The sequence below is a fragment of the Sphingomonas sp. Leaf257 genome, from assembly GCF_001422185.1.
Taxonomy (GTDB): Bacteria; Pseudomonadota; Alphaproteobacteria; order Sphingomonadales; family Sphingomonadaceae; genus Sphingomonas; species Sphingomonas yabuuchiae.
Window position 1 is genome coordinate 1 of record NZ_LMMH01000037.1, and the last position, 56,630, is coordinate 56,630.

Consider the following 56,630-nt stretch of genomic DNA (forward strand, 5'->3'; position numbering starts at 1 on the left):
CGGGTCGCAACCCGATACGACAAAACCGCCGAGTCCTACATCGGCTTCGTCAGCCTCGCATCAGTCCTGCTCTGGCTGCCCTTTGTCCACGATGCCTAGTGAAGACCACACTAGCCTTGTGCTTGCATCGCGTCCGAGCAAGATTTTGGACTTCAGGAAACGGTTCACTTGGGGATTTCGGCGACCGGGCTGAGGGCGCTAGCAATTGGGGTGCTTACCTGCCGTCGAACCGAAACCTAACGAACGGCCGCTTCTGCACTTTAGCACCTGAAAACAGCCAGTCCGCCCTCCACCAGGTTTCTGTGCGACGCCCGGATCGCTATGCAGTGTCGGGCTGTCATGGGACGGCGACGCGCCGTAGGCGGCTACCGAAGACCTCCAACTCTATCGCTCCGGCAGCAGCCTGACGGTGACCCGATCCAGATCGAAACGATGTTCGATGGCGCCGCGAACCAGCCGAGGTTGTCCCATCATGACGGTCTGCACGTCACCTATCGACTGGACTGGCCTGCGCCTCCGTAGCGGCAGTGCCTGAGGGCCTGTTCGGGACGCGGATAGTGAATTCGGTGAAGCCGGGCTCGGACCGCAGCGTCGCCGTGCCGCCATGCACCTGCGCGACCCGCTGTACGATCGCGAGACCGAGGCCGCCATTGGGCACCCTCCCCCGGTTCCGCCGCCAGAAGCGCCGGAACACCAATGGCTGATCGTCCGACGCGATGCCGGGACCGTCGTCGGCGACCGTGATCGCGCCATCGGCTACCGAGACCCGGATGCCCGTACCCGGCGGGGTATGCGCGACCGCATTCTCCACTAGCGCGCCGAGCGCCCGCGCCAGGAACTGCGGGTGGCCGAGGACCAGATGCTCCCGCTCCGCGCCCGACAAGGCGATGGTTCGTCCGCCGCGGAAAACCAGCGGCGCGATCCCCGCCACCGCCTGGCTCGCCATGTGCGACAGGTCGACACGCTCCATCGCCATCTGATCGAGCGAATCCAGCTCGGCCATGTCGAGCAGATGGCCGACGATGCCCGACAGCGCATCCAGATCGGCGATCAGCGCGGCGCGAAGCGTAGCATCCGGGATGTCGGCGGCGCGCACGCGTGCGATGGTGATCGGCGTGCGGAGCTCGTGGGCCGCGTCGGCGGTGAAGTCACGCTGTATCCGCAAACTCTCGGTCACCCGGGCGACCGCCATGTTGATCGCGTTCGCCAGCGGCTGCACCTCACTCGGGATCGCCGGATCGACGATGCGCAGGTCCGGCCGCCCAGCATCGATCCGTTCCACTGCCGCCGAGGCGCGCCGGATCGGACGCAGCGCGCGCCGCACGATATATGCGTCGATACCGAGCAGCAGCACCAGCAGTGGCACGATGACGAACAGGCCATGCCACAGGAACTGCCGGACGATGTCGTCCATCACATTAGCGGGATGATCAAGATTTTGGAGCGTGACGATCCACAGCCGCCGCTCCCCCATCGTGATCGGTACGCTTAGCCCGGCATAAAAAGCGCGTCTTGACCGCCGCCGGAAGAAACGTTCTTCGGCGTCGCGCGGCAGCCGTGTGACTTCCAGCGGCGGCGGCGTGCCGATCAAGACGGTTCTGGCGCCATCACCCTCAACAATCAGCGCGCTCATCCCCGCCGACAGCAGCGATTCCGATGACGGCCGGGCCGACGCGATGCGTAGTTCGCCATTGCGATCGATCGCCAACGCTTTTCGAATTTCCACCACCTGAGCGCGCAAGGTCTGGCGTTCGAGCTGGTCGGCGGTCAGTTCGAGGAAGAAGTAGACGCCCGCGGACACGGCCAGTGCGGTGAAGGCGACGGCGATGCCGTGCCACAGCAGGATCCGCGCCAGCAGCGATCGCGGTGCCCGGATCATGCGGGGGATTCCAAAAGCATGTAACCCACGCCGCGAATGGTCACGACCTGCGCGGTCGCGCCCGCCTCGCTCAGCCGACGGCGAAGGCGGTGGATATAGACCTCGACGGCATTGGAGCCCAATTCCTCCTCCAGTCCGAAAAGCTGCATTTCGATCTGGGTCTTGGCGACGACCCGGTCATGCCGCTGGATCAGCAGCGCCAGCATGTCGAGCTCGCGTGCCGACAATATGGTCGGCGTGCCACCGACCGTCACCGTTCGGCTGACGGGATCGTAGCGGATGTTGCCGCACACGACATCGCGATCGACGATCATCGCGCTTCGCCGCAGCAACGCCCTGATCCGCGCGATCAGTTCCTCGGGTGCGAAGGGCTTTACGAGATAATCGTCCCCGCCCGCGCCAAGCCCCGCGACCCGGTCGGCGACGCTGCCGTGCGCGGTCAGCAGCAGCATCGGCGTGTCGTCGCCCCGCGCACGCATCGCCCTGGCCAGTTCCAGCCCGCTGCCGTCGGGCAGGCCGATATCGAGGATAAGGGCGGCATAATGGCCCACCTCCAGCATCAGCAGCCCGTCCTGTACCGAGCCCGCATGATCGAGGGCGAACCCCACCTGCCCCAATTGGCGCCGGAGCATGTCGACCAGTTCGATACTGTCCTCCACGATCAGCAAGCGCATGTTTCGACGTCCCGTCTTGACGCCGATGGCGCCGCGTAAGGTGGCCGTAAGCCAGCCGGGGTAAAGCGACGCCCGCGATCCGGACACCGTCCGATGCCCGTGCGCCAGTCCGGCCTCCCGTTCAATGGAATTGCCGAAACATGTCCACCCTTCCGACCACGCGCACAGCGTCTCCGAAGGCCGGAACGGCACGGAGGGTCGGCAAGTCGCTGCTCCTGAGTGCGGTGCTGACCGCCCCGATCGCGATGCCGGCCGAAGCGCATACGGTGCCGCAAATCGCCGAGCCGATGGTCTTCGACCTCGTCCGCCCCCTCGGTGCGCGGCGCGGCGAACTGGAGATCAACACGCTGGCGCAATATGACCTGTCGGGGCCCGGTCGTATCGTCGAATGGGCGCCCGAGATCGAATACGCCGTCGCCGACGGGTTCGCCGTCGAGCTCGAACTGCCGCTGGAGGGCCGCAAGGTCACCGACTTGAAGATCGGGCTGCAGGGGACGTTCGGGGTCATCAACCAGGGACGCGGTATCCACGGCGTCCAGTATCTGGGCCTGTGGAACCGGGCGCATGGTCGTTGGGAAAGCTCGCTGCTCTACGTCCTGGGCAACCGCTTCGGCCCCCGGACCAGCACCCTGACGATGATCGGCGTGGGCGAGGTCGGCGCAGGCGGACGCGAGACCCGCGCGCTGCTGCTCAACCATACCAGTTTTTATGACATCAGCGCGGCGACGACGGCGGGGGTGGAGGTCAATATCCGGGTCGGACGCGACCGTTCGACCCTGGTCATGCCGCAAGTCCAGCAGGCCCTGACCGATCGACTGCAAATCCAGGCAGGCCTGGGCGCGACCCGCGACGAGGACGCGCCGTGGCGGCCCCGTGTCGGCATGCGACTGGTCCGGCAATTGTGATCCGCGCATCCCATGCCGCCATCCGCTGACGCTTCCGCACCGCCGTTGCCCGGAGTGCTCGATCCCGGATCGCCATATCAGATTTCCGGATGGTTGCGGCGGGCGGTGACGGCACTCGTCACGCTTCTGGCGCTGACCGTCGCCACCATCGCCTTGCGGCACATCGCAGCCGAGACAAGCTGGGACCGCATCGCCGCCGATATTGTCCAGATATCGCCGATCCGCCTGACGGTGGCGGCGGTGTTGACGGTCGCCAGCTATGTCACGCTGATCGGCTATGACGTCCTGGCGCTGCGGGTCGTCGGGCGCCGCGTGGGCACAGGTGCAGCGGCGCTCGCCTCGTTCACCAGCTATGTCTTCAGCCACAATTTCGGCTTCGCGACGGTCACCGGCGGAATCGCACGCTGGCGGATCTACCGCTCCAAGGGGTTGACGCCGGGCGAGGTCGCGCAGGTCATGGTGATGACCGGCGTGACGTTCTGGATGGGGGTGTTCCTGATCCTTGGTGGCGCCTTCGTCGTCGCGACCGATCCCGTGACCGTAGTGGGCGTGTCGGTCGGCGCGCCGCATCTGCACATGGTCGGCGCCAGCACGCTCACCGCGCTGCTCCATTATCGATCCGGGCGAACCATGTCGCTGTTGGGATGGGTCGTGACGCTCCCGACGGCCCGGATCGCGGGGGCGCAGTTCATGCTCGCGACCCTCGACCATATGCTGGCGGCGGCCGTGGTGTTCACGCTGATGCCGGCCATGCCGGTCAGCGACTTTCCACTCGTCCTGATCGCCTATCTGCTGGCGCTGATCGCCGGCCTCGTCACCCATGCGCCCGGCGGGGTCGGGGTGTTCGAGGTGATGATGGTGATGGCGCTGCCGCATCTGGACCGCAGTGCGCTGCTCGCCAGCCTGCTCCTGTACCGTCTGGTCTACTTCCTCGTGCCTCTTGCATTCGGGCTGGCGCTGTTCGCCGGCCATGAATGGAGGATGCGCAATCCGACCCGCTCCTGAAACTCCGGAATCGCCCGACATCATGCAACGTTCATCCTATTCCACCCGACAGTCGACCTTCACGACCATGATCCGCTCGATCGCGGCCGCCGCCCTGCTGCTGATCGGCGCCGGACTCGCCGCCCCGGCTTCGGCACAATTCTATTTGAAGAATTACGATCATGTCGGCGCCCTCGCGACCGATGGGATGCCCGAGGTGCTCGAGTCCCTGCCGGGGGCGACCAGCCAGGAAAACGATGCCGCCCTGATCTGGTCAATGCGCGCCGCCCTGAACGTCGCCGCGCTGCAATGCCAGTTCGAGCCGACCCTGCTCACCGACAGCAACTACAACGCCATCCTGATCGACCATTCCCAGGAGCTGGCGGCGGCCTGGGCCATATTGGGCGCCTATTTCAAGCGTACGAACACGTCGATCAGGGCCGGACAGGATGCGCTCGACCGCTATGGCACGCGCATCTATTCGCGCTTTTCCACGGTGTCGGCGCAATATGAATTTTGCCGGACTATAAGTTCGATCGGGCGCGACATCCTGTTTTCCGGGCGTGGCGAACTGGGCGTTATCGCGGGCGCGCGATTCAACGAACTGCGCAGCAGCCTCGTCAGTCGCGGTGAGCAATTCGTCCCCAACTATCCCCGGGAGGATGACGCCGCCCTGCCCCGGCTGGAGGACAAATGCTGGGACCGCAAGGCCCGCTGGCGCCCGCGCGCGTGCGGGGCCAATCCCTGGGCTCGCGGCTAGAACACGATCGTGGCGCGCAGCCCCGGGGCCAGGATGGTCGGCGTCCTGCGCCCGGCCTTGGCCGCGTCGGTCACCGGATTGATGACGAGCTGAACATTGGGGTGGAACGACAAAGCCGGGGTCAGTTGGAGCAGATAGCCCAGCTCGATCACGTCCTCCGACCGTGGCGGCGGCGCGGCGGCCAGCGTGCGGGTGATCGCGACATGCGTCCACCCCAGGCCGATCGCGTCGTGCGGCCGCGACGGCGATGGTCCCGTCAGCACCAGCCCACCGTCGAGGTAGAAGGGCACCAGGTTGCGGTCGGCAGGTGACAAGGTCGCCCGCGCGAAGACGTTGAGGCGGCGCACCTCCTGCCCCTCGGGGGTCAGCCGCAGGTCGACCACCCCATAGCCCGCCCAATTGCCGCGAAAGACGACATCCGGATTGCGATCGGCGTCGCGCACCTGATCGAACCGATCGAAATGCCGCCAGCCGCCCAGCTTGAATACCGCGGCCCCCGCCGTCACCGCCACCTCGGCGATCGCGAAGGGCTGGCCCCGCAATGCAAAGGTGCGGAAGCCATATCCATCGTTCCGCTGCGGATCATTGCCATATTGGCCGGAGGGTCGACCGGTGAACACCGCCGCCGAGAACCGCACCGGCGCCTCCGCCGCGGTCGTCGCCATGACGCCCGCCGCCGACAGCGGCCAGGCGGGTCCGCCATCGGGAAGGTCGCTGCCAAAGCTGGTCGGCCACCCAAAGGTCGTGTTGACGAAGAAGGCCGCCGTCGCGCTGGTGACGAAGGTCGGCGTCGCGGGAAACTTGCCGACACGCAGTCGCAACGGACCGACCGGCATTTCCAGCCACGCCTGATTGAGCCGGGTGGCGGGCTCCGCCTCGATGCTGGAAACCTGCGAGATGTTGCCAATATAGGCGCTCGATAAACCCGTGCCGTGGATGGTGATGGCGCTGGCATGGGCGATGACGCCGCGCAGGCCGATCAGCCTCTCGAGATCGGCATCGACCACCACCGACGCCTTGCCCAGCACTGCCGCACCACCCCGCCCGCCAATCGCGGCATTGGTATCGAAATTGTAACTACCCTGGACCCGGACGGGATCGTCGTCCGCGCCTGGGGTGGAGGGCACTTCAAATTCGGGTTGCGCTACCGTGGGGATGGAGCGACGCGGACGCCTAGGCGACGATAGCTTGGCGGCCTCCAAGTCGGGGATGTGCGGCGACTCGACCGATTGACCGACACAGAGCAAAGCCAACAGCTCGATCATAATGGTTCCCCCAACGCTGCATCGTACTGTCTAACTTCCATCAAGAGAAGCGGCATGGCGTCAAAGCTTAAATCGAACCGGTTCTATCGCGTTCACCGACTTCGGTTCGCTGAAGTGGGCAAGCTGAACCTTATCGCGGCTGCGGCAGGATGACCTGAAACAGCGAGCTATCACCTGTTCGCCGATAAACCGCATCGCCGCCATGCGCCCGCGCGATGGCCTGCACGACGGATAGCCCCAATCCCGACCCGCCGACGCTTGCCCCGCCCCGCGCAAATTGGCGAAAGGCGTTGGCCTCGAACCCCGGCGCCAGCCCTGGCCCTCGATCGGCGACCGTGATGGTTGCTCCGGCACCACCGAACCCGACTTCGATTCGCACGATGCATGGCGAGGCGTGGCGGCGAGCATTGTCGACGAGCGCGATGACCGCCTGTCGAATCCGGGCCGCATCGCCCCGGACCATGCCGGGCTGCAACGCGAGTTCCAGTCCGAACCCGGCGGGCGTGAGCATGGAATCCAGCTCCGGCCGCATTTCGAGAAGTTCAGCGGCCAGGTCTAGATCGGCGACCATCAGCTCCAGGCGCCCGCTCTCCGCCAGGCTGACGCTGCGCAAATCCTCAACCAATCGGGTCAGCCCCTCAACCTGCTTCATCAGGCCGACCACCAGCTCGTCATCGAGCGGAAAGACGCCGTCCTTTGCCCCCTGCAGCCGCCCGCGCAGGATGGTCAGGGGAGTGCGCAGTTCGTGTGCGATCTGGGCATTCCACAGCTTCACATCGTCCGACATGCGTTGCAGCCGGTCGGCCATGGCGTTGAAATCGGCAATCAGCAGCGCCGCCTCGCCATGCGCGGCGCGGACCGGCGTGATGCGAGTGGTCAGGTCGCCCTCGGCGATCCGACGCGCCGCCTCACCCACCGCGCCGAGCGGCTGGACAATCCGCCGGGCCAGTCGCACCGCCACCGCGAGCGCCAGCGCCACCCCGATCACGCACGCCGCCAGCGTGATGCCAACATCCAGACCGGTCGTGTCCGCCACCCCCGGCGGCAGCGGCGCGACGATACGCAGCCGCTCCAGCACGGCATAGACGATGTAGAAGGCCGCCGTGCTGACCACGACCGCGACCAGCGCCAGCGTCGCCATCGCGACCGACAATTGCCGCGTCAGGCTGTTCCGATTCTTCATCCGCGCGACCATAGCCGGTATCCGACACCACGCACGCCCTCGGGCATATCGGGAACCCCTGCCTGATCGAGCTTGCGGCGCAGCTTGCTGACGTGGCTGTCGACGGTCCGATCGAGCGCGTCCGATCCGGGCAGGCAGGCGTCGAGCAGCTCGCTGCGGCTGAACACCCGGCTCGGCGTGCGGGCCATATGGGCGAGCAGGCGGAATTCGGTGAGGGTCAGCGCGACTTCGCCGCGTTCGGTGCGGACCATATGCGCGGTCGTGTCGACCTCAACCGGGCCGACCCGCAGCACGCCGTTCGCCCCCTCCCCGCCGGACCGGCGCAGCACCGCCTTGACCCGCGCGACCACCTCGACCGGATTGAACGGCTTGACGACATAATCATCGGCCCCGATGCGCAGCGCCTGGAGCTTGTCGATGTCCTGGTCAAGCGCGGTGGTGACGACGACCGGCGTATGGCCCCGCCGCCGCACCTCGGACAGCACGCCCCAGCCGTCGACCAGCGGCATCGAGATATCGAGCAACAGAATGTCAGGCTTCAACGCAAGATGCAGGTCGAGCGCGGTGCGCCCGTCGCTGGCATGAACGGTCCGGAACCCCTCGCGCTCCAGATAGGCGCGAATGATCTCGGCGATATCGCGATCGTCTTCGGCGATCAGCACGAGCGGGTTCATGCGGCGGGTCCATTGAGCATGACATCGTTCCTATCAGTGGCACAGCCCAGGCCGCCAGCCCGCCTCCACAAAGCCTCCACACAATCTCGACGCAGGCGCAACGACCCGCGCGGATAGGCGGCAGCATGATGGGTCGATCTCTCTCTTGCCGCACGCTCCCCGCCCTGCCGATCATGATGGCGATGGCGGCCTCGCTCAGCGGCTGCTCCGCCGAGGCCCCCGCCGCCCCGGCGGACCCGGTCACCGTGCTGACCATGCGTGTCGCACCGACCGAGGTCACCGCCGCCGACGAGCTGCCGGGCCGTGTCGTGGCGTTCCGCACTGCCGAAATCCGCCCGCAGGTCGGCGGCATCGTTCAGCGCCGCCTGTTCGAACAGGGTGCGGCGGTGCGGGCCGGACAGATGCTCTTCCAGATCAGCCCCGCCCCCTTCCTTGCCGATGCCGACACCGCGCAGGCGACCGTGCAAAAGGCCAGCGCCGCCTATGCCCGCGCCCGCGCCCAGGCCGACCGGCTGAAGCCGCTGGTCGCCGCCGATGCGATCAGCCGTCAAAGCTATGACGATGCCGTCGCCGCGCGCGAGCAGGCCACCGCCGAACTGGCCGAAGCGCGCGCCACCCTTCGCCGCCGCCGGATCGACCTGGGCTTTTCGCGGGTGACCGCGCCGATCGCCGGGCGGATCGGACCGGCCAATGTCACCGAGGGGGCGCTGGTGACGGCGGCCGACGCCACCCCGCTGGCGACGATTCAGCAGATCGACCGGGTCTATGTGGATGTCCGGCAACCCGCCGAACGCTATGCCGAATTGCGCGCGAAGGGTGCGGCGGCCGGGCCGGTCGAGATCCTCACCCCTTCGGGACGGAGCCATCCGGTACAGGGGCGCATCCTGTTTTCCGGGATCGCCGTCGATCCGGGCACCGGCGATGCGCTGGTCCGGGTCGAAGTGCCCAATCCCGGCGAGCAGCTGTTGCCCGGCATGTTCGTCCGCGCCCGCCTGCCGCGCGCAAGGATGCCCGCTGCGCTGACCGTGCCGCAACAGGCCGTGACCCGCGCAGGCGACGGCACGCCGCAGGTCAGCGTCGTCGGCGGACAGGACCGGGTGCATCTCCGCCGCGTCACGCTCGGCCCGCTGATCGGTGGCCGCTATGTTATCCAGTCGGGGCTGCGCGCGGGCGAAACCGTGATCGTCGAGGGGCAGGACCGCGTCCAGCCCGGCACCCCGGTCAACCAACGCCCCTGGCGTGGCGGGGCGGCGGGCTGAACCATGGCGCAATTCTTCATCAACCGCCCGATCTTCGCCTGGGTGATCGCCATCGCGATCGTCCTGCTGGGCGTCATCGCCATCCCGCAAATGCCGGTCGCCCGCTTCCCCAGCGTCGCGCCGCCGACGGTCAGCATCTTCGCCAGTTATCCTGGTGCCACGCCGCAGACGCTGAACGACAGCGTCGTCTCACTGGTGCAGCGCGAGCTGTCGAGCGTGAAGAACCTGCTCTATTTCGAGAGTTCGGCGGACACCTCGGGTTCGGCGACGATCACCGCGACTTTTCGCCCCGGCACCAACCCGGAAATGGCGCAGGTCGATGTGCAGAACCGGCTGAAGACCATCGAAGCCCGCCTGCCCCAGGTCGTGCGCCAGACCGGCGTCACGGTCGAATCCGCTTCGTCCGGCTTCCTGATGATCGTCAGCCTGTTGTCCGACGGGCGGCAGGACGAGGTCGAGCTGTCCGATTACATGACGCGCAACATCGTCGACGAACTGAAGCGCATCCCTGGTGTCGGGCGCGTCCAGAACTTCTCGGCCGAGCGCGCCATGCGCATCTGGATCGATCCCGCGAAGCTCGCAGGATATGGCCTGACCGCCACCGACGTGACGGCCGCGATCACCGAACAGAATGTCCAGATCGCCCCCGGCGCGCTGGGCACCGAGCCCACCGCCAATGGCCAGCGCGTGCTGGTCCCGCTGACGGCTGACGGTCAGCTCAAGACGCCAAAGGATTTCGCCGGCATCATCCTGAAGGCCAATACCGACGGGTCGAGCGTCACGCTGGACAAGGTCGCGCGGATCGAACTGGGGCGGCAGAGCTTCGGCAACGACACGCGCGAGAACGGCAAGTTCGCCGCCTCGGTCGGCATCCAGCTGACACCCGGCGCCAATGCCGTCGCCGCGTCGAAGGCGGTGCGCGCGCGCATGGCCGAACTGGCCCACTCGCTCCCGCCGGGGATGAGCTGGTCGGTGCCGTTCGACACCGCACCGTTCGTCCGCATCTCGATCGAGAAGGTGTTGCACACGCTGGCCGAGGCGATGCTGCTCGTCTTCCTGGTGATGTACCTGTTCCTGCAAAAGGTCCGCTACACGCTGATCCCCGCCATCATCGCGCCGATCGCGCTACTCGGCACGATCGCGGTCATGCTGGCGAGCGGCTATTCGATCAACGTGCTGACCATGTTCGGCATGGTGCTGGCCATCGGCATCATCGTCGACGACGCGATCGTCGTGGTCGAGAATGTCGAGCGGCTGATGCACGAGGAAAAGCTGTCGCCAGCCGATGCCACGCGCCTGGCGATGAAGGAAATCACCCCCGCCATCATCGGCATCACGCTGGTCCTCTCGGCGGTGTTCATTCCCATGGCGCTGGCGGCCGGATCGGTCGGCACCATCTATCGCCAGTTTTCGATGGCGATGGCGGTCTCCATCCTGTTTTCCGCCTTCCTCGCCCTTACCCTCACCCCGGCGCTGTGCGCGACGCTGCTCAAGCCTCTGGACGCGGAACGCCCCAAGAACCGCTTCTTCACCTGGTTCGACCGCCAGTTCGACCGCGCCACACGCGGTTATCAGGGCTGGGTGGCGCGGTTGCTGAAGGCGAGCGGGCGGATGATGCTGGTCTTCGCCGCGATCGTCGGAATGCTCGCCATCGCCTTCGTCAACCTGCCGTCGTCTTTCATGCCGGAGGAGGATCAGGGCTATTTCATGACCAGTTTCCAACTGCCCGCCGATGCCACCGCCACCCGCACCTTGGCGGCGGTCAAGGCATTGGAGAAGCATATGGCGACCCGACCCGGCGTCGAGACGACCGAGTCGATCCTGGGCTTCGGCTTCTCTGGCTCCGGCCCCAACGCCGCGATGGTCTACACGATGCTCAAGGACTGGAAGGACCGCGGCGGCACCAACGTCGCCAAGGAGGTGGCCGCGGCCGAAGCTGCCATGGCCCGGGACGTGCATGAAGGCCAGGTGATGAATGTCATGCCGCCCGCGATCGACGAGCTCGGCACCTCGTCGGGTTTCGCACTGCGGCTGGAGGACCGGGCGGGCAAGGGACGTCACGCGCTGTTCACCGCGCGCGACATGCTGGTCGCCTATGCGCAGCGCAGCCCCAAGCTGTCCGGCGTCTATGCCGAAGGGCTTCCGTCCGGCACCAGCGTTCGGCTGGACATCGACCGGGCCAAGGCGCGCGCGCTCGGCGTGTCCTTCACCGCGATTACCGACATGATCGGCACCGCGCTGGGTAGCAGCTATGTCAACGACTTCCCCAACAAGGGTCGGTTGCAGCAGGTGATCGTCCAAGCCGATGCGGCCCACCGCATGAATCTGGACGATGTGATGAAGCTGCGCGTGAAGAACGCCGCCGGGGGCACGGTGGCGCTGGCCGAGCTGGTCACGCCGGTATGGAGCAACAGCCCCCTCCAGCTGTCGACCTATAACGGCTACTCATCGGTGAGCATCACCGGCAGCGCCGCGCCCGGCGTGTCGAGCGGCGATGCGATGCGCGAGATGGAGCGGCTGGCCGCCGAACTGCCGCCCGGTTTCGGCATCGAATGGACCGGACAGTCGCGGCAGGAGCGCGAAGCGGGCGCGCAGGCGCCGATGTTGCTCGCGCTGTCGATGCTGGTCGTCTTCCTGGTGCTGGCGGCGCTGTATGAGAGCTGGTCGATCCCGATGGCCGTGATGCTGGTCGTGCCGCTGGGCCTGATCGGCGCGGTGTCTGCGGTGATGCTGCGAGGCATGTCGAACGACATCTTTTTCAAGGTCGGCCTCATCACCATCATCGGGCTCAGCGCGAAGAATGCGATCCTGATCGTGGAATTCGCCAAGCAATATCGCGAGGCGGGAAGCAGCCTGATCGACGCCGCCATCGCCGCCGCACGCGTGCGCCTGCGCCCGATCGTGATGACCAGCCTGGCCTTCACGCTGGGCGTCGTGCCGCTGATGCTGGCGGGCGGGGCAAGTGCGGAGACGCAACATGCGATCGGAACCGGCGTGTTCGGGGGCATGATCACCGGCACCGTGCTGGCGCTGATCTTCGTGCCGACCTTCTTCGTGGTGGTCGTGGGCCTGGCCGAACGCTGGCGCATGCGCCGGACCAAGGAGGCATGAGGATGCGATACCTGCCCCTCACTCTGTTGCTGGCGACCACCGCGTGTTCGATGACGCCGAAGCTCAGCCTGCCGACACCGCCGGTCGCCGCAGCGTATCCGGCGCCGAGCGGCACCGAAGCGCTGCCCGAATGGCGCGGCATGTTCGGCGACCCTCGGTTGCAAAGCCTGATCGTGCTGTCGCTCGACGCCAATCGCGACCTGCGTATCGCCGCGCTGAACGCGCAAGCCGCGCGGGCGCAGATACGCGTACAACGCGCCCAGTCCCTGCCAGGCTTTAATGTCGACGGTGGCTATACCCGCCAGCGTCAGCCCTCGAGTGTTGCTGGGGCGGGCGTCGGTCTATCCCCCGGAGGCGGGGCGACCGGTTTCGAGTTCGGCCAGTTCAACGCCCAAGCCGCGCTGACCAGTTTCGAGATCGACCTGTTCGGCCGCCTGCGCGCGATGAACGAGGCGGCCTTCCACCGCTGGCTTGCATCGGTCGAGGCCCGGCGCGCGGTGCGGCTGGCAGTGATCGGCGCGGTCGCCGAGGCCTATTGGAACGAACGGCTGGCCGACGAGCAGCTGGCGCTGATCCGTTCGACGCTGGCCGACTGGCGCGCGTCGCTCGAAATCACCCGGTTACGCAGGCAAGCGGGCCAGGCGAGCGCCGCCGATCTGGCGCAGGCCGAGGGGCTGGTCCGACAGGCGCAGGCCGATCTGGCCCAGCGCGAGCGTGAATTGGCGCAGGCGACCAATGCGCTGACGCTGGCGGTCGGCGCGCCCATGCCGAGCGACCTGCTGCCCCCCATCCCGCTGATGGAGCAGCCGATCCGTACCGCGCTGGCGGCGGGCACACCCTCCGACCTGTTGACCCGTCGCCCCGACATCGCACAGGCCGAACAGGAGTTGCGCGCCGCCAATGCCGATATCGGGGCGGCGCGCGCTGCCTTTTTCCCGCGCGTGTCGCTGACCGCCGCCTTCGGTTTCGCCAGCCTGGCGCTCGACAGCCTGTTTCAGGGCGCGAACCGATCCTGGTCCTATTCGCCCGCGATCAGCCTGCCGATCTTTCGCGGCGGCGAGTTGCGGGGCAATCTCGATCTGGCCAAGGTCCGTACCTCGACGGCGGTGGCAACGTATGAAAAGGCGATCCAGACGGGCTTCCGCGAAGTCGCCGACGGGCTTGCGGCACAGCAAACCTACGGTAAGCAGATGACCGAGCAGCGCGCCGTCGTCACCCAGGCGGAACGTCGCGCCGAGCTGACCGATCTTGCCTATCGTGCCGGGCAGACCAGTCGCCTGGAACTACTCGACGCGCAGCGCGCCACCTATGCCGCGCGCCAGACCGCGCTGACCGTCAGGCGCGAACAACTGACCGCCGCCGCCGCGCTCTATCGCGCGCTCGGTGGCGATACCGAAGCCGAAGGAACGCCGCGATGAACCGCCGTGACCGCTATACCCCGCCGATGCGGCTGCTCCACTGGACACGCGCCGCGCTGATCCTGGGGCTGATCGCGCTCGGCTGGACAATGACGTCGCTGCCCGACAGCACCGCCGCCAAGTTCGAATGGATGTATCCCGTCCACAAGGAATTCGGCGTGCTCGCCTTTATGATCGGCACCATCGCGCTGATCGCGCGCCGCCGTTCCGCCCTGCCCCATCATCCCGCCGGGCTCGCGCGGTGGGAAGTCATGCTGTCGAGCATCGTCCAATATGCGATGCTGGCGCTGGCGATCGTCGTGCCGTTGATGGGCTATGCCATGTCCAGCTCGTTCAGCCAGAGCGACGGGGTGCCGTTCTTCGTCACCGACCTGCCCGAATTACTGCCCAAGAACGACCATGCCTTCGCCCTCTTCGCGCTGGCGCACAAGCTACTGGCCTATACGCTGCTGGCACTGGTCGCGCTGCACGTCATGGGTGTTCTCAAGCATCGTTTCCTCGATCGCGGCCGGGCCACCGACGTCCTGCCCCGGATGCTATGAGCCCGAACATTCCGATGGAACAGGGTTCAGCGGGCGTGGACCCCGGTCCCGGCTGGCAGTGGCGCTTCTGGTCGATCTTCGCCGGACAGTCGCTGTCGCTGATCGGCTCTGCGATGACGCAGTTCGTGCTGATCTGGTGGATCACCGACACGACCGGCGACCTGGGTGCGCTGGCGACCGCCGGGCTGGTCGCGCTGCTGCCCCAGGCGCTGCTGGGACCGGTCGGGGGCACGTTTGCCGACCGCTACAACCGCCGGATGCTGATGATCGTCTCCGATCTGGTCTCGGCCTTTTGCATCACGATTCTGATCGCCCTGTTCCTGAGCGGCCATATCGCCCTGTGGCACATCTATATGGCGATGTTCGTGCGCAGTGCGGCCTCCGCCTTCCAGATGCCCGCCGCTTCGGCCAGCGAGGCGATGCTGGTGCCGCGGCATTTCCTTCCGCGCGCCGCCGGGCTGAACCAGACGCTGATGGGCCTGGTGACGGTCGCGGCCGCGCCGCTGGGAGCCCTGGCGATCACCGCGATGCCGATCGGCATGGCTTTGTGGATCGACGTCGGCACGGCGCTGCTCGGCATCACGCCCCTCTTGATCTTCGCTATTCCGCAACACCGCACCTCTGGCGGCTCGACCGGCCTATGGGGCGAGTTTCGCGAGGGCATCGGTGTCGTCTGGCAGAGCAAGCAATTGCTCCGCATCTATGCGCTGCTGACCGCTGTCGTGCTGGTCATCATGCCGACCTTCACGCTGTTGCCGCTGCTGGTGAAACAGCATTTCGGCGGCGGGGCGGCCGAGGTCGCGATCCTCGAAAGCATGGGCGGGGCGGGCATGATCGCGGGCGGCGTGATCGTCGCGGTCATCGTGCCCCGGCGGCTGGTCTCATGGATCCTGTGGGGCTTCACCCTGTCCTGCGCGACACTGGCGCTGACTGCGCTGGTCCCACCGGGCCTGTTCTGGCTGGCGGCGTTCTTCTGGGCACTGAGCGGCATTACCTTCATCCTGGGCGATGCGCCGTTCACCGCACTGATCCAGACCACCGTGCCCAACCAGCTGCAAGGACGGGCGCTGGGCCTGCTCGGTACGCTGATGGGTCTGGCCGCGCCGATCGGTCTGCTTGCCGCTGCGCCGCTTGGGGCGGTGATCGGCGTCCGTTGGCTGTTCGTGCTGACCGGTGCCCTCGGAACGCTGGTCAGCCTGCTGGCCTTCCTGTCCCGCGAGCTACGCCGGGCGAACGAACGCTAGAAGGACCAAGCGGCACCGATCCTGACGGTTCGCGGCTGCAGGGGTGTCCACTGCGTCCGCCGCGCATAGGCCAGCGGATTGCCCAGGGCGAAGCGGTTGCCCGCGACATCGAACAGGTTGGAGACATCGAGAGTCAGCGTCACCGGCCGGTGCGTCCAAGCCAGCCCCATGTCCGCCTGCGCATAATCGCCCTGCGGCAGGTGGAGCGGACCGACCCCGACCCAGGAGCGTCCCGCATACCGAACCGAGCCGCGCAGCACCAGGTCGTCGCCGTTCGCCAGCGACCACCGCCGATCGAGCGCCACCCGGAGCGAGACCGCTGGCGTGTTGGGAAGTGCCTGCTGCCGGGCACGGACGAAGGGGGGAGCCGGATCGGTCAGGACGCTGCGTGTCAGGACCAGCGCGCCGGTCAAGCGAACGGCCCTTGTCGGCCGCCAATGCGCCGTCGTCTCCAGCGACCAGATCTGCCCATCACCGATATTGGCGGTGTGCGGTCCCGTCGGTCCGTAAAGGTCCGCCTGGATGCTCCGCCAGTTCGCGAAGGACAGCGCGGTTCGCGCCTGGAGGGCCGATGCGGGGCTGCCGAAGCGCAGGCCCGCCTCGAAGGTGTCCAGCGTGTCGGGCCGGAAAACGACGGAGCCATCGTCCGACGCGCTATCCTCGGGGTCGAACGACACCTCGGTATCCAGACCATAGCCGCCCACGCGCAGGCCGCGCTGATAGCGGAGATAACCGGTCAGGCCGGGCTTCCAGTCCCAGCGCAGCGCGGCACTGGGCAGGAAGGTCACATCGCCGCCATTGGGCACCTCCACCGCAAGCCCCTGCTCGCGTCCGCCGGGCAGGATGGTGGTGCCGAAAAAGTCGAGATAGGTCGCGCGCAATCCCATGGTGGCCGCCAGCCCATGCCCCAGCGCCAGGGTCGCTTCGCCGAACAGCGCCACGTCGACCACGCGGTTGCCGATACCGCGCAACACCGTCCCGCCGTCGCGGCCGACGGTCGAATGGATCAGCCGATCGTCGCTGACCGTGGCATAGCTGCCCAATACGAAACCGTTGCCGCTGTCGCGATGCCGGGCCAGGCGCAGTTCCCCGGTCACGACCTGCGAGCTGCTTGCCGTCTCCAGCGCGGTGGCCTCGCGCACCAGCCCCGCCGCATCATAGCGCGCCATGACGTCGTTCCTGACGAGAGACAAAGCCGCCGTTAGCGTCTGCCCCCCGGCGCTGCGATGCTGGACGGTGACCGAGCCCATCCGAAAGTCGTTCGACGACGGCTCCGCAACCGGTACCGCACGGGTCAAGGGCGGGGCGGTGGCATCAACATATTGGGCGTCGCGATTGTCGATCCGCTGATACACCCCGCCGATATCGATCGTCCAGGCATCGCTGGGGCGGAGGCGCAAGGTCGCCCGGCCACCGCCCACATCACTGCGGTTCACGCCCCTCCTGCCCCGAAGCGTATCGTCGATATAACCCGGCGTGCGCGACCCATAGCCCAGGATGCGCAGCGCGGCGCGGTCGCCCAAGGGCGCGTTGAGGACCGCCATGGCATCGCCGCCGATTCCGCCATGCGCGATCCCCGTCGCGCCAAGTCCGACCGTACCCGACCAACGCCCCAGCTCCGGCGGGTTGGGTGTGACACGTATCACGCCGCCCAGTGCGCCGGTGCCGTAGAGCGTCCCCTGCGGCCCCTCCAGCAACTCGACCGAGGCGATGTCGTAGAGCGCGAGGTTCGGGTCTGGCGCGCTGTAATTGAGCTGGATCTCGCCCAGATACTGGCCGACGGTCGCCTGGCTGCCGCCCACGAAACTGCTGTCCGCGATCCCCCGGACGAACAGCTTCTCGCGCCCCGGCCCCAGGCTGGTCGTCGTCAGCACCGGCAAAAGGTTCGTCAAGGCGCGGGTGTCGGGATGGGCGCCGCTGCCGATCGTCAGATCGTCGGCGGCCAGCATATGGGCGGAACCGGGATAATCCTCGATCGGGACGCCGCGCTTGCTGGCCATCACGACGATCTCTGCGCCGACGACCGGCGGGGGCAGCGCATCGCGGCGCGGCGGCGGGGGTGCCGGATCGACGGTGTGACGCGCGCGCTCGATCCGATAGACGTAGGGCGCGGTCCGCACCGCGACCAGGCCGGTGCCTGCCAACAGGCGGGAAAGCGCCTGCCCGACGGTCATCCGGCCCCGGATGGATGCGCGCAAATGGCACTGCGCCAGGATCGGGTCGGTGCCCGCCACGCTGACGCCGCCCTGCAATCCGACCGTCACCAGGGCGCGCGACAGGGGCATGACCCCGACATCGAACCGGCGCATGTCTCCGCTCGCCGGACCGTGTCCGGCGGTGGCGGTCGCAGACAGGATCATCGGGATCGTCACCCCGACGGCATGCAAGGCCCTCACCGTCGCACAGGCTCGTCCCGCATCAGGTTCCCGTCCCCTGTTCTAGCGCGCCGGGACGAACGACAAACGGCCATGGATCGCCTTCACACGGATGGGCAGGGCCGCCTCGATCTGGCGGCGGAGCTGCGATCGGTCGGCGACCAGGAAGACCGCGCTGACCTTCATGCCGCGCAGCGCCGGGTCCACCGCGATGGGCGCGCCCATATAGCGGGACAGGGTGCGCGCGACCGCCTCGATCGGCTTGTCGGTGAACACCAGTTGCCCGCGCTCCCACGCCAGCGCCTGGTAGGGATCGATCCGCTCGACCGTGTCGACCCGCGCGCCCGGCCCTCGGCTGAGTGCCCTTCCGGCGGGCAGCTTGGTGACGGCCCCGCCCTCGACCGCAGGCGATACGGATACCAGCCCCCGGCGGACGGCGACCGCGAAACTGCTCCCGTCATCCAGCACATCGAACTCGGTCCCTAACACCCGGACGTCGCGACCCGCCGCCGTGACGGTGAAGGGCCGCGCCGGTTCATGATGCACGTCGAACAGGACCTCGCCGGTCGCGAGCGTCGCGGTGCGCCGGTCATCCTCCAGCCGGACGGTCACCGCGCTGTTGCGGTTCAGGGTCAGACGCGACCCGTCCGCCAGCGTTACGACCTTCGTCTCCTCGCCACCGGTGCGATAGGTCTCGCCCGGGGGAGCGATCATCCGCGTGATCTGCGGGCCAGCCAGCACCGCCACCGCCGCAGCCATGCTCAGAAACGGGAGCGCCCATCGCCGCGACCGGTCCCGCTTCGCCCGCGCCTCGGCCAGGGAGAGGACAGCCGCCCCCTCGCTCTGCGCGGCAGGTGCCGCCGCATGGGGCAGATCATCCGCCGCGACCCACAGGCTTTCGACCCTGGCATAGGCGGCGGCATGCGCCGGATCGGCCTGTAGCCATGCGAGATGCGCCTCCCATAGCTGTTCCTCCTCGCAATCCTGCAGGCGAACGAACCACTGGACGGCCGCCTCGTCCGCATCATCGGTCGTCATTGGTGCCATCACGCTACCGCCCCGTCGTTCACTGGTCCCCCGATACCATGGACGAAGTCACGCCATGGGCTCCGCAATATCTTTCGGTGTCCGTGCACAGGATTATCGGTCAAGGCGTTGCGAGAGATGCCGGAGTGCCGACATTATATGCTTTTCGATCAGGCTTCGCGACACGCCCATCCGCTCGGCCACCTGCGCATGCGTCAGCCCCTCGAACTTGTGCAACCGGAAACTCGTCTGCACCGCCTCGGGCAGGTCGGCGAGCGCGATGCGCATCCGGTGCAACTGATCGCGGGCGATCAGTGCCTCGTCCTGGGGGACCGTATTGCTGACCTCTTCTCCGCCGAGCGGGGCATGATGATGCACCTCGCGCCAGTCGCGGTCCCGCCGCGCACGGGCACGGTCTTGGCGCAGCCTGTCGAGCAGGATGTTATTGCCCAGCCGATAGAGATAGCCGCAGGGATGCTGCACTTCGATATCACCGCGCGCCGACGCGACGCGCAGATAGATTTCCTGGACGATGTCCTGTCCGTCCGCCTCCCCCACCCGCGCCGCGAAGTAACTGAGCAGCGCCGCCCTGCGCGCCAGAAAGGCGTCGAGCAGCGCCGTGGACGGCGGCGGGGTCGGCACGATGTCGTTCATCGGTGGCTTTTGCACGGGTGGTTCAGGATGGGGACGAGCAGGTATCACCCGCGGCGGGCGCGGCCAATGGAGCGCCGCGCCATCTCCACATCGTCTCCACAGAGCCTCCACAAAATCGTTCGATATCGACACGGGACGCGCGATGATGTGGGTCACTATGCCCCCTGCCAGTCCCGTATCAGCAGGCGCTCGGCGAACAGTTCGCGCCGAGCGAACCGGCGGCCCAGCCAGCGGAAATAGCGATCCTTCAGCGCGAAGGGCGTCAGATGATAGGCCAGCCGCTCCATGAGCGTCCAGCGTATCGACACCCGCCGCCGTTCGGACGGACTGCACCAATGGGACGGCGTCATACGCTGTCGCCCCAGCTTCATGACGCGGTGCATGACCTCATGATCGCCCAGGACATAGGGCCAGCGCAGCGTGTCATAGCCGCCCGCCGCCCGCAATGCGTCGGTGCGAAAGCAATGCCCCGCCGCGCCGACATGGGTCTGGCGCGGCAAAAGACGGTGGGCGAGGCATTGGTGCAGGATCATGGCCGCCGCACGGGTGCCATGCTTGTCCAGCGTGACGAAGCAGGCCGACGCCGCAACGGTCCGCCCGCCGCAACCGTCGAGCAGACGCTCGGCTTGGGCCAGATAGTCGAGCGGATAGAAGGTATCGGCATCGCAGGTCGCGACGAACTCGGTTGCCACCCGCGTCAGCCCGGCGCTGAAGGCCGCAGTCTGCCCGGCGATCTCGCCTTGGCGCAGAATGACATAATTGATGCCGCGACCGGCCAGCGCGCCATGGCAAAGGGCGACCGAGCAATCGGTCGAGCCATTGTCGATCAGGATCAGCCTGAACGGCCTGGTTTGGCGGCGAAGCTGTTGCAGCGTCGCCACGGTCGCATCGGCTTCGTTGTAGAAGGCCAGAAGGATCGTCCAACGCGGGGCGACGGCGACAGGGGCGACCGGTTCGTCCGACCAATCCCGATCAAAGGCCATCGCCTCACTGTCTGGTTCATATCCTGGCATGCGCAATAGACGGAGACCACGCGCCCCCACCTCAAACCCGTTTCGACTTTTCGCACGGCTGGCTTTGAGGTGATCGTCCGACCGCGTCGTCTCTGATCCAACAGATGGGATTGAAGGGCGCGTGCCGTTGCGGCTCGGGCCGGAGGGGGACTGATTTGATTGCTGCATCGTTGATGGCATTGCTGGCGACGACGTCCTCGCCCTTGCAGGGGACGATTCTGCCGACCGGGGATTTCGACGCCGTCTCGATCACCGTCCCGCAGGTCCATGCGTTCGAGCCTGCGGTCGTCACTCCGGCCCCCGCCCCCGCGAAAGAAGGCGACCCTGACGCGGGCCCGAATACGGGCACAAGCACAGGCGACGAGATCGTGGTCACGGCAAGCCGCCACCGGGCGGACGATCCCCTGCGCCAGGTGAACATGGCATCCTTCGCGCTGACCGAGACGGTGGACAATGCGGTCATGGCGCCGGTCGCCCATGCCTATGAGCGGACGACACCGAAGCCGATCCGAACCGGTCTGCGCAACGTCTTCGCCAACCTGCGCGAACCCGTGGCCTTTGCCAATTTCCTGCTTCAGCTGAAAGTCGGCAAGGCGGTGGAAACGGCAGGCCGCTTCGCAATCAACTCGACGCTCGGCCTGGTCGGGGTCATCGACGTTGCACGCCGCTGTCCGTTCAACCTTCCCCGCCGCCCGAACGGCTTTTCGGATACGCTGGGCTTTTACGGGGTGAAGCCGGGCCCCTTCCTGTTCGTGCCGCTGATCGGGCCGACGACGCTGCGCGATCTGGTCGGCGGCGCGGTCGACGGCGTCGCCTCGCCCCTGGTCATCGGCGGGCCGTTCCGCAACCGGGCCTATATCGTCACCAGCAATATTTTCCGCACGCTGGATCGCCGAGCCGAGATGGACGAGGAATTGCGCGCGATGCGCGAACAGCCCGATCCCTATGCCGCACACCGGGATCGCTATCTCGATCGGCGAGAGGCACGGATGCGGCGGTTGAAAGGACTGGCCGATGCCGAGGCCGTCGTGGCGGAAACACCCTATGGCCGGGTCGATCCCTCGGTGACGGCCCAAGCCTGCCCGCACGGCCAGGCCGATAACAAGTGAGTAAGGCCGTCCAGGCGCGGTTTTTTTTGACAGACGGATTGCGGAGCGGGCGCATCGGCTTCGTCCATTGCACATCACCGCCCCGTTTCGGGTAAATGGATGAAAGGACGAACGATGCGACTTCTTGCCTTTTGCCTGGCCTCTCTCCTTCTTTCGGCAACGCTGATCCCGAACACCGCGCACGGGCAAAGCTGGCACTGGGACGGATATGATCGCAGCGGGTACCGCGACTATCGCGACGGCTATGACGATGGCGGCGCCGATGGGTATCGCGATGGCCATGAGGACGGTTACGAGCGGGGACATGGCGATGGCTATCATCGCGGCTATGCCGATGGCCGGGCCGATGACCGCCCGGTCCGCAATCCCTGCCGCGCCGAAGGGGGCGCCGGGGCCCTGCTGGGGGCGGTCGGCGGTGGCTTGGCAGGCCATCTGGTCGCGGGACGCCGTGACAAGCTGATCGGGACGGCGGTCGGCGCGCTGGCGGGCGGGGTCGCTGGCGATGCCATCCACCGCCGGGACCGCTGTCGCTAACCGATCCGCAAAAATAATCTTCGGACACCGATTGAGGCGCACCCGGTACCAGTTCGTCACAGTATCGATGGACGATGCCATCGACCAAGACATCACGATACCGGGATTTCACCGACATGCCCAAAATTTCCATCCTTCTTAGCATTGCCGCCGTTACTGCGGGAACTCTCTTAGCCGGATCGGCATCGGCACAGACGACTATCGGCGGACCATATATCGTCGGCCGTATCGGCTCGCTGATCGATTCCGATCTGAAGATGAAGGGACCGGATACGGCACCGCCCTCGACCTTCCCGGCCAATGTCGACTTCCGGCGCGGCAAGTCGCTGGAGGGCGGCGTGGGCTATGATCTGGGCGGGTTCCGGCTCGAAGCGACGGTCGGCTACACCGCCGCCCGCGCCAATGCCAAACGGCTCGACACCGCGTCGCTGGTATCCGACGGTCGGTCCAAGACACTCAGCCTGGGCCTGGCGGGCTACGTCGACGTGCCGGTGGAAGGCCCGCTCCGTCCCTTCGTCGGTGGTGGCATCGATGTCGTCCGCGTGACCGAGCGCCTGTCGCGGACAACGCGGACCGGCGGCCAGGGCAGCACCATGAACGGGCGCGACTGGGGCCTACGGTGGCACGCCGATGCAGGTGTCGGCTATGCGCTGAGCGACAGCACCACGGTCGAACTGGCGGGCCGCTACGCCCAGACCACTGCGCTTCAATTTGCAGGGCGGATGCCGCTCGCCAATGGCGGGACCCTGGCCACCAGCTACAAGCCGAAACTCACGGCGGCCTCGATCACCGTCGGACTGCGACAGCGCTTCTGACGATGCGGCTGGCGGGCGCGCACTCCCTGTCGTCCGCCACCCTCCCTTCTAAAATTCCGCGAGCCGATCCCGGCGTCCCATGGACTGTCCCCGGCGTACCATGCCCTTTTGGCCGCCCCGCTCGCTTCAGACCGGAGGTTCGCTTCATGCCCGACACCCATTCCATGGCCGCCCGGCAGCTTTGCCAGCGCACCCAGGTCGCCGTCATCGCCATCGCCCCCGGCTTGCTCGCGACCGGAACGGGGGTGCTTGCCGTATCGAACGTGCTTACCGGTAAAGCGACGACTTGAGTCGTCGCCAGCCATGACTGTTTTCGACCCACGCCGCAGCAATACGCGTCGCTAACGGTCGAGATGGTTCGTAGGCGGGATCTATCAAACGGCACCAGTACCGCGCGGAAGCCTGACGTCCGACGCTCTATGAGTATGGGAATTCGCGTAGGACCAATACTTCCATACCTTTGACACCCGTCGAGAGGGCGGAACTCACCGACTTTAAACGCGCGCCGCAAGCCGCGTTCTCGGTGATCAGAATAATTGCTTTTTGAAGCTAGCATTCTCCTTCTAAGATTTCGAACGTCTCAATCCCGCATGCTATAGCCGCTGAACGAACATCCGGTGTCAACGAAGGGTAGCCGGAAGCGGATAGGCCGCTCACCACAAGGAACCGATCCTCCGGCCCCTACCCCGCTGCCTGAACAAATGGCAGCTTACCGGAACGGGCGGCCCGGAAGCGGCTATTCCGCTCTCCACCAACTTCTGACGTTCCCAGAGGCCGGTCTTGCGAACGTTGAACGTCGGCCTCAGACAAGAGCCGCCGTTCGACATGCCGCAGGCGAACGGCAGCAAAGTCCCAAAGTCGGCCGTTTCTCACCGGATATTACCCTGACGACGCATGTCATTCGCCAGCCTTCAATCGAGCCGGGCGAGGCTGGCGGCTGGAGCTAGGCAAAAGGCGTGTCGGCAGCGGTTGGAGGCGGTCGGTAACCTTGGGGATCTGGTCCACCGCCTCCTTCAGCCGGGTCAACCGCGCAGCCTTTGAATAGCGACCGGCAGTTTCCCCGCTCATGGTATGGCCGACGAGGTCAGCACGGGTTTCGAGGAACACCTCGCGATGCTTCAGCTCCGTCGTGACCGTGTGCCGGAACGAGTGGATGGCCTGACCCGGTTCGATGAAGTCCAGCTTCTTGGCGATCTTCATCCACCAGTTCTTGTAATAGACGTCCCCATAGCTCCGCTTGCCTGACGCGGTCCGAAGCTCCGGAAACAGCATCGTCTCGCCTGCGGCACGCAGCGCTTTGACGTAATCCGGTAGCCTGAGCCGTATCAGTTCGTCAGCGAATGGGACCAGTCGAACCGCCGCCCTATTCTTGACTCGCCCACCGTTCTCGTCGGTGATCGTAAAGAACCAGATCCCGTTCTCCTCACCGATGTCATCGAGCGTCAGCTGGCAGATTTCCTCGCGCCGGCAGCCGGTGTACCAGGCAATGGGCAGCACCCAAAAGCCCGCGTCGTGCCAAATTTCAGTCCCCTGCTCGAGCCGACGCCCGAGCGATCGCGACCCCATCCAGATCGGCAGACGAAACAGTTGCCGACCTTCCTCCTCGGTGTACGCATCACGCTGATCGCGTGCATCGCGATCATCCTCATAGAGAAAGTCCGACCAGTCGATGGTGGCGACACCGTCGACCTGCTTTCCGACCCATGCCACCAATTCCTTCAAAAAGAGGAAGTGGCGGTTCGTGCTGGTCGACTGGAGCCCGATCGTCTTCACGTCGCGCGTGCCAGCCTTGATCTCCGCCTCCGCCTCGCGGCAGATTTCCTCGAGCGACATCGCGTCGTGGCGCCGCGACTTGTGGTGACTGACGGGCAGACGTGAGAAGTGCTCGTTGAGCCTGACGACGTCCTCGCGTCCCACGAGGCGTATCGGGAGGGCACCATAGCTCTTCTCGAGCAGACGTGCCGCCGACAGGAATTGGGTCCGGGTCTTCTCCGTCCAACGTGCCTTGCGTCTCGCATCACCGACGATCTTGGGGTTGTCGGCGATGAATCGCTCCGCGGCCTGGGTCGGCGTCATCGATGCCCACGGCTCGGCCACCTCCGGCTCGCGCGTTGGAAGCGCAGCAGGAACGGTCGCTGGCGCGGCAGCAACAGCGGCGGAAGGCATCGGCGCGGCCGGGACACGATCGTCGGTCATGGCCGCCCACATCGTAGCTGGATCAATTAGACGACGCCGATACTCCAGCGCGGCCGCCAGCCTTCCTTCAAGATTGACCTTCCGGGCGATGTCGAGATTATCCTCAGTTTCGGCGACACCCGCCGTCCGAAGGTCTTGAGCCGCCCGGTCATGGGATCGTTCACGCCATTCCGGCTGATCGGCGAAAAAGTCGATCAGCGTCTCCTTCTGCTCGTCGGTCAGCCCGGAGAATCGACCCTCGACATGCTCTCTGCTGCCGACATTTTCTGGGACGCCGTGAACAACGAAATCTCTGAGCATAGCTTCGTAGATTCCGACTAGGCCCTCAATCATGAAGGTCGCGTCGGGTTCGGTACGCTGGAAGCCGACATGGACCTGCTCGAGGTGATCGCGCATTCCCTCCATAGCCTGACGAAAAATTCCCGCCTTTTGGACGGTCGTCAGTTTTGCGGCTGGGCCGTCCTTGCCCAAAGTCATCTTCAGCGTCTCACTCTTTGCGGTCATCGCGCATCCCATGCTGCGCGCCACCGCCTGGGCGGTGGTTCGAAGGCTGAGACGTAGGGTGAAAGGCTTACCATCCTGAAAACGGACGGTGCGGCGCCAGTAATAGACGGCGCCTCGGCGCTCGACATTCTGGATTGCAGGCACGGCATCTCCACATGGAGCCGTCACACCCACCGGCCCAATCCAGTGGCTGCGACCGATTTTCTGCCGTTAAAACAGTGACTTAGATGGAAACATGGCTGGGGCGGCAGGATTCGAACCTGCGTATGACGGTACCAAAAACCGTTGCCTTACCGCTTGGCGACGCCCCAGTGGAGAGGCGCGCCTTATACCCGGCGCGCCGCTCTTGAAAAGCCTTATTTACCGCGAAATGTCAGCCCAGGCGGCGCATCCAGCCATGGGGGTCGGGGGCCTGGCCGCGCTGGATCGCGACAAGCTGTTCGCGAAGGCGGGTGGTCAGCTGGCCGGGGCCGCCGCTGCCGATGGTGAAGCGGCCCGCGGGCTCGGCGACGCTGCCGATCGGGGTGACGACGGCCGCCGTGCCGCAGGCGAACGCCTCGACCAGGCGGCCGCTGGCAGCGTCGGCGCGCCACTGGTCGATCGCATAAGGCTCCTCGCGCACGGTCAGCCCCTGCGCGCGCGCGATGGTCAGGATCGAATCGCGGGTGATGCCGGGCAGGATCGTGCCGGTCAGCGGCGGCGTCACCAGGCTGCCGTCGTCGAACACGAAGAAGACGTTCATGCCGCCCAGTTCCTCGACCCAGCGGCGCTCGACCGCGTCGAGGAAGACCACCTGGTCGCAACCGTTCGCGATCGCTTCCTTCTGGGCGAGCAGGCTGGCGGCATAGTTGCCGCCGCACTTGGCCGCGCCCGTCCCGCCGGGGGCCGCGCGCGTATAGCCCTGGCTTACCCAGATCGACACGGCGGGCGCACCGCCCTTGAAGTACGCGCCGACGGATGAGGCGATGACCATGTAGAGATATTCGGCCGAGGGCTTCACGCCCAGAAACACCTCGCTGGCGAACATGAAGGGGCGGAGGTACAGCGCGCCGCCATCCTGTTCGGGGATCCAGTTCCGCTCGATCTCGACCAGCCGTTCGACGGACTCGAGGAACAGCGTCTCGGGCAGCTCGGGCATCGCCATGCGCCGCGCCGAATCCTGGAAGCGGCGAGCATTCGCCTCGGGCCGGAACAGCGCGGTGCCGCCATCGGCCAAGCGATAGGCCTTCATGCCCTCGAAGATTTCCTGCGCATAGTGCAGGACCGAAGCGGCCGGATCGACCTGAAGCGGCGCACGCGCGGTGATCTGCGCGTCATGCCAGCCCTTGTCGTCGCTATAGCGGATCAGGGCCATGTGATCGGTGAACACGCGCCCGAAGCCCGGATCTACCAGACGCGCCGCCCGCTCGCTCGCCGCGACGGGAGTCGCGGACGGATCGAAACGAAACGTAAGGGCTTGGGGCGCTTCCATGGTCATCTCTCTGTTTTGGGTTGCCGTGGCCTAGGGCGTGTGAGTAGACGGGTCAACATGGCTGCCTCTAACCAGTCCGCATCGGCACAGTTTCTCCGCGAACCAGAACTCCGCAGGGGTATGGAATTGCTGTATTTCGGCAATAGCCATCTCGTGCGCTCGATCGATCGCGGTCTTGCCGCGCAGGGGTTGGGCCGTGCCCATCACCGCGCCCTTTATTTCATGGCACGCAAGCCCGACATGACGGTCAGCGAGCTGTTGTCGCTGCTGGCGATCACCAAGCAATCGCTGGGCCGCGTGCTCAACGAGCTGGCGAGCCGCGACCTCATCGAGACTCGCCCCGGCGATCGCGACCGGCGGCAAAGGCTGCTCCGCCTGACCCCGACGGGGGCGGCGATGGAGGCCGAGTTGTTCGACGCGCTACGCGAAAAGCTGTCCAAGGCCTATGCGCGCGCGGGTCAGCAGGCGGTGACGGGGTTCTGGACGGTGCTGGAGGGGTTCATTCCGGAGAATGAACGCGCCCGGATCGAGGATTTGCGGTCCAACGACGGCTGAGTTTTTCTCGTGCCCTTTTGTTCGCGCGAAGCCGCGATGGCGCGAAGAGGAGGAGTTGTTTTCGCGCGGAGGCGCGGAGGACGCTGAGGTGTGACGAGCGCGGCTCCGTAAGACTTTTGCCTCCATCGTCGGCAGGAACGAGATAGCTCTCAGCCATCGTTCTCCGCGTCCTCTGCGCCTCCGCGCGCACGCAAATTCAGCGGCGCGCGGCGGCGGCCATTTCGCGGTTGCGGCGTTCCGCGGCCGTCAGCGTTTCGGCCATAAGCCGCTTGAGCGCATCCTCCGCGTCCAGCACGTTCAGCCCTTCGCGGGTCGAACCGCCCGGGCTGGCCACACGATCCGCCAGCACAGCGGGCGGGGCGTCGGCGTCGATCGCCATGGCCCCTGCCCCGTCGACGGTGGCCAGCGCCAATTGCTGCGCCAGTTCGGGGGACAGCCCCAGCCCGACCCCGGCTTGCGCCAGGGCATCGATGAAGCGGAACACGAAGGCAGGCCCGCAGCCCGCCAGCGCGGTCACGGCGTCGAACCGACCCTCATCCTCCACCCAGGGGGCGAGGCCGAGCGGTCGAGCGAGCGCTTCGGCGGCATCGCGTACGGCCCCGTCGGTGGAGCGGGTGTAAAGCGCAGTCACCCCCTGCCCGATCGCGACGGGAAGATTGGGCATCATCCGCACCACCGCACCCGCCGGAATATGGCTGGCCAGCGTCTGTTCCTCGACCCCCGCCAGGATCGACAGCAGAATGGCCGGGTTCAGATGCGCCAGCGTCGGCGCGATGTCGCCCAGTTGCTGGGGCTTGAACCCCAGCATCAGGATCGCAGGCGCCTCGTCGATCGGCAATGCCGTCAGCGAGCGCACGCCCTCTGGCGCGCGCGTGCCGCTGCGCGTGATGACGGTCACCTGCGCGGGATCGAGCCCTTGGGACAACCAGCGGCGCAGCATCGCGCCCGCCATGTTGCCGCACCCCACCAGCCAGATCGGCCCGACGGGAAACGTCACGCTTCGCCCTGGGTTTCGATCAGCGCGGCGGCCAGTGCCTCGCGCGGGGTCTTGCCGCCCCACAGAACGAACTGGAATACGGGGTAGAAACGTTCGCACTCCTCGATCGCCGACTCGACCAGCAATTCGGTGGCGGAAAGCGAGATGGTCCCGTCCTCGCCGCCATCGACCATCGCGGCGTGGCGATAGAGCAGGATGCCGCTGTTCGACCACAGCTCGAAATGACCGATCCACAGCTGTTCGTTGACCAGCGCCAGCGCCTCATAGATGCTCGAGCGGCGGTCGTCGGTCACCTTGATGTCGGGGAACGCCAGGAATTGCAGCACGCTGTCGTCGCCGCGCCACAGGGCACGAAGTTCATAGCTGGCCCAGCTGCCCTTGACCGTCGCGACGATTTCCTCGTCGTGGCGCTCATGTTCCCATCCATGCGCGGCGAAATAGGCCTCCAGCATGTCGATGGGGGCCGATTCTTCGGCTTCATGATCGGTCGATTCAAGCATCAGAGGCCCTTGCGAACAAACCCGGACCAGCGCAGGTTGCACTGCGCAAGGCCGGGCCGCAAGCCGCCGGGTGCCGAAAACTGTGGATAGCTGCCTGGCCGGTCGGGCCGGACAGGATCCGTTCCGATATCGGGCCGGTCAGGATTCCACCCCGGCGGTCGTGCCGCCCGTCGTGCCGTTCAGCCGCGCTTCCAGCGCGTCCAGACGTGCCTTGAGCGCATCCGCCTCGTCCCGCGCGGCGACGGCCATCGCCTTGGCGACCTCGAATTCCTCGCGGCTGACAAAATCCAGACCACCGATCCATTCGCGCGCGCGCGTCCGGGCGCTCGCCTCGGCTTCGCGGCCCATGCCCGCCACGGTGCCCGCCAGGCCGTTCATCACCTTGGCGAAATCGTCGAACAGCTTGTTGTCGGCCTGCATATCAAATTCCCAAAAATCGTTTCACAGCATTTGGGAGGTCTGCGCCCCCGGCACAAGCCTTTCCGCATCCGGATTGAGCTGGTCGATGCGCCAGTTGAGCACGCCCGCGAAGGAAAGCCAGATCAGATAGGGCACCATCAGCCACGCCGCGCCCTTGCGAATGCGGGAGAAGGCGACCGTGGTGGCGATCGCCAGGAGCAGGATGGCGACGATGACGAACAGCGCCAGCCGCACCTTGTGCGCACCGAAGAACAAGGGCGTCCAGGACAGGTTGAGCAGGAACTGGGCCGCGAACAGGCCGATCGCCACCCCTCGTCCGTTCGCGCCGCGAGCATGGACAATCATCGCCAGCGCCAGGCCGATCATGATGTACAGCGTCGTCCACACCACCGGAAACACCCAGCCCGGCGGGTTCAGTTCGGGCTTGGTGAGCGCCATGTACCAGCCATTCTCGCTGCCCGACGGCACCACCCGGCCCGAAGCGAAGCCGAGCAGCAGGATCAGCGGAACGATCACAACCGCCCAGCGGAGGAATGACATGCGCAACTGGCCCTTCGACGCGATCGTGCCCACTCGTCCCTCTTTCGCCATGATGTCTGTCGATCTGCCCCAGGGTCGGGGCACAGTAAACGGAAAGCTCAACGCCAATCAGACCTTACCCGTTCAATTTCGGGATGCGGCCACCAAAAACTCGACATTCCCCTCCGGGCCAGTGATCGGACTCCGGGTGACGCCTTCGACCTGCCAGCCGCTCTTGGTCAGCCACGCGACGACCTGATCACAGACCCGCTGGTGGACGGCGGGATCACGGACCACCCCGCCCTTGCCGACCTCTTCGCGCCCCGCCTCGAACTGCGGCTTGATGAGGGCAAGCAGGCGCCCGCCGGGCTTGGCGAAGCTCAGCGGCCGTTCCAGCACTTTGGCCAGCCCGATGAAGCTGGCGTCACACACGATGATATCGACCGGTTCGGGAATATGCGCCTCGGTCAGGATGCGGGCGCTGGTCTGTTCATGGACGATGACGCGCGGGTCCTGGCGCAGCGACCAGGCGAGCTGGTTGGTACCACTGTCGACCGCATAGACGCGCACGGCACCCTTTTGCAGCAGCACATCGGTAAAGCCGCCGGTCGAGCTGCCGACATCGATCGCGACCGCGTCGATCACGTCCCAGCCGAAATGCTCCAGCCCATGCGCCAGCTTGATCCCGCCGCGCGATACCCAGGGATGATCGCGCCCGCGCACGTCGAGCACGGCGTCCTCGGCCAGTTGCTGGCCGGGCTTGGCGATCTTCGTCTCGCCCGAAAAGACGAGGCCCGCCATCACCAGCGCCTGCGCGCGGGACCGGGATTCCACGAGTCCGCGATCAACGAGCATCTGGTCGACACGCTGCTTGGCCATCGCCCGCCCCTACAAGCCGCCTCGGTCCGTCGCAAGCCGTCATCCACCGGACGCATCGCCTATTGCCTATTAGATTAGTAGGAATATCTTCTTTGGTAGGATCGGGAGTCGACCCGGCCCTATCGAGGAGATGCCATATGGGTTCGTTCGCATCCTATGAGGCCCGCAAGCCCACGGTCCTCACCGTCCCCGGTCTCGGCGGCTCGGGCCGCTCGCACTGGCAGTCCCTATGGGAAGAGGCGCGACCCGATACGATCCGCGTCGAACTGGGCATGTGGTCGACCCCGCATCGCAATGCCTGGGTCACGCGGCTGGATCAGGCGATCCGGCAGGCGCAGGCGCCGGTGATCCTAGCGGCGCACTCGCTCGGCTGTCTGGCGGTCGCCTGGTGGGCGGAATTGTCGCCGCAGCCCTATGGCTGGCCGGTCGCAGGCGCCCTGCTGGTCGCGCCCGCCGATGTCGACCGCACCGACGCGCCCGAGGCTCTAAGGGGCTTTGCGCCCTCGCCGCGCACGCCGCTGCCCTTCCCTTCGATCCTCGTCGCCAGCCAGGACGATCCGTGGATCACGATCGACCGCGCGCACAGCCTAGCGGTCGATTGGGGCAGTCATTTCGTCGACGCCGGGCATCAGGGGCATATCAACGCCGCCAGCGGCCTGGGCTGGTGGCAGGAAGGACAGGAACTGCTCGGCCGGGTGATCGCGGCGAGCGGCATGGACCGGCCGTCACCATCCGGGCCCCTGTCGCCCAGCGAAGCGCGCGCGGTGCTGGCGGTGAACGCGACCGACGCGGCGCAGGCGCATTATCTGGGGCGGTGAGTTTTTCGCCCCGTCCAGCCTGAGCGAGGTCGAGGCCCACGGAATTGCCTCTCCTCCTGCGGTTCCCCGGCGAAGGCCGGGGCCCAGTTTCGGCGAAGCTGAGAGGGGAATGGAAACGACGAGTGGGAGGCCAACGCCATCGGTGGCAATGGCCTCCCACGCCCATTCACGGAGCCTTTGCAACCGCACAGAAACTGGACCCCGGCCTTCGCCGGGGAGCAGATTCTGTTTCGGGTGGGGGCGTGGCCTAAGACCTATCTCAGACGGAACGGGGGTTTTGATCGGCCTCGATCGCGTCCTGCTCGGCCTCGGCCTTCGCCGCCGCCGTGGCATGCTTCATCCGCCGCCACATCCGCACGTTCAGCCCGACCATCATGACCACCGCCAGCGTCGTGAAGACGATGACGGCGGTCCAGCCACGGATCACGCCCGCGCGCCTTCCGTGACGTTGGCACTGTTGTGGCGCAGCGCCTTCAGCACCGTCTCGACGATCGCATCGGCATCGAGACCGGCCTGCGCATATTGCACCTCGGGCTTGTCCTGATCCTGGAAGATGTCGGGCAGACGCATCGTGCGCAGCTTGAGGCCGCCGTCGATCAGCCCTTCGTCCGACGCCATGGTCAGGACATGGGCGCCCAGACCGCCGATCGCGTTCTCCTCGATCGTGACCGCCACCTCATGCGTGGTCAGCATCCGGCGGATCAGCGCCTCGTCCAGCGGCTTGGCGAAGCGCAGGTCGGCGACCGAGGTCGACAGCCCCTTGGCCTCCAGCGTATCGGCGGCGCGCAGCGCCTCGGCCAGGCGGGTGCCGAGCGAGAGGATCGCGACCTTCTTGCCCTCGCGCACGACGCGGCCCTTGCCGATCTCCAGCAGTTGCGGCGTCTCGGGCAGCGCCACGCCGACACCGTTGCCGCGCGGATAACGCACTGCGATCGGACCGCTGTCGTGGTTCACGCAGGTATGGACCATATGGACCAGCTCCGCCTCGTCGGCGGCGGCCATCACGACCATGTTGGGCAGGCTGGCCAGATAGGTGACGTCGAACGAGCCCGCATGGGTCGCCCCGTCCGCCCCGACCAGACCGGCGCGGTCGATCGCGAAGCGGACCGGCAGATTCTGGATCGCGACGTCATGGACCACCTGGTCATAGGCGCGCTGGAGGAAGGTGGAATAGATGGCGCAGAAGGGCCGCATCCCCTGCGCCGCCAGACCGGCGGCGAAGGTCACGGCATGCTGCTCGGCGATACCGACGTCGAAGAAGCGCTCCGGATGCGCATTCGCGAACCGGTCCAGACCGGTGCCCGAGGGCATGGCGGCGGTGATGGCGCAGATGCGCGGATCGCTGTCGGCTTCCTTGGCCAGCGTCTCACCGAAGACATTCTGATAGGCGGGCGGTCCCGGCGGCGCCTTGGCCTGGGCGCCGGTGATCACGTCGAACTTCTGGACGCCGTGATATTTGTCCGCCGCCGCCTCGGCCGGGGCATAGCCCTTGCCCTTCTTGGTGACGACATGGATCAGGATCGGCCCCTGCTCGGCGTCGCGGACATTCTCCAGCACCGGGATCAGATGGTCGAGATTGTGACCGTCGATCGGGCCGACATAATAAAAGCCCAGCTCCTCGAACAGCGTGCCGCCCATGGTCATGCCGCGCGCAAACTCGTCCGTCTTCTGCGCCGCCTTCTGGATCGGACGCGGGAAGCGCTTGGCAAGCTTCTTGAGCACGTCGCGCACGCCCAGGAACTCGCGGCTCGACACCATGCGCGAGAGGTAGGCCGACAGGCCGCCGACCGGCGGGGCGATCGACATGTCGTTGTCGTTCAGGATCACGACCAGGCGATTGCCCGCCTGCTCGGCATTGTTCATCGCCTCATAGGCCATGCCCGCCGACATCGCGCCGTCGCCGATCACGGCGATACCCTTGCCCGGCGTGCCGGCCAGCTTGTTGGCGATGGCAAAACCCAGCGCCGCCGAGATCGAGGTGGAGCTGTGCGCCGCGCCGAACGGGTCGTATTCGCTTTCCGACCGCTTGGTGAAGCCCGACAGGCCACCGCCCTGGCGGATGGTGCGGATACGCTCGCGCCGCCCCGTCAGGATCTTGTGCGGATAGCATTGATGACCGACGTCCCAGATCAGCCGGTCGTCGGGGGTGTTGAAGACATAATGGAGGGCGACGGTCAGTTCGACGACGCCCAGCCCCGAGCCCAGATGGCCGCCGGTGGTGCCGACGGCCGAGATCGTCTCGGTCCGCAATTCGTCGGCGAGTTGCCGCAACTGCTCGGGGGCCAGGCGACGAAGGTCGTCGGGGGTGTGCACCGTGTCGAGCAGCGGGGTCTGAGGAATGTCTGCCATTTGACCGGCTTATCGCAGCTAAACGGTGGTGTCGATTGCAACTGTTCACCCCATCGTCATTGACGGACCGGAATAATTGCCCCGAAAAGGTGCGATGTTTACCTTCCGCTGGGCCGACGCCGCCGACATTCCCGCCATCGCCGTGTTGATGGAACGCGCGATTTCGGTGCTGCAAAAGGGCTTTCTCTCCCCCGCCGAGATCGCGGCCAGCCGTTCGGTCATGGGACTGGATACGCAACTGATCGCTGACGGCACCTATTTGCTGGCCGAGAAGGACGGGCGGCTGGCGGGCTGTGGCGGATGGAGTGCGCGGGCCACGCTCTATGGCGGCGACCATAGCCATGGCTTGCGCGACGCGGCGATGCTCGACCCGGCCAGCGACCCCGCCCGCATCCGGGCCATGTATGTCGACCCGGATTTTGCCCGGCAAGGGCTCGGCCGCGCCATCCTCGCGCGATGCGAGGCGGCGGCGCGGGCGGCGGGTTTCACGTCCGCCGAGATGATGGCCACGCTGGCGGGCGAACCGCTCTACCGCGCCTGCGGCTATGCTCAGATCGAGGCGATCCGGTCTGCCCCGGTCGAGGGGGTGCAGGTTCCGCTGATCCGCATGGGCAAGCCGCTTTAACCGGGTGCTTGCGTCCTCAGACGGGGAAAGACCTCGTCGATCGGCTTTGTGTCGGGCAGGATATAGACATAGCCGCCCTTGCGACGGAATGTCGGCCGCAACTGCCGGGCGTAGAAAGCCTGAGGGACGTTGATGCAGCCGAATGTGATGCGGTTGTCGTCCGGCTTCGGCGACAGCATCCGTTCGCGGCGTTTCTCGCGCGCGCCCGCATCCTTGGGGATCGGGTGCAGCGCCACCGAGGTCGCATAATCGACCCAGAGCACCCGCTCGCCCGCCACCGGCAGCCCGAACTTGGCGAGATAGCGCCCGGCGGGCGTGGTCTTCTCGGCGGGACCGAGCGAGGCCAGCGTCTTGGTGCCCACTCCCGGACTCGCCTCGTCGCCCGGCATGATGCCGATCAGGACCGGCACCGCCGCCTGCTGCGTGCCGTCGGGCGCGAACAGGAAGAGGGTCGCGTTGACCTTGTCGACCACCGCCCAGGGCAGGCCGCGATTGTCATGCGCGCCGGACACCCATGCGATCACGCGCTGCGCCTCAGGAGACGAGGTCAAGACCGGCTCGGGCGCGGCGACCGGCGGGGGCTTTGGCTTCCCCTTCGATTTGGATGGGGCCTTGCGGGCGGCCTTGGGCGGCTGGGCGGTGCGCGCATCGGCGACTGCGGGGGCCAGCAGGGCGAAACCCGCCAGCGACAGGATCAGGGACTTCATCGGGGCAGGCATGTCATCGGTGCGGCATACTCAGGCAAAATGCCGGCCCCTCCCCCGGCGCGGGGAAGGGACCGGCACGTCATTCAGCGGATATCGTCGCTCAGGCCGCTGCCATCAATGGCGCGGACGACGAGCCGGCTTCTGCTCCTGCACGGTCAGGCGCTGTTCGACGCCATCGACGCGGCCGCCCAGCTGGTCCAGCCGCTGGCCGTTCTGCTGCGCCTGACCCGAAGCGGCCTGCGCCTCGGCCAGCGCCTGCTTGGCCGTACCATCGGTTTGCTGGAGCCGCGATTCGAGCGAGTCGACGCGCTGGCTTACCGGGGCGATCTGTTCGCGCACGAAGGACTTCGTCGCGCAACCACCAAGACTGACGGCACCCGCCAGCGTCACGACAGCGAGGAGGGATTTGGACGCGTAAGCAGACATAACAGTTCTTTCAGTCGTTAACCAACCGCAACAACGAAGCCGAGTGGAAAAAGTTCGACAATCCTGTTTCTGTTCGACCGTGCCGGTTTTTCGACCAAGCGTTTACTGCAACACTATTTGCAACAAGCCCTATTGTGTTAAGATGCCGTTCAGGGTTCAGCGTTTGCGCGAGGCGGGCTTAGCGAACGGATCGCGGGGAATGCCGTCCGCCGCACCTTCGAAACGGGTCGTCTTGGCTGGTGGGGCCTTCCGCGCCGTGACGCAATCGCGCAGCGCGGCGATGGCCGCGCCGCTGCCCGCCAGCGACAGGCGCTCGACCGGCACGTCACCGCGCGCGATGTTCAGCGTCTGGGACCGGGCGAGATAGGTCGGGAACGGCTTTTCGAAGCTGGTGACGAAACCCCGCTGGTCGTCGGACGCCAGCCCGACCGCGAAATGCTTCGGATAGCTGCCACCCGTCAGCGTGAAGTCGAGCGCCAGCCGCTCCTTCGGCTTGATCGACCAATTGGCGTTCAGCACCGTCAGATGGTTCGACCCGTCACGATCCAGCCCCAGCAACAGCGTCGTGTCGCCCGGCCGGTCATAGATACGCGTGAGGAAACATCCGTCGCCATCCTCGCTGACCGCCAGCGTCCAGTCGCCGATCTTGCGCGGCAGGCCGTCCTTATCGGCGGCGTTCGCACCGGTCGGCGATAACGCGACCGTTAGGCCGAGCAGCGATAGCGCGGATAGACGATGTGAAAGCTTCATAGACTTCTTCCTCCACCGTCGACCCTATCCGCCCCACCCGCCATTGGCCAAGCCTCAGGTCTGTAAGGGAATGCGCCATACCTCCCCTCGCCCCTCACAGAGGGGAGAGTGTTGATTAGAGCGTTACGCCATCCGCTCGCGCACCACCCGTTCCAGCACGTCGAGCGGCATCGCGCCCAGCGTCAGAACGCGGTGAAAGGCCTTGGGGTCCCATTTCGCGCCCGCCTTGGCCTTGGCTTCGTCGCGCAACCGGGTCCAGACGGTGTGCCCGATCTTGTAGCTGCACGCCTGCCCCGGCCAGACGGTGTAGCGGTCGATCTCCCCCTGGCTGCGGCCACGCGCGATGCCGGTGGTGGCGATCAGATAGTCGGTCGCCTTCTCACGACTCCAGCGCTTGGCGTGCATCCCCGAATCTACGACGAGCCGGGTGGCACGGAACAGCAAGGATTGCAGATAGCCGACCTGCCCCAGCGGATTGCCCTCATACATCCCCATCTCGTCGGCGAGCTGTTCGGAGTAGAGCGCCCAGCCCTCCGAATAGCCCGAATAGAAGCCGCGCCTGCGGATCAGCGGAATGTCCTGGCTCTCCAGCGCGGACATGACCTGCAGGTGATGGCCCGGCACCGCCTCATGATAGGTCAGCGTCGCCAGCCCGAATTTGGGCCGGTCGAACGTATCGCGCAGGTTGATGAAGTAGATGGCGGGCCGCGACCCGTCGAGCGACGCCGATTGGTAATAGCCGCCCGGCGCGCCCGCCTGGATCGCCTCAGGCACGCGGCGGATTTCGACCGGTGCCTTGGGCAGGACGGCAAACTGTTCGGGCAGGCGCCGGGTCATGGCGGCGACCTGTGCGCGCAACTGCTCCAGCAGCGCCTCACGCCCCGGATCGGTGTTGGGGAACAGCTGATCCGGCCGCTTGTTGAGCGCGACCAGCCGCTCGCCGACGCTGCCCTGCGCCATGCCTTGCGCCTTCAGGATGGTGTCGATCCTCGCCCCGATCTCCCCCACCTGCGCCAGTCCGAGGCGGTGGATTTCGTCGCCGGTCATCTCGGTGGTCGTCGCGGCGGCCGCCGCGGCGGTATAATAGGCCTCGCCGTCCGGCAGCCGCCAGACGCCCGCGTCATGGACCGCACGGCCGCGCAATTCGACGACGAGCGCACGTTGCCGGTCGAGGGCGGGGAAGACCCGCTCGGTCATCAGCCGCGCAACCGCCTGCGCGCGGTCGGGCGGCAGGTTGGCGGCCTTCAGCTTGGCGGCGAGATCGACCGCCGGGCCCGTTCCTTCGGCGGGCTTATCTCGGACCGCTGCCAGCTGTTTCAGCGTGGTGTCGAGAATATAGTCCGGCGCGAAGACGCCCTTGGCCGCATCCTCGCGCTGGCGCTCGGTCTCGGCATCGATCGCCGGACCGAACGCCGCGACCCGCGCGACATAGGCGTCGGCATCGGCGGCGTTGGTGACGCGGTGCTGGTTGCCCAGGAAATCGGGCACGTCCCGGTAAGCTCCCGACAGCTGGCTGAGCACATAGGGGGCATAGCGGCCCGCGCTCGCCCCATAGGAAAAGCGCTCGCCCGCGATCATCCGGTCGAGGCTGTAGGCCAGGATGTCGTAATCCAGTCGCGCCCCCTCGCCCAGCGCATCGCGCGGGATGGTGGCGAGTTGCGCACGTTCCTGCCTGGCGCGCGCGAACTGGCGCATCTCGCCCGCCCGCGACGCATCGCTCAACCGCGCCTTCAGGCCAGCACGCGGACCGGTGTCGAGGCCCAGCGAGGTCGCCTGCTCCGGACTGTCGTCCAGCCGCGCATAGAAGAAACGGTCGAGCATCGCCCGCAACTCGGCGTCACGCGGCCCCGTCCCTCGGGAAACCTTGGCCCAGGACGGCGTAGCGGCGGCCGCCGCAGCGAGGCTGGCGGAGGCGAGGAACTGGCGACGCTGCATGAACACTCCCGGATCGTTTCTGGCTTGGCGGATCAGGCTAAGCCGTTGATCCGGGCGTGCAAAGAGATTTGTCCGCGTCCCTAGCGATAGCGTCCCATCACGACCTTCAGCACGACCGGCCGGTCGATCAGGTTGATGCCGTAATCGGTCTGGTCGCCGTTCCACAGCCGGTCCATCACCCAGCGCCCCTCGGCGAAATGCCCCTCCTCGATCCGGACGATCATGGCCTTGGGATCGGGGGTCGCGGGCTCGAAGCGGACGCGGACATGGTCGCCGGTCATCAGATATTCGTCGCGCGCAAGCTGGACGACCGCCATGCCGCCGACCGGCTCGGCCTTCCATGGCGCGGGTTCGGACTTGAGCCAGCTCCAGCTTTTCTCGCCAAACTGCCACTGGCCGAACTCCGCCCGGATGCGCCAGTCGCCCAGCACCGCCTCTCGGTCGCTGCCGTCATCGGGCTTCGCGGTGCCCCAGCCCGGATGTTCGAACGCCGCCTTCGCCCAGTCGCGCATCACGCCGCCCAGCGCCGCATAGGGCCCGGCAAAGGCATCCAGCGTGGCGTTGTCGAGCGCCCTGGCCCCCAGGGGATAGTTGAAGAATCCGGTGTCATCCATGCCGAACGGCGCAAAGCCGATCGCGCCGTGCCCCAGCGCCTCATAGAAATAACGGGCGAACTCGCGGGCATTGCCGATCTCGGGCACCAGCAGCGGATTGTCGGGCCGGGCATAGGCTTTCATGTAAGCGGTCACATTGGCGCTCGCCCGGTCGTAAATGTCGGGCGCTTCCGCATCGATCAAGGGCGCGGCGACCTTCCAGATGTCGAGCACGTCCTGCTGCGGCCCGCCGCTCGCCACGCCGTCGGGATCGGGCACGTTGGACGGCCCCGCCAGCGCCGCGTTGACGTACATGGGCAGCGGCTTCACCGCCTTGCCCGCCGCGACGATCTCGTCGATGTAGCGCGCCGTATACCAGGTGTTGAACGCACGGTCGGCCTGCGCCCCGAACACCGCCGCCCAGGTGCCGCGCGGCTTGCCGAGCCTGCGGGTCAGCGCCTCCGGCACGACTCCGTCGAACAGCGTCTGCGCCGCCGCCGAATAGTCGCGCGGGTTGCGATAGCTGCCGACCTCATTCTCGGGCTGGACCATGATGACCGTGTTCTGCGGATCATGCTCCTTGAGGTACGTCATCAGCCGGACGAAGGCGCGCTTGTCCGCCTCCAGCGTGGTGCGCGCCATCGGGGTCAGCGCGTAATGATTCTGCCCTGCCTTCGTCTTCATCCGGGGAAAGCGGCGATTGTCTAGCTTGACCCAGTCGGGCGTGTAGCCGGGCGAGGTGTTCTTCCATGTCGCGAACCACAGCAGGACGACACGCTTGTGATGCGCGCGCGCCTGATCGAGCAGGGTCTGGACGAAGCCGAAGTCGAAACGCCCCTCCTCCGGCTCGATCTGCTGCCAGGCGACGGGGATTTCGATCGTATTGGCGTGGATGCGGTCCAGCACCGGCCAGACCTGCGGCAGGGCGGCGGCATAGTTGCTGGAGTTGTTGACCTGCGCCCCCAGCATCAGGAAAGGGCGGCCATCGACCATCAGCGCGTGGCGACCACCCTTGTTGACGATCTGTGGCACTGGCGTCGTCTGCGCCATCAGCGGGCCGGCCAGCCCCAGCGCCAAGACGGCGAAGCCCTTTGCCAGGCGCATCACATCCTCCCCTTTTTTCGCGATCGTTCGGCTCAGGCTGTGCAACGGACGGCGCGCTCGATCAACGCCTATCGGACGGGCGTCTCAAGCGGCCAGCCCGCGATCCGCCGACGCCATGTCGGGCGGACACGGCATCGGCGCGGCCAGGCGATAATCCTCCGCCAGCCGGGCGATATCCAAGGGGGTAAAGTCGCGGTCATAGCGCCCCACATCCTCTTCCTCCTGCTCGCGCCAGTCGCCGATATCCGCCATGCGGACCGGCCGACACGCGACCAGTCCGATCCAATGGGCCAGCAGCACGTCCAGCTCGCGCAGGCCGTTCGCCGTCACCCGCGCCCGGACATGGCGATGCCGGTTCGACAAGGCCGACGCCTCCACCGCCCAGAGCGGCGCGATCCGCCTCTCCAGCACATCGATGCCGGTCATCAGCGCGTGATAAGCCCGGTTTCGCTCCGCCGCGTTGCCCGGCAGCCGGACGATCAACGGGGCACGCCCTCAAGACGGGACAAATAGTGCATCCGGGCGGCTCCGTCGCGACAAGCGGGAGCACAAGGGTCTCTCAGCCGCCAGCGCTTGCGGTCGTCAAACCGGCGATGCGCGGTGCTACCACGCCCGGCATATGGCGTCTTCGACTTTCTCGCGCACCCGATACGTTCCGGTGGCGAGTGCGGCAATTTCTATCCCATGATAATTTCGCGGGCCACAAAAACCGTTTACGTGCGTTATGAACGAAATGTCAGCCAGCGGTGTATGCGCCAGCGGTTGGATAAGGATCTGGACAGGGTGCAAGGGAGCCGGGACATTGGCGGACAGCAGTGAATTTACCGTGTCGCGACGCGGCATGATCGTCGGAGGCGCGGCCACCGCGATGGCCGCCTCCGCCCCGGCCGAGGCGCAGACCCAGAGGAGCACCATGCCTGCCGATCCCCCCGCCATGCCCGTGACGCTGAAGGTCAACGGCAAGCCGCGCACCCTGTCGCTCGATCCGCGTACGACGTTGCTCGACAGCTTGCGCGAACATCTGCACCTGACCGGCACCAAGAAGGGCTGCGACCATGGCCAGTGCGGCGCGTGCACCGTGCTGGTCAATGGAGAGCGGATCAACAGCTGCCTTTCCCTGGCGCTCCAGCATGATGGCGACAGCATCACCACCATCGAGGGGCTCGGCACGCCCGAGAAGCTCCACCCGATGCAAGCCGCGTTCGTGCGCCATGACGGATATCAGTGTGGATACTGCACGCCCGGCCAGATCTGCTCGGCGGTGGCGGTGCTAGACGAGATCAAGCGCGGCGTCCCCAGCCATGTCCAGGCCGACCTGACCGCCAGGCCGCAAGCCTCGGGTATCGAGATGCGTGAGCGAATGAGCGGCAATATCTGCCGCTGCGGCGCCTATTCCAACATCGCCGACGCCATGCGCGAAGTGGCTGGGGCGGACGTCGCGGGAGCCAAGGCATGAAGCCCTTCACCTACGAACGTGCAAAAGACGCCGTTGCGGCAGCACGCGCGGCGAACAAGCCGGGCGCCAAGTTCCTCGCGGGCGGCACCAACCTGCTCGACCTGATGAAGATCGAGGTCGAGACGCCGACCCATCTGATCGACGTGCAGGACCTGAAGCTCGACCGGATCGAGAAGACGAAGGACGGCGGCCTGCGCATCGGCGCGTTCGTCACCAACACCGCGCTGGCCGCCGACGAACGCGTGCGGCGCGATTACGGCGTCCTGTCCCGCGCGATCGTTGCGGGGGCCAGCGGACAGCTGCGCAATAAGGCGACGACGGCGGGCAATCTGCTCCAGCGGACGCGCTGCCCCTATTTCTACGACACCAATATGGCGTGCAACAAGCGCAAGCCCGGCAGCGGGTGCAGCGCCATCGGCGGCTATTCGCGCCAATTGGCGATCGTCGGCACGAGCAGCGACTGTATCGCCACCAACCCCAGCGATATGAATGTCGCGATGCGGGTGCTGGACGCAGTGGTCGAGACGGTGAATCCGGAGGGCCGGACCCGCGCGATCCCCTTGGCCGATTTCCACCGCCTGCCCGGCAATACGCCGCATATCGAAACCGCGCTCCAGCCCGGCGAGTTGATCACCGCCGTCACCCTGCCCCGCCCGGTCGGCGGCACCCATATCTATGAAAAGGTGCGCGATCGCGCCTCCTATGCCTTCGCGCTCGTGTCGGTCGCGGCGATCGTCCAGAAGGACGGCTCGGGCCGGGTCGCGGTCGGCGGCGTTGCGCACAAGCCCTGGCGGGTCGAAGCGGCGGAAGCCGCGATGCCGCAGGGGGCCAAGGCGGTGACGGCGAGCCTGCTCGCCGATGCCCGCCCGACCAAGGATAACGAATATAAGGTGCCGCTCGTCGAACGGACGCTGGCGGCCGCCATCAGCCAGGTGAGGACCGCATGAAATTCACCGAGCCAGCCAGCGCCAATCCCATCGACCGCATGACCGTGGTCGGTCGCCCGCACGACCGGATCGACGGCCCGCGCAAGACCACCGGCACCGCAGCCTATGCCTATGAACGCCATGCCGAGGCACCCAACGCCGCCTATGGCTGGATCATCGGCGCGGCCATCGCCAAGGGGCGCATCCGTTCGATGAACCTCGACGATGCACGCGGCGCGCCGGGCGTGCTGGGCATCGTCACCGCCGCCGAGGCGGGCACGCTGAACAAGGGCAATTTCAACACGGCCAAGCTGCTCGGCGGGCCGGAGATCGACCATTATCACCAGGCCGTCGCCATCGTCGTCGCCGAGAGCTTCGAACAGGCGCGCGCCGCCGCCGGGCTGGTGCGGATCGACTATGATCGCGCCAAGGGCCAGTATGACCTGGACGAAGCGCTGAAGACCGCGCCGCTGACCGGCGGCGAAGAGGGCAAGCCCGGCAAGGAAGACCGGACCGGATCGTTCGAAAGCGCCTTCGGTGCCGCGCCGGTGAAGCTCGATGCCGAATACACCACCCCCGACCACAGCCATGCGATGATGGAGCCCTTTGCCTCGCTGGCGATCTGGGAGGGGGACCAGCTGACCGTCTGGACGTCGAACCAGATGATCGCCTGGGGGCGCGGCGACCTCGCCAAGACGCTGGGCATACCCAAGGAGAAGGTGCGGCTGATCTCGCCTTATGTCGGTGGCGGTTTCGGCGGAAAGCTGTTCCTGCGCGCCGATGCCGTCATGGCGGCGCTGGGCGCGAAGGCGGTCGGGCGGCCGGTCAAGGTCGCGATGCAGCGGCCGCTGATGGCCAACAACGCCACCCATCGCCCCGCCACGACGCAGCGCATCCGCATCGGCGCGACCAAGGACGGCGCGATCCAGGCGATCGCGCATGAAAGCGGATCGGGCGACCAGCCCGGCGGCGGCCCCGAGACGGCGGTCAATCAGACCAAGCTGCTCTATGCCGGGCCCAACCGCCTGACCGCGATGCGCCTGGCCGTGCTGAACCTGCCCGAGGGCAATGCGATGCGCGCACCGGGCGAAGCGCCGGGCATGATGGCGCTGGAAATCGCGATGGACGAGATGGCCGAGAAGCTGGGCATGGACCCGGTCGCCTTCCGCGTGAAGAACGACACCCAGGTCGATCCCGAAAAGCCCGAGCGCCGCTTCTCGCAGCGCCAGCTCGTCCGCTGCCTGGAGGAGGGCGCACAGCGTTTCGGCTGGTCGCAGCGCAACGCCAGGCCCGCCCAGGTCCGCGACGGACGCTGGCTGGTCGGCATGGGCGTCGCCGCCGCCTTCCGCAATCACATGAACATGAAGTCGGGCGCACGGGTCACGCTGAACAAGGACGGCCGGGTCGTCGTCGAGACCGACATGACCGATATCGGCACCGGCAGCTATACGATCATCGCCCAGACCGCCGCCGAGATGATGGGCGTGCCGATGGACGTGGTCGATGTCCGGCTGGGCGACAGCGACTATCCGGTGTCGGCCGGGTCGGGCGGCCAGTTCGGCGCAGCCAACGCCACGGCGGGCGTCTATGCCGCCTGCGTCAAGCTGCGCGAGGCGGTGGCCCAGCGGCTGGGGTTCAACTCGGCCGATCTGAACTTCGCCGGTGGTCAGGTGACGGGCGGCAATCGATCGGTCGCATTGCGCGACGCCGTCGCCTCCGGCCCGCTGACCGCCGAGGACCGGATCGAATTCGGCGATCTGGACAAGACCTGGCAGTTGTCGACCTTCGGCGCGCATTTCGTCGAGGTCGGGGTCGATGCCTATACCGGCGTCACACGGCTTCGTCGGATGCTCGCGGTCTGCGCGGCCGGACGTATCCTGAACCCCAAGGCGGCGCGCAGCCAGATGATCGGTGCGATGACGATGGGCGTCGGCTCGGCGCTGATGGAGGAACTGGCGGTCGACAAGCGCTTCGGCTTCTTCGTCAACCACGATCTGGCGGGCTATGAAGTGCCGGTCCATGCCGACATCCCGCATCAGGAAGTGATCTTCCTGGAAGAGGCGGACGACAAGGCCAACCCGATGAAGGCCAAGGGCGTCGGCGAACTTGGCCTGTGCGGCGTCGGCGCGGCGGTGGCGAATGCGGTTTACAACGCGACCGGCATGCGGATCCGGGACTATCCGCTGACGCTGGAAAAGCACTTGGACCGCCTGCCTGCGATCGCTTGAGGCGAGTTCCGATCCTTCTCCCCTGGACAGGCGAGAAGGAAGGAAAGGGTCAGTGAGGACCCTCTCGCATAGAATCCGATGACCTGAATAACCCCCCCTCCCCTTCGGGGGGGGCCGGGGGTGGGGCGCTTCCGCGAGCACGCCGCCTGTGGCGAGGCCCCACCCCAACCCCTCCCCTGAAGGGGAGGGGCTCGCCTTGGTTCAATGTAACGTCATCCTGCTCTAGCCCCGCATCGCCGCGACCAACTCACCATGACTCGGCAGGTCCGCCACGGCGCGGTCGCCGAACATCTGGAGCTTGCGGAACAGCCGCTCCGCCTCGCCGGACGCGCCGGTCGGGCGACCTTCACCATCGGCAAAGCCCATGCCGTAGAGGATATACTGATAGTTGAAATGGGCGAAGCTTTCGACATCCAGCGTAAAGTCGAACCGCCCCGGCGGCCGGTAACGCCATTGCTCCAGCAAGTCCCGTAGCCGGTCGGAGATCGTCCCGGCAGCGCCATTGTCACACCAGAACGGCTCGTCCCGGCTGCTCAGGCAATAGTGCAGCTTGAGAAAGTCGACGATCGTCCGATACCGTGCGGTCATCAGCGTATTGAAGCGCGCGGCGGGTGCCGCGATCGGCCCGCGATGCGGGAACAGCTCGGCCAGCATGGCGACGGCCGCTTCGATCAGGACGATGCCGGTCGACTCCAGCGGCTCCAGAAAGCCCCCGGCCAATCCGATCGCGACGCAATTGCCGATCCAGGGCCGCTGGCGATACCCCGGCTCGAAGGTCAGCAAACGCGGCTCCAGCCTGTGGGGATCTTGTCCCAGATAGGCGGCGAGCGTCGCAATCGCGGCCTCGTCATCCATATGCGCGTCGGAATATACCGTCCCGATCCCCCGCCCCTCGGCCAGCCCGATATCCCAGGTCCAACCCGCCCGATGCGCGGTGGCGATGGTCATGGTCGGCAGGGCGTGGCTGCGCTCCGCATCATAGGGCAGGCGACAGGCGAGTGCGCGATTGGTGAACAACTGGTCGCGCACTGGCAGCAGAGGCTCCCCCAGCGCACCGGAGATGAGTTCGGCCCGCTGCCCGGTGCAGTCGATATAGAGGTCGGCGGTCAGCATGCCCTGACGGTCGGTGACGACGTGCGCGATCAGCCCGTCCGCGCCCACCTCCGCGCTGGTCAGCCTGCCCTCCAGATGCCGCACGCCCAGGCTCATGGCATGGTCGGCCAGCAGAGCGACCAGCCGATGCGCATCGAAGTGATAGGCATAGCTGAGCGGCCCGTCGAACGCCCCTTCCCCCGCCTGTTTCGGCCCCCGCCCGGCGGCGGCGACGCGGTGCTGGATCGTCACCGCCTCGGCAAAGGGCGCACGGGCCGCCGGGTCCTGCGCCAGCCAGTGCGCGACGAGATCGACGCCATCCGCCTGGAAGGGCGGCTCGAACGGATGGACATAGCGGTGGCGCCTGCCCCCGTCCGGGGCGTGCCGCCAGTCGTCGAAGCGGATGCCCTGCTTGAAGGTCGCACCCGCCGTGCGGATGAAATGCGCCTCGTCGATCCCCAGGAAGCGCAGGGTCGAGCGCATCGTCGGGAACGCCCCCTCACCCACCCCGATCGCGCCGATCGCCGGGTCCTCCAGCACGGTGATGCGGGTCGCAGGCCCCAGAAAGCGGGCGAGATAGGCGGCGGTCAACCAGCCCGCCGTGCCGCCGCCGACGATCAGGATCGACCTGGCCTGCCCCTCCACCACGCTCATATCCTCACGAACAGGTTGCGGAACCATTGCGAACCGCCCTTCGTCGCCTGCCGCCAGTCTTCGCCCATATCATCGGGCACGAAACCCCAGGGGCAGAACAGCTTCGGCCGCCCGACCTTATAGGCCGCGACATGCCGCGTGACGAGCGTCAAGCCATGGACCAGCGCCGTCGCCACCAGCAGCGCATCGCGCGTCTGCGCATAGCCCAGTGCCGACGACCGTCGTACCACCGCGACATCGACCGCCAGAATACGCCCCTCGAACGCGGGCAGGACCTGCTCGGTGATCCAGTCGTCGGCGTCCTTGTTTCCCTGAAGGTCGAGCAAGGTCACCGCCGACAGGAACAATTCGTGACGCGGCACGCCCGAGGCCCAGTCGACCAGCCCCGGATCGGCCTGTCCCCGCCGCGCGCCGCGCAGTTCGGCCACGACGCTGGCATCGAGCAGATACATCAGCGCGTCCGGTTCCAGTCGCGCGGCGGCGGCGCCTCGCCGGGCATCGCATCGGGTTGTGCAAGCAGGTCGACGATCGTCTCGGTCTGGCGCGCCAATTGCCGGAAGGCCTCGACGCCGAGCAGGACGTGAGTGGGGCGTCCGCGATCGGTGATGAACACCGGCTCGATTCGGGCCAACCGCTTGGCGCGGCTGACATCCTGGTTGAACTCGCGGCTGGTCAGCGTCTTCATCCGCCCCTCGAATATGTAGGTACGTACCTACCTTGTAGCGGCAAGAACACAGTTTGCCAGTGGCCGGGCACAATCGCTTCCCCTCCAGCGAAATCCCGTTGCAACGCCCCGCGACTTGGCGTCGCTATCGCCTGGGCCGGACCGCGCAAGGCCGGACGCGAGGGGGGATGCGAAGACCGATGAACGACGCGATCGACAGTTTCTGGAAGACCTTTGGCGGCATCCTGTCACCGCATGGCCCGGCCAGCGCCGGGGCGGCCGCCACCTATGTGCCCGGCGACTATAGCATCCATTTTTTCCTGCAATTGGCGGTGATCCTGTTCGCCTGTCGCGTCGTCAGCTGGGCCGGACAGCGGTTCCTGGGCCAGCCGCCGGTGGTGGGCGAGATGATCGCCGGGGTCGTGCTCGGCCCGTCGCTGCTCGGCCTGTTCTTTCCCGACCTGCAGGCGGCGATCTTTCCCAAGGAAACCCGCAACGTCCTTTATGCGGGCGCGCAGCTCGGCGTGGCGCTGTACATGTTCCTGGTCGGGCTGACACTCCGCCTCGATCATTTCCAGTCCAAGGCGCGCAGTGCCATGGCGGTATCGGCCTCGGGCGTGATCGCGCCGTTCCTGATCGCGGTGGCGATCACTCCCCTGCTGCTCAAGGTGCCCGGCCTGTTCACCGCCGGGATCAGCCAGGCCAATGCCACGCTGTTCCTGGGCGCCTGTATCGCGCTGACCGCCTTTCCGATGCTGGCGCGGATCATCAACGAACGGGGGCTGGCGGACAGCCCGCTCGGCACCTTGTCGCTGGCGGCGGGCGCGTTCGACGACGCCGCCTCCTGGTGCGTACTGGCGATCGTGCTGGCGACCTTCGGCGGCGGCAGCGGGGTGGCGATCCTCGCGATCGGCGGGGCCTTTATCTATGTCGGATTCCTGATCTTGTTCGGCCGCCGTCTGCTGGCGCCGCTGGGCCGGGCGGTCGAGGCGCGGGGCGAGATGAGCACGACCGTGCTGGCGATCACGCTGATGGCCTTCTGCCTGTCCGCCTTCATCATGGACGCGATCGGCGTGCATGGCATTTTCGGCGGCTTCATCCTGGGCGTTTTCATGCCGCGCGGCCTGTTCGTCAGCGAGTTGAAGAAGAAGGTCGAGCCGCTGGCCGTCGTCCTGCTGTTGCCGATGTTCTTCACCTATTCGGGGCTGAACACGCGGATGGACATGGTCAACTCGCTGCCGCTGCTGCTGATCGCGCTCGGCATCCTGGCCGCGTCGATTGCTGCCAAGTTCGGCGCCTGCTATCTGGCGGCCCGCGCCTGTGGCGAGGACAATCGCACGGCGATGGGGATCGGCGCGCTGATGAACTCGCGCGGGCTGATGGAACTGATCATCATCAATATCGGGCTGCAAAAGGGAATTATCGGCCCCACCCTGTTCTCTATGCTGGTGTTGATGGCGATCGTGACCACGATGATGGCCAGCCCGCTGTTCGAATATGTCTATGGCCGCAAAGCGCGGGTGCTGGGCGAGATGGAAACGCTGAACGGCGCCGCCGCCTGACCCGGCGGGGCCGGCCTTTCACCGTCTTCTGTAGCGGACACAAAAAAGGGCGGCCCTAGGCCGCCCTTTTCGTTTCCCCGGTCGATCCTGTCGGACCGACCAGCTGGAATGCCTGAGATCAGGCGGTCTTCTTGCGGCGGCGACGCGACGCGGCGATCAGGCCGCCGATCCCTGCGCCGAACAGGGTCAGCGTGGCGGGCTCGGGGACCGAGGTCGGCTTGCCGCCGAAGAAGGTGACATTGTCCAGTTCGAACGCGGTATCACCCGAGGAGAAGCGCAGGCCCGCAATGCGCTCACCCGTCAGGCTATCGAGCGTATAGGTGACGTAGCGGTTCAGGCTCGGATCGTTGTAATAGGTGCCCGGAACGTCGGCGGTCGGCGAAATGACGTCCAGGCCCGTGATCGTCTTCAGGACGTTACCGGCGGCGCCGAGCACTTCCAGCGTGTTGAACGAGTCGATCGAACCCCAATAGAGACCGAAGCCGTCATAGCTATAGTCCTTGGTGCGCAACTCGGCCGTCTTGCCGCCATTGACCATCAGATACTGGGTCGTATCGCCCATCGGCCGGCTATAGCCATTGGCCGAGCCGGTCGTCAGGACGGCGGTGCCCGACAGCGAGAAGCCCGACGAATAGGTGGTGTTGCCGTTCGTGCCGTCGAAGTCGATCAGGACCGAGGGATTGGTCGGCACGACATTGCCCGGCGTCGAGGACAGCGTGCCCGCATGGGCGGCCGTCGCGATCAGCGCGCCAGCCATGACACCCGCCATCGCCATCATCTTCGTCACAGCCGCCATCATCAAACTCCCTGTTACGCCGCGCACCCGATCATGTGTCGGAACGGGTGATCCCGTCTCGGTCGCACATTCACCATCGGGCGATATTCCCGTTGCATTTTGGGCGACTCATCTGCCCTGTTCCCCCACTCTATCGATATCGACGCCGATGTCGCGTCCGGTAAACTCCGGTATGATCCCGTTCTGGGGCAGCGGCTTGGCGCGACCTGTTTCAGGACAAGACGGGTTCCGCGCGGTCCGTGCGCCCTTTACGCTGTGTCAGGACATACCGGGCGATAGGGTCCGGCGACATAATCAGCAGGGATGAATCGTGAAACGCCGCAAGCTCCTCGTCATCGCAGGCATCCTGCTCGTCCTGGTCGTCCTGGCCTTTATCGCCAGTGCCCTGCTGCGGCGTCCGGCGGAGAAGGCCGCTCAGGCCCCGGTCTTTGTCGAGCGGCCCATGGCGGCCCCCGATCCCGCCACGGCGCAGGCCGCCGCCAGCAAGGCGCCGGGTAGCGCCGCCGCGCAGAAGGAACTGGGCGACGCGCTGCTCGCCAAGCGCCGGTTCGACGAGGCCGCGACCGCCTATCGTGCGTCGCTGGCGATCGATCCCAACCAGGCGAACGCCTGGTCGGCGCTGGGTGAGACGGTCATGCAGACCACGAAGGCGCAGGGCATCGAACTGCCCGCCGAGGCGCAGAACGCCTTCCGCAAGGCCATCGCGATCGACCCGCGCGATGCGCGCGCACGCTTCTATTTCGCGATGGAAAAGGATCTGAAGGGCCAGCATGACGAGGCGATCGGCGAGTGGCTCCAGCTGCTGCGCGAAGTGCCCGCCGGTTCCGATGCCGACGAGTCGATCCGCTCCGCCCTCGCCGCCTCGATCAAGCGCAATATCCAGCTGATCAAGCAGGCCGCCGACGAAGCGGGCCGGGTCCAGCCGCGCTATACATCGCAGAAGTAACGCTCCTTCTGCCACTTTCGGGACGGCGCGGACGGCAAGAGCGGTCCGCGCCGTTTCCATATCCGCATCAAGCATGTGAGCGGTACACAAGCAACGCAAATTGCACCCCCGACCGCTTGCCAACCCCATCCGCCCTTCAAAAGTTGATCCAGAACAAAGCGCCATTTTTTCGTTGTTTAATCGAAAAAGCTGGCACAGATTGCGTCCAAGGCGAAAGCGGAAACCGCGTCGCCCCGCGTTTTGGACAAGGCGTCGGTTTCATTCAGTTCGCCGCCCTGGCCATGATCAAAAATGATAGCGCTATCTATATCGAGGAGGGGTTATGCTGAAACACATGGGTGTCGCCTTGCTGGCATCGGCAAGCATCATGGCGTCCTGCGCCGTGCAGGCACAGACACCGGTCACGACGCAAGGCACGGCACCGGCGCTGTCCGTCACCCCGGCCGAGACGCTGGAGCGGCAGGGCCTGACCGTGATGGTCGACCAGAACCAGTTCAGCCCCATCTTCTTCGACGAGAAGAATGCCGGTATCCAGATCGTCCTGCATGGCGAGCGGATCGCCACCGACGGCGCGATACGCCTGAACCCCACGCCCGAGCAATGGGACCCCGTCCCGGCCTTTGTCAGCCGGGCACGCGGAACCGAGCCCAACCAGATCGTCGTCCGCTCCGCCTATAAGGACCAGAATCTCGCCTATCGGGTGAAGGTGACGGCGGAAGGCGACGGGTTTCGCATCGCCGTCGACCTCGATCAGCCGCTGCCCGCCGCGCTGGCGGGTAAGGCCGGTTTCAACCTCGATTTCCTGCCGACCAGCTATTTCGGCAAGACCTATCTGATGGATACCGCGCCGGGCCTGTTCCCACGCCATCCTACCGGCCCGATGGCCAAGGACGGATCGGGCGATCCGACGCCTTTGGCCTCGGGCGGCAAGTCGATCACCCTGTCGCCCGAAGACCCGCTGACCCGCGTGACGATCACGTCGGATGCGGGCGGGCTGGCGCTCTATGATGCGCGCAACCGGGCGCAGAATGGCTGGTTCGTCGTCCGCTCGCTGATCGCGGCGGGGGCAAAGGAGAATGCCGTGGTCTGGCATGTCCGCCCCAATGTCGTGAAGGACTGGGTACGCCCGCCGGTCGTCTCGTTCAACCAAGCGGGTTATACGCCCGGCCGCGCTAAGGTCGCGCTGATCGAAACCGATCCGCACGGGACCGCGCCGGGCGAGGCGGAACTGGTCCGACTGGCCGCAGACGGCACGCGCCAATCCGTCCTGCGTGCCGCCGTGACCCCGCGCGGGCGCTGGATGCGGTATAATTACGCCGCCTTCGACTTCTCGCAGGTGCGCGAGCCCGGCATCTATGCGATCGCCTATGGCGGTCAGGTGACGAACCCGTTCCGTATCGCCGCCGACGCCTATGACCGCATCTGGCAGACCTCGCTCGACACCTTCATCGCCGAGCAGATGGATCATGTCGGCATTCGCGAACAATACCGCGTCTGGTCCGCCCCCTCGCATCTCGACGATGCCCGCCAGGCGCCGCCCAACCATGTCCATTTCGACGGCTACAAGATGGGCCCCAACCTCGACTCGCCGTTCAAGCCGGGCGAGCATATCCCCGGCCTGAATGTCGGCGGCTTTCAGGATGCGGGCGATTACGACATCCAGACACCGCAAAATGCGCAGGTGGTCCGCGACCTGGCCTGGGGACGCGAGCTTTACGGCCTCGACTGGGACGAAACGAGCGTGGACGAGGCCGCCCGCGCGGTGGAGATCCGCAAGCCCGACGGCAAGCAGGACTCGGTGCAGCAGATCCGCCACGGCGTCCTGCAACTGCTCGCCCAGTACAAGGTGTTCGGCCATGCCATCGTCGGCATCATCGATCCGGTGCAGCGCCAATATGCCCATCTGGGCGATGCGGGGTCGCAGACCGACAATCTGACCTATGACGCCTCGCTCGGCATCAGCGAGCGCAAGGGTGGATCGTCGGGCGCGCAGGACGATCGCTGGGCCTTCACCACCGATCTGCCCGCTAACAATCTGGCGGTCGCGGGCGCCCTCGCCGCCGCGTCCCGCGCACTGGCGGACAGCGATCCGACGATGGCGGCCGAGGCCTGGGACGCGGCCAAGGTCCTGTGGGGACGCTATCAGAAGGGGCCCATCAAGTCGGGCGACGGGCGCGACGATTCCGGCACGCCATGGTCGGCGGACGGCGCCAATGTCGGCGCTACCGTCGAGATGCTGATCACCAGCAAGGGCGAGCGTGTCTATGCCGACCGCCTGCGCGCGCTGATGCCCGTCATCACCAAGAACTTCGCCTGGGTCCGCGCCTCGGCGGTACGCGCCCTTCCGTTCATGGATGCCAAGTACCGCGCCGCCTTGGTCCCGCTGGTCCGCCAGACCAAGGTCAAGATGGATGAAGAGGCCGCCAAGAACCCCTTCGGCGTACCGATCAGCGAAGGCGGCTGGGCCGGATCGCATCAGGTCGTCGAGTTCGGCTCGACCGCCTTCCTGATGCACAAGGCTTTCCCGGAAATCATCGGCACCGACTATACGCTGAACGCCATCGACTATGTGCTGGGGCGGCATCCGGCGAACAATCTGTCGCTCGTCTCGACGGTGGGCACCGCGTCCAAGCTGATCGGCTATGGCCACAACCGCGCCGATTACGGCTTCATCCCCGGCGGTCTAGTGCCGGGCGTGCTGATCGTGAAGCCCGACTTTCCTGAACTTAAGACCGAATGGCCGTTCCTGTGGTTCGAGAACGAATACACGGTCGCGACCACCTCGGCCTATATCCTCGCCGCCAATGCCGCGATCGAGGCGACGAAGGAAACGCGCTGAATGCCTCACGGGGCGGGCCGCCCGGCCCGCCCCGAACTTCATGAATTTCATGTCATCTTCGCAACGAGAATTGACTGCCCAGGCAATCATTGCCATGGCAGCAATATGACATCCGATACGCCTGATCCCTTCGATCCCGAACGCTCGGTGGGGTATCTCACGAAGCGTGTGTACCAGCTTGCCCGGATCGGTCTGGAGCCGGTCTTCGCCGATGAAGAAGTCACCCATGTCCAGTGGAGCGCGTTGATGGCGCTGCACCATGGCGTGGGCGGCACGGCGGCGGAGCTGGCCCGCCATCTCTGCCACGACACCGGCGCGACGACGCGGATCGTCGACACGCTGGAAGAGCGCGGCCTGATCGAACGCTGCCGCTGTACCGAGGATCGCCGTGTCGTTCGCCTGTCGCTGACCGAGGCGGGGCGCGAAGTCACCGCCCGTTGCAAGGTCAAGGTCATCGGACAGTGGAACGAATGGCTGGCCGACTGGTCGCCCGAAGAGGTCGAGCGCTTTGTCGGCGACCTGCTGCGCCTGCGCAACAAGCTGGAGACGGTGGCATGAAGCGGTTCGCCTTTCTGACCGGGCTGCTGCTGGCGGGCTGTTCGGTGCCGCAGGCGCATCCCGCCATCACGGCCACCTCGCCCGAGACGCTGGGATTGGGCGATGCACAGGCCCCGCTGGTCGCCGCCGACTGGTGGCGGGGCTTGGGCGATGCGCAGCTCGACCGGATCGTCGGCGACGCGCTGAGCGGCAATCCCTCGCTCGACATCGCGCTGGCCCGGTTGCGGCAGGCGGAGTCGGTGCTCGCCACCCGCCGCGCCGATGACGGACCCTCGGTGACGCTCGACGCGCAGGAGCAATATAACCGGCTGTCCGGCCGCTACATCATCCCGCCCCCTTATGCGGGGACGACCCAGTGGCTTGGTCAGGCGCAGGCCAATCTGAACTGGACCATCGACCTGTTCGGGCGACAGGCCGCCGCGATCGACGCCGCCCGCGCCTCCACCCGTGCCGCCGCGCTCGACGTGACGGCGGCGCGGCTGGCGTTGGCCGGGTCGGTCGCGCAGACCTATGTCGAACTGGCCCGGGCCGAGCGGCAGGCGGCGATCGCGCGCCAGACGATCGCGACCCGCACCCGCTCGCTGGGGCTGATCCAGACACGCATCCGGCACCAGCTGGCCAGCCAGATCGACGCATCCGGCGCGCAGACCCTTCTCGCCCAGGCACGGGTGGCACTGGCCCGCGCCGAGACGCAGGCCGCGCTGTCGCGCAACGCCCTGGCGGCGTTGGCCGGACGCGGGCTGGACTATCCCGCGACCATCGCGCCGACGAAGCTCGCCTTCGATGCCGCTTTGCCCATCCCCGCCACCGTGCCCGCCGACCTGCTGTCCCGTCGCCCCGACATCGCCGCCGCGCTCGCCCGGATCGATGCCGCGAGCAAGGGACAGGAGGTCGCGCGCAAGGCGTTCCTGCCCAATATCAACCTGACCGCGCTGGCCGGTTTCCAGGCGGTCGGCCTGGGCAATTTGTTCACCGCCGATGCGGCGACGGCGGCGGCGGGCCCGGCGATCCATCTGCCGATCTTCGACAGCGGACGGCTGCGCGCCGGGTTGGCGGGCGCGACCGCCGCGCTCGACCTGGCGACCGCCGACTATAACAACCGCGTCGTCGGCGCGGTGCGCGAGGCGGCCGATGCCGTCACGCGCAGCCGTACCGTCGCCACCGAGCGCGCGCGCCAGGCCGAGGTGACGCGCGGCCTGTCCGAAACCCGCCGCCTGAACGCGATCCGCGTGTCGAGCGGGCTGCAATCGCAACTTGGCCTGATCGATCCCGACATCCGTCAGCTGGAGTCGGATCAGGCCGACGCCAATCTCGCCGCCGACGCCGTCCAGGCGCGCATCGCGCTGGCCGTCGCCCTTGGGGGCGGCTTCTCCTCTTCTTCGCAGGGTATCACGCAATGAGCGACACCGAAGCCGCCCCCCCCTCCCCCGCCGCTCCGACGACCCAGGCGCCGACCGGCGGCAAGCCCAAGGCGCGCCGCCTGGGCCTGACCATCCTGATCGTCGTGGTGGTGATCGCCGCCATCGTCTGGGCGGTGTTCCACTTCCTGCTTGCCAAGCCCGAGGAAGAGACCGACGACGCCTATGTCGCGGGTGACGTGGTGGCGATCACCGCGCGCGATCCGGGGCAGGTGCTGGCCATCCATGCCGACAACACCCAGACGGTGAAGGCAGGCCAGCCGCTGATCGATCTCGATCCCGCGACGGCCGATGTCGGCCTCGCCTCCGCCGCCGCCGAGCTGGCCCGCGCGGTGCGCGCGACCCGCGCCGACTTCACCAAGGTGAACCAGAGCGGCGCCGCCATCGTCCAGGCCCAGGCCGAGCTGACCCGCGCCCGCGCCGACTATGTGCGTCGCCAGGGCGCCGCCGCCGAGGGCGCGGTCTCGGGCGAGGAACTGTCCCATGCCGCCGACGCGGTGAAGGTCGCCAATGCGAACCTCGCCCTTGCCCGCGCCCAGGCGGCGCAGGCACGGACTGCCGTGCAGGGCACCGATGTCGGCACCAACCCCGCCGTGATGGCCGCCATCGCCGCCTATCGCCGCGCCGCCATCATGCGCGGCCATATGCACGTCGTCGCGCCAATCAGCGGCGTCGTCGCCCAGCGTACGGTACAGGTCGGCCAGCAGGTCGCGGCGGGT

The 56,630-nt window shown here is 66.7% G+C and carries 52 protein-coding genes and 1 tRNA gene (1 of these 53 running past the window's edge); 24 read left to right on the forward strand and 29 right to left on the reverse strand.

Translation table 11 applies throughout. From position 1 onward, the window contains the following. Positions 1-487 precede the first annotated feature (487 nt). Both ASF14_RS19870 and ASF14_RS19875 read right to left on the reverse strand, forming a co-directional pair. Entirely contained in the window at positions 488-1,879 is a 1,392-nt protein-coding gene (locus ASF14_RS19870; RefSeq protein ID WP_056439504.1) for a sensor histidine kinase, read from the reverse strand. Beyond that, complete coding sequence (locus ASF14_RS19875) at positions 1,876-2,553, reverse strand: response regulator transcription factor (protein WP_056439507.1); 678 nt, start codon at positions 2,551-2,553, stop codon at positions 1,876-1,878. The genes ASF14_RS19870 and ASF14_RS19875 overlap by 4 nt, the downstream gene beginning before the upstream one ends. Positions 2,554-2,693: 140 nt before the next feature. Here ASF14_RS19875 and ASF14_RS19880 point away from each other — a divergent pair, with 140 nt between their 5' ends. The 3 genes from ASF14_RS19880 to ASF14_RS19890 all read left to right on the forward strand — a co-directional run bounded on the left by ASF14_RS19880 (position 2,694) and on the right by ASF14_RS19890 (position 5,202). Further along, the gene (locus ASF14_RS19880; protein WP_236697166.1) at positions 2,694-3,458 is read left to right on the forward strand and encodes a hypothetical protein; all 765 of its coding nucleotides are present in this window, start codon (positions 2,694-2,696) and stop codon (positions 3,456-3,458) included. A 105-nt stretch (positions 3,459-3,563) separates the two neighbouring features. Beyond that, on the forward strand, positions 3,564-4,463 hold the full coding sequence (locus ASF14_RS19885) for a lysylphosphatidylglycerol synthase domain-containing protein (RefSeq protein WP_168371581.1): 900 nt from the start codon (positions 3,564-3,566) through the stop codon (positions 4,461-4,463). A 22-nt stretch (positions 4,464-4,485) separates the two neighbouring features. Then, complete coding sequence (locus ASF14_RS19890) at positions 4,486-5,202, forward strand: hypothetical protein (protein ID WP_236697167.1); 717 nt, start codon at positions 4,486-4,488, stop codon at positions 5,200-5,202. On the opposite strand, the gene ASF14_RS19895 is transcribed toward ASF14_RS19890, so the two are convergent. The 3 genes from ASF14_RS19895 to ASF14_RS19905 all read right to left on the reverse strand — a co-directional run bounded on the left by ASF14_RS19895 (position 5,199) and on the right by ASF14_RS19905 (position 8,324). Continuing rightward, complete coding sequence (locus tag ASF14_RS19895) at positions 5,199-6,467, reverse strand: carbohydrate porin (protein WP_056439517.1); 1,269 nt, start codon at positions 6,465-6,467, stop codon at positions 5,199-5,201. The two genes, ASF14_RS19890 and ASF14_RS19895, sit on opposite strands and share 4 nt — an antisense overlap. Before the next feature lie 130 nt (positions 6,468-6,597). Next, entirely contained in the window at positions 6,598-7,650 is a 1,053-nt protein-coding gene (locus ASF14_RS19900) for an ATP-binding protein (protein WP_056439823.1), read from the reverse strand. Then, a complete protein-coding gene (locus ASF14_RS19905) occupies positions 7,647-8,324 on the reverse strand; it encodes a response regulator (RefSeq protein WP_056439520.1) in 678 nt (225 codons plus the stop codon). The genes ASF14_RS19900 and ASF14_RS19905 overlap by 4 nt, the downstream gene beginning before the upstream one ends. 125 nt (positions 8,325-8,449) lie before the next feature. On the opposite strand from ASF14_RS19905, the gene ASF14_RS19910 reads away from it, so the two are divergent. From ASF14_RS19910 to ASF14_RS19930, 5 genes are read left to right on the forward strand one after another with little or no spacing between them, the layout of a single operon-like run. After that, a complete protein-coding gene (locus tag ASF14_RS19910; protein ID WP_082442379.1) occupies positions 8,450-9,583 on the forward strand; it encodes an efflux RND transporter periplasmic adaptor subunit in 1,134 nt (377 codons plus the stop codon). Between the two features lie 3 nt (positions 9,584-9,586). Then, a complete protein-coding gene (locus ASF14_RS19915; protein ID WP_056439526.1) occupies positions 9,587-12,694 on the forward strand; it encodes a multidrug efflux RND transporter permease subunit in 3,108 nt (1,035 codons plus the stop codon). Between the two features lie 2 nt (positions 12,695-12,696). Further along, positions 12,697-14,112 carry an efflux transporter outer membrane subunit gene (locus tag ASF14_RS19920; RefSeq protein WP_056439529.1) on the forward strand — a complete coding sequence of 472 codons (1,416 nt, stop codon included), beginning with the start codon at positions 12,697-12,699 and terminating at the stop codon, positions 14,110-14,112. Beyond that, positions 14,109-14,654 carry a cytochrome b gene (locus tag ASF14_RS19925; protein ID WP_056439532.1) on the forward strand — a complete coding sequence of 182 codons (546 nt, stop codon included), beginning with the start codon at positions 14,109-14,111 and terminating at the stop codon, positions 14,652-14,654. Before ASF14_RS19920 ends, ASF14_RS19925 begins: the two co-directional genes overlap by 4 nt. A gap of 35 nt (positions 14,655-14,689) precedes the next feature. Beyond that, entirely contained in the window at positions 14,690-15,898 is a 1,209-nt protein-coding gene (locus ASF14_RS19930; protein ID WP_201780637.1) for an MFS transporter, read from the forward strand. On the opposite strand, the gene ASF14_RS19935 is transcribed toward ASF14_RS19930, so the two are convergent. The 4 genes from ASF14_RS19935 to ASF14_RS19950 all read right to left on the reverse strand — a co-directional run bounded on the left by ASF14_RS19935 (position 15,895) and on the right by ASF14_RS19950 (position 20,936). Continuing rightward, positions 15,895-18,258 (reverse strand): TonB-dependent receptor domain-containing protein, encoded by a 2,364-nt coding sequence (locus ASF14_RS19935; RefSeq protein WP_156361335.1) that lies wholly within the window; start codon positions 18,256-18,258, stop codon positions 15,895-15,897. The genes ASF14_RS19930 and ASF14_RS19935 overlap by 4 nt on opposite strands. A 78-nt stretch (positions 18,259-18,336) precedes the next feature. Continuing rightward, positions 18,337-19,311: a FecR family protein gene (locus tag ASF14_RS19940; RefSeq protein WP_056439538.1), complete on the reverse strand. Its 975-nt coding sequence runs from the start codon at positions 19,309-19,311 to the stop codon at positions 18,337-18,339. 102 nt (positions 19,312-19,413) lie between these two features. Then, the gene (locus tag ASF14_RS19945) at positions 19,414-19,953 is read right to left on the reverse strand and encodes a sigma-70 family RNA polymerase sigma factor (protein WP_056439541.1); all 540 of its coding nucleotides are present in this window, start codon (positions 19,951-19,953) and stop codon (positions 19,414-19,416) included. A gap of 155 nt (positions 19,954-20,108) precedes the next feature. Beyond that, positions 20,109-20,936, reverse strand: coding sequence for a glycosyltransferase (locus ASF14_RS19950; protein ID WP_056439544.1), 828 nt, complete (start codon positions 20,934-20,936; stop codon positions 20,109-20,111). Between the two features lie 185 nt (positions 20,937-21,121). Here ASF14_RS19950 and ASF14_RS19955 point away from each other — a divergent pair, with 185 nt between their 5' ends. The 4 genes from ASF14_RS19955 (at position 21,122) to ASF14_RS21760 (ending at position 23,714) form a co-directional block, all read left to right on the forward strand. Continuing rightward, a complete protein-coding gene (locus tag ASF14_RS19955; protein WP_168371583.1) occupies positions 21,122-22,075 on the forward strand; it encodes an MlaA family lipoprotein in 954 nt (317 codons plus the stop codon). 114 nt (positions 22,076-22,189) lie between these two features. After that, a complete protein-coding gene (locus ASF14_RS19960) occupies positions 22,190-22,609 on the forward strand; it encodes a glycine zipper 2TM domain-containing protein (protein WP_056439550.1) in 420 nt (139 codons plus the stop codon). Between the two features lie 116 nt (positions 22,610-22,725). After that, on the forward strand, positions 22,726-23,424 hold the full coding sequence (locus ASF14_RS19965; RefSeq protein ID WP_056439553.1) for an outer membrane protein: 699 nt from the start codon (positions 22,726-22,728) through the stop codon (positions 23,422-23,424). A 146-nt stretch (positions 23,425-23,570) separates the two neighbouring features. Then, the gene (locus ASF14_RS21760; RefSeq protein WP_156361336.1) at positions 23,571-23,714 is read left to right on the forward strand and encodes a hypothetical protein; all 144 of its coding nucleotides are present in this window, start codon (positions 23,571-23,573) and stop codon (positions 23,712-23,714) included. A 607-nt stretch (positions 23,715-24,321) separates the two neighbouring features. Here the strand turns inward: ASF14_RS21760 and ASF14_RS19970 are convergent. The 3 genes from ASF14_RS19970 to ASF14_RS19980 all read right to left on the reverse strand — a co-directional run bounded on the left by ASF14_RS19970 (position 24,322) and on the right by ASF14_RS19980 (position 27,595). Next, positions 24,322-26,268 carry a site-specific integrase gene (locus tag ASF14_RS19970; protein ID WP_156361337.1) on the reverse strand — a complete coding sequence of 649 codons (1,947 nt, stop codon included), beginning with the start codon at positions 26,266-26,268 and terminating at the stop codon, positions 24,322-24,324. A gap of 92 nt (positions 26,269-26,360) precedes the next feature. After that, positions 26,361-26,435: transfer RNA gene (locus tag ASF14_RS19975), tRNA-Gln, on the reverse strand. 62 nt (positions 26,436-26,497) lie between these two features. Then, entirely contained in the window at positions 26,498-27,595 is a 1,098-nt protein-coding gene (locus ASF14_RS19980) for a branched-chain amino acid aminotransferase (RefSeq protein ID WP_056439557.1), read from the reverse strand. A gap of 57 nt (positions 27,596-27,652) precedes the next feature. Between ASF14_RS19980 and ASF14_RS19985 the strand changes: the two genes are divergently transcribed. Then, on the forward strand, positions 27,653-28,150 hold the full coding sequence (locus ASF14_RS19985; RefSeq protein ID WP_056439560.1) for a MarR family transcriptional regulator: 498 nt from the start codon (positions 27,653-27,655) through the stop codon (positions 28,148-28,150). 196 nt (positions 28,151-28,346) lie between these two features. On the opposite strand, the gene proC is transcribed toward ASF14_RS19985, so the two are convergent. The 5 genes from proC to ASF14_RS20010 form a co-directional block, all read right to left on the reverse strand. Continuing rightward, the gene (proC, locus tag ASF14_RS19990) at positions 28,347-29,147 is read right to left on the reverse strand and encodes a pyrroline-5-carboxylate reductase (protein WP_269083259.1); all 801 of its coding nucleotides are present in this window, start codon (positions 29,145-29,147) and stop codon (positions 28,347-28,349) included. Further along, positions 29,144-29,647: a YbjN domain-containing protein gene (locus ASF14_RS19995; protein WP_056439564.1), complete on the reverse strand. Its 504-nt coding sequence runs from the start codon at positions 29,645-29,647 to the stop codon at positions 29,144-29,146. Before ASF14_RS19995 ends, proC begins: the two co-directional genes overlap by 4 nt. A gap of 138 nt (positions 29,648-29,785) precedes the next feature. Further along, positions 29,786-30,067 carry an accessory factor UbiK family protein gene (locus tag ASF14_RS20000; RefSeq protein WP_056439566.1) on the reverse strand — a complete coding sequence of 94 codons (282 nt, stop codon included), beginning with the start codon at positions 30,065-30,067 and terminating at the stop codon, positions 29,786-29,788. Positions 30,068-30,088: 21 nt separating this feature from the next. Beyond that, positions 30,089-30,658, reverse strand: coding sequence for a TspO/MBR family protein (locus ASF14_RS20005; protein ID WP_443025853.1), 570 nt, complete (start codon positions 30,656-30,658; stop codon positions 30,089-30,091). Positions 30,659-30,730: 72 nt separating this feature from the next. Further along, the gene (locus ASF14_RS20010) at positions 30,731-31,465 is read right to left on the reverse strand and encodes a TlyA family RNA methyltransferase (RefSeq protein WP_082442387.1); all 735 of its coding nucleotides are present in this window, start codon (positions 31,463-31,465) and stop codon (positions 30,731-30,733) included. Between the two features lie 137 nt (positions 31,466-31,602). Between ASF14_RS20010 and ASF14_RS20015 the strand changes: the two genes are divergently transcribed. Further along, complete coding sequence (locus ASF14_RS20015) at positions 31,603-32,283, forward strand: RBBP9/YdeN family alpha/beta hydrolase (protein WP_056439569.1); 681 nt, start codon at positions 31,603-31,605, stop codon at positions 32,281-32,283. A 259-nt stretch (positions 32,284-32,542) separates the two neighbouring features. Here ASF14_RS20015 and ASF14_RS21765 read toward each other — a convergent pair whose 3' ends face one another. Both ASF14_RS21765 and dxs read right to left on the reverse strand, forming a co-directional pair. Continuing rightward, a complete protein-coding gene (locus tag ASF14_RS21765) occupies positions 32,543-32,710 on the reverse strand; it encodes a hypothetical protein (RefSeq protein WP_156361338.1) in 168 nt (55 codons plus the stop codon). Beyond that, positions 32,707-34,632: a 1-deoxy-D-xylulose-5-phosphate synthase gene (dxs, locus tag ASF14_RS20020; RefSeq protein WP_056439573.1), complete on the reverse strand. Its 1,926-nt coding sequence runs from the start codon at positions 34,630-34,632 to the stop codon at positions 32,707-32,709. Before dxs ends, ASF14_RS21765 begins: the two co-directional genes overlap by 4 nt. 94 nt (positions 34,633-34,726) lie before the next feature. Between dxs and ASF14_RS20025 the strand changes: the two genes are divergently transcribed. Next, entirely contained in the window at positions 34,727-35,257 is a 531-nt protein-coding gene (locus ASF14_RS20025; RefSeq protein ID WP_056439575.1) for a GNAT family N-acetyltransferase, read from the forward strand. Here ASF14_RS20025 and ASF14_RS20030 read toward each other — a convergent pair. From ASF14_RS20030 to ASF14_RS20055, 6 genes are all read right to left on the reverse strand, one after another. After that, positions 35,254-35,964, reverse strand: a complete 711-nt coding sequence (locus ASF14_RS20030; protein ID WP_056439579.1) for a hypothetical protein — start codon at positions 35,962-35,964, stop codon at positions 35,254-35,256. The two genes, ASF14_RS20025 and ASF14_RS20030, sit on opposite strands and share 4 nt — an antisense overlap. Positions 35,965-36,078: 114 nt before the next feature. Then, complete coding sequence (locus ASF14_RS20035; protein ID WP_056439582.1) at positions 36,079-36,390, reverse strand: hypothetical protein; 312 nt, start codon at positions 36,388-36,390, stop codon at positions 36,079-36,081. A 156-nt stretch (positions 36,391-36,546) separates the two neighbouring features. Further along, complete coding sequence (locus ASF14_RS20040; protein ID WP_056439585.1) at positions 36,547-37,140, reverse strand: hypothetical protein; 594 nt, start codon at positions 37,138-37,140, stop codon at positions 36,547-36,549. Positions 37,141-37,263: 123 nt separating this feature from the next. Continuing rightward, positions 37,264-39,075 (reverse strand): DUF885 domain-containing protein, encoded by a 1,812-nt coding sequence (locus tag ASF14_RS20045; protein WP_056439587.1) that lies wholly within the window; start codon positions 39,073-39,075, stop codon positions 37,264-37,266. A gap of 80 nt (positions 39,076-39,155) precedes the next feature. Further along, positions 39,156-40,772, reverse strand: a complete 1,617-nt coding sequence (locus tag ASF14_RS20050; RefSeq protein ID WP_056439590.1) for a DUF5597 domain-containing protein — start codon at positions 40,770-40,772, stop codon at positions 39,156-39,158. Positions 40,773-40,856: 84 nt separating this feature from the next. After that, positions 40,857-41,255, reverse strand: coding sequence for a hypothetical protein (locus ASF14_RS20055; protein ID WP_056439594.1), 399 nt, complete (start codon positions 41,253-41,255; stop codon positions 40,857-40,859). A gap of 319 nt (positions 41,256-41,574) precedes the next feature. On the opposite strand from ASF14_RS20055, the gene paoA reads away from it, so the two are divergent. Genes paoA through paoC form a run of 3 tightly spaced genes read left to right on the forward strand, consistent with a single transcriptional unit; the run spans position 41,575 to position 45,382 of the window. After that, a complete protein-coding gene (gene paoA, locus ASF14_RS20060) occupies positions 41,575-42,228 on the forward strand; it encodes an aldehyde dehydrogenase iron-sulfur subunit PaoA (RefSeq protein WP_082442388.1) in 654 nt (217 codons plus the stop codon). Then, entirely contained in the window at positions 42,225-43,175 is a 951-nt protein-coding gene (locus tag ASF14_RS20065) for an FAD binding domain-containing protein (RefSeq protein WP_056439598.1), read from the forward strand. Before paoA ends, ASF14_RS20065 begins: the two co-directional genes overlap by 4 nt. Next, on the forward strand, positions 43,172-45,382 hold the full coding sequence (gene paoC, locus ASF14_RS20070) for an aldehyde oxidoreductase molybdenum-binding subunit PaoC (protein ID WP_056439601.1): 2,211 nt from the start codon (positions 43,172-43,174) through the stop codon (positions 45,380-45,382). The genes ASF14_RS20065 and paoC overlap by 4 nt, the downstream gene beginning before the upstream one ends. A 222-nt stretch (positions 45,383-45,604) precedes the next feature. Here paoC and ASF14_RS20075 read toward each other — a convergent pair whose 3' ends face one another. The 3 genes from ASF14_RS20075 to ASF14_RS20085 are packed head-to-tail and all read right to left on the reverse strand — an operon-like array spanning position 45,605 to position 47,813. Further along, on the reverse strand, positions 45,605-47,155 hold the full coding sequence (locus ASF14_RS20075; RefSeq protein WP_236697169.1) for a tryptophan halogenase family protein: 1,551 nt from the start codon (positions 47,153-47,155) through the stop codon (positions 45,605-45,607). Continuing rightward, positions 47,125-47,580: a hypothetical protein gene (locus ASF14_RS20080; RefSeq protein WP_056439609.1), complete on the reverse strand. Its 456-nt coding sequence runs from the start codon at positions 47,578-47,580 to the stop codon at positions 47,125-47,127. The genes ASF14_RS20075 and ASF14_RS20080 overlap by 31 nt, the downstream gene beginning before the upstream one ends. After that, the gene (locus ASF14_RS20085; protein WP_056439612.1) at positions 47,580-47,813 is read right to left on the reverse strand and encodes a type II toxin-antitoxin system Phd/YefM family antitoxin; all 234 of its coding nucleotides are present in this window, start codon (positions 47,811-47,813) and stop codon (positions 47,580-47,582) included. The genes ASF14_RS20080 and ASF14_RS20085 overlap by 1 nt, the downstream gene beginning before the upstream one ends. Before the next feature lie 179 nt (positions 47,814-47,992). On the opposite strand from ASF14_RS20085, the gene ASF14_RS20090 reads away from it, so the two are divergent. After that, on the forward strand, positions 47,993-49,354 hold the full coding sequence (locus tag ASF14_RS20090) for a cation:proton antiporter (RefSeq protein ID WP_056439615.1): 1,362 nt from the start codon (positions 47,993-47,995) through the stop codon (positions 49,352-49,354). Between the two features lie 118 nt (positions 49,355-49,472). Here the strand turns inward: ASF14_RS20090 and ASF14_RS20095 are convergent, their stop codons facing one another. Next, positions 49,473-50,150 (reverse strand): Npun_F0296 family exosortase-dependent surface protein, encoded by a 678-nt coding sequence (locus tag ASF14_RS20095; protein ID WP_168371584.1) that lies wholly within the window; start codon positions 50,148-50,150, stop codon positions 49,473-49,475. Positions 50,151-50,460: 310 nt separating this feature from the next. Here ASF14_RS20095 and ASF14_RS20100 point away from each other — a divergent pair, with 310 nt between their 5' ends. From ASF14_RS20100 to ASF14_RS20120, 5 genes are all read left to right on the forward strand, one after another. After that, the gene (locus tag ASF14_RS20100) at positions 50,461-51,096 is read left to right on the forward strand and encodes a tetratricopeptide repeat protein (protein ID WP_056439622.1); all 636 of its coding nucleotides are present in this window, start codon (positions 50,461-50,463) and stop codon (positions 51,094-51,096) included. 322 nt (positions 51,097-51,418) lie between these two features. Continuing rightward, on the forward strand, positions 51,419-53,935 hold the full coding sequence (locus tag ASF14_RS20105; RefSeq protein WP_056439624.1) for a glycoside hydrolase family 9 protein: 2,517 nt from the start codon (positions 51,419-51,421) through the stop codon (positions 53,933-53,935). Positions 53,936-54,040: 105 nt separating this feature from the next. Continuing rightward, positions 54,041-54,493, forward strand: coding sequence for a MarR family winged helix-turn-helix transcriptional regulator (locus tag ASF14_RS20110; protein ID WP_056439627.1), 453 nt, complete (start codon positions 54,041-54,043; stop codon positions 54,491-54,493). Continuing rightward, positions 54,490-55,893, forward strand: coding sequence for an efflux transporter outer membrane subunit (locus tag ASF14_RS20115; protein WP_056439631.1), 1,404 nt, complete (start codon positions 54,490-54,492; stop codon positions 55,891-55,893). The genes ASF14_RS20110 and ASF14_RS20115 overlap by 4 nt, the downstream gene beginning before the upstream one ends. Next, on the forward strand, positions 55,890-56,630 hold the 5' portion of the coding sequence (locus ASF14_RS20120; protein ID WP_056439634.1) for an efflux RND transporter periplasmic adaptor subunit. It continues 444 nt past the right edge of the window; the window shows 741 of its 1,185 coding nt (coding positions 1-741); its start codon is at positions 55,890-55,892; its stop codon lies off the right edge, out of view. The genes ASF14_RS20115 and ASF14_RS20120 overlap by 4 nt, the downstream gene beginning before the upstream one ends.

What these genes read in the sequence shown, in the direction of transcription:
- ASF14_RS19940 (WP_056439538.1), bottom strand. Translation starts at nt 19,311, where the DNA reads ATGACGACCGATGATGCGGACGAGGCGGCCGTCCAGTGGTTCGTTCGC.
- ASF14_RS20095 (WP_168371584.1), bottom strand. Translation starts at nt 50,150, where the DNA reads ATGGCGGCTGTGACGAAGATGATGGCGATGGCGGGTGTCATGGCTGGC.
- ASF14_RS20050 (WP_056439590.1), bottom strand. Translation starts at nt 40,772, where the DNA reads ATGCGCCTGGCAAAGGGCTTCGCCGTCTTGGCGCTGGGGCTGGCCGGC.
- ASF14_RS19870 (WP_056439504.1), bottom strand. Translation starts at nt 1,879, where the DNA reads ATGATCCGGGCACCGCGATCGCTGCTGGCGCGGATCCTGCTGTGGCAC.
- ASF14_RS19895 (WP_056439517.1), bottom strand. Translation starts at nt 6,467, where the DNA reads ATGATCGAGCTGTTGGCTTTGCTCTGTGTCGGTCAATCGGTCGAGTCG.
- ASF14_RS20065 (WP_056439598.1), top strand. Translation starts at nt 42,225, where the DNA reads ATGAAGCCCTTCACCTACGAACGTGCAAAAGACGCCGTTGCGGCAGCA.
- ASF14_RS20105 (WP_056439624.1), top strand. Translation starts at nt 51,419, where the DNA reads ATGCTGAAACACATGGGTGTCGCCTTGCTGGCATCGGCAAGCATCATG.
- ASF14_RS20085 (WP_056439612.1), bottom strand. Translation starts at nt 47,813, where the DNA reads ATGAAGACGCTGACCAGCCGCGAGTTCAACCAGGATGTCAGCCGCGCC.
- ASF14_RS20010 (WP_082442387.1), bottom strand. Translation starts at nt 31,465, where the DNA reads ATGGCCAAGCAGCGTGTCGACCAGATGCTCGTTGATCGCGGACTCGTG.
- ASF14_RS20110 (WP_056439627.1), top strand. Translation starts at nt 54,041, where the DNA reads ATGACATCCGATACGCCTGATCCCTTCGATCCCGAACGCTCGGTGGGG.
- ASF14_RS19900 (WP_056439823.1), bottom strand. Translation starts at nt 7,650, where the DNA reads ATGAAGAATCGGAACAGCCTGACGCGGCAATTGTCGGTCGCGATGGCG.
- ASF14_RS19980 (WP_056439557.1), bottom strand. Translation starts at nt 27,595, where the DNA reads ATGGAAGCGCCCCAAGCCCTTACGTTTCGTTTCGATCCGTCCGCGACT.
- dxs (WP_056439573.1), bottom strand. Translation starts at nt 34,632, where the DNA reads ATGGCAGACATTCCTCAGACCCCGCTGCTCGACACGGTGCACACCCCC.
- ASF14_RS20115 (WP_056439631.1), top strand. Translation starts at nt 54,490, where the DNA reads ATGAAGCGGTTCGCCTTTCTGACCGGGCTGCTGCTGGCGGGCTGTTCG.
- ASF14_RS20025 (WP_056439575.1), top strand. Translation starts at nt 34,727, where the DNA reads ATGTTTACCTTCCGCTGGGCCGACGCCGCCGACATTCCCGCCATCGCC.
- ASF14_RS20075 (WP_236697169.1), bottom strand. Translation starts at nt 47,155, where the DNA reads ATGGTTCCGCAACCTGTTCGTGAGGATATGAGCGTGGTGGAGGGGCAG.
- ASF14_RS19920 (WP_056439529.1), top strand. Translation starts at nt 12,697, where the DNA reads ATGCGATACCTGCCCCTCACTCTGTTGCTGGCGACCACCGCGTGTTCG.
- ASF14_RS19965 (WP_056439553.1), top strand. Translation starts at nt 22,726, where the DNA reads ATGCCCAAAATTTCCATCCTTCTTAGCATTGCCGCCGTTACTGCGGGA.
- ASF14_RS20015 (WP_056439569.1), top strand. Translation starts at nt 31,603, where the DNA reads ATGGGTTCGTTCGCATCCTATGAGGCCCGCAAGCCCACGGTCCTCACC.
- paoC (WP_056439601.1), top strand. Translation starts at nt 43,172, where the DNA reads ATGAAATTCACCGAGCCAGCCAGCGCCAATCCCATCGACCGCATGACC.
- ASF14_RS19985 (WP_056439560.1), top strand. Translation starts at nt 27,653, where the DNA reads ATGGCTGCCTCTAACCAGTCCGCATCGGCACAGTTTCTCCGCGAACCA.
- ASF14_RS20000 (WP_056439566.1), bottom strand. Translation starts at nt 30,067, where the DNA reads ATGCAGGCCGACAACAAGCTGTTCGACGATTTCGCCAAGGTGATGAAC.
- ASF14_RS20045 (WP_056439587.1), bottom strand. Translation starts at nt 39,075, where the DNA reads ATGCAGCGTCGCCAGTTCCTCGCCTCCGCCAGCCTCGCTGCGGCGGCC.
- ASF14_RS19890 (WP_236697167.1), top strand. Translation starts at nt 4,486, where the DNA reads ATGCAACGTTCATCCTATTCCACCCGACAGTCGACCTTCACGACCATG.
- ASF14_RS21760 (WP_156361336.1), top strand. Translation starts at nt 23,571, where the DNA reads ATGCCCGACACCCATTCCATGGCCGCCCGGCAGCTTTGCCAGCGCACC.
- ASF14_RS20030 (WP_056439579.1), bottom strand. Translation starts at nt 35,964, where the DNA reads ATGAAGTCCCTGATCCTGTCGCTGGCGGGTTTCGCCCTGCTGGCCCCC.
- ASF14_RS19910 (WP_082442379.1), top strand. Translation starts at nt 8,450, where the DNA reads ATGATGGGTCGATCTCTCTCTTGCCGCACGCTCCCCGCCCTGCCGATC.
- ASF14_RS19915 (WP_056439526.1), top strand. Translation starts at nt 9,587, where the DNA reads ATGGCGCAATTCTTCATCAACCGCCCGATCTTCGCCTGGGTGATCGCC.
- ASF14_RS19935 (WP_156361335.1), bottom strand. Translation starts at nt 18,258, where the DNA reads ATGATCCTGTCTGCGACCGCCACCGCCGGACACGGTCCGGCGAGCGGA.
- ASF14_RS19925 (WP_056439532.1), top strand. Translation starts at nt 14,109, where the DNA reads ATGAACCGCCGTGACCGCTATACCCCGCCGATGCGGCTGCTCCACTGG.
- ASF14_RS19995 (WP_056439564.1), bottom strand. Translation starts at nt 29,647, where the DNA reads ATGCTTGAATCGACCGATCATGAAGCCGAAGAATCGGCCCCCATCGAC.
- ASF14_RS20040 (WP_056439585.1), bottom strand. Translation starts at nt 37,140, where the DNA reads ATGAAGCTTTCACATCGTCTATCCGCGCTATCGCTGCTCGGCCTAACG.
- ASF14_RS20035 (WP_056439582.1), bottom strand. Translation starts at nt 36,390, where the DNA reads ATGTCTGCTTACGCGTCCAAATCCCTCCTCGCTGTCGTGACGCTGGCG.
- ASF14_RS19880 (WP_236697166.1), top strand. Translation starts at nt 2,694, where the DNA reads ATGTCCACCCTTCCGACCACGCGCACAGCGTCTCCGAAGGCCGGAACG.
- ASF14_RS19945 (WP_056439541.1), bottom strand. Translation starts at nt 19,953, where the DNA reads ATGAACGACATCGTGCCGACCCCGCCGCCGTCCACGGCGCTGCTCGAC.
- ASF14_RS19960 (WP_056439550.1), top strand. Translation starts at nt 22,190, where the DNA reads ATGCGACTTCTTGCCTTTTGCCTGGCCTCTCTCCTTCTTTCGGCAACG.
- ASF14_RS19875 (WP_056439507.1), bottom strand. Translation starts at nt 2,553, where the DNA reads ATGCGCTTGCTGATCGTGGAGGACAGTATCGAACTGGTCGACATGCTC.
- ASF14_RS19950 (WP_056439544.1), bottom strand. Translation starts at nt 20,936, where the DNA reads ATGGCCTTTGATCGGGATTGGTCGGACGAACCGGTCGCCCCTGTCGCC.
- ASF14_RS20090 (WP_056439615.1), top strand. Translation starts at nt 47,993, where the DNA reads ATGAACGACGCGATCGACAGTTTCTGGAAGACCTTTGGCGGCATCCTG.
- ASF14_RS20005 (WP_443025853.1), bottom strand. Translation starts at nt 30,658, where the DNA reads ATGGCGAAAGAGGGACGAGTGGGCACGATCGCGTCGAAGGGCCAGTTG.
- ASF14_RS19905 (WP_056439520.1), bottom strand. Translation starts at nt 8,324, where the DNA reads ATGAACCCGCTCGTGCTGATCGCCGAAGACGATCGCGATATCGCCGAG.
- ASF14_RS20080 (WP_056439609.1), bottom strand. Translation starts at nt 47,580, where the DNA reads ATGTATCTGCTCGATGCCAGCGTCGTGGCCGAACTGCGCGGCGCGCGG.